Raw genomic sequence first — 57,671 nt, 5'->3', positions numbered from 1 at the left:
CGATTGCGTTGAACCACTTGGGTTATCAAAAGTTAAAGCGACACTAATTTCACTGGTAGTGATCAAATCAATGCTTAACTCATGTTTCGCTAATACGCCAAACACTTTTGCTAAGAATCCGCTAGCATGTAACATAGCCGGGCTTTTTACCGTCACTAACGTTTGTTCACGTCTTAATGCAATGGAGCGATAAGTGGGATTCGAATCAACTTTTTGCTTAATTTGCGTACCACCTTTTTCTGGCTCTTTACTTGAACCAACAAAAACTGGAATATTGCGGCGCATTGCAGGGATCAGTGTCGCGGGGTGTAATATTTTCGCGCCAAAGGTGGCCATTTCGGCCGCTTCGCCAAAGCTAATTTCTTTAATCGCGCGCGCTTGGTCAGTAATACGCGGGTCGGTAGTAAAGATACCTACAACATCCGTCCAAATAGATAAATTAGTGCCATTTAAAGCTTCAGCAAGTAATGCTGCGGAATAATCGGATCCACCTCGCCCTAGCGTAGTCGTATGACCTTGGCTATCTTGACCAATAAATCCCTGAGTAACAATCACTTTGTCAATCAGTTTTGGGGCAAGCAGTTGTGTGCTTTGTTCACTCAATTGATTAAGATCTACTACCGCTTTGCCATATAAACTATTGGTTTTCATCACTTGTTGCACATTGAAATACTCACCTGGAATATCAACAGATTGTAAAACTTGAGCAAAAATTCGCGAGCTAAATTGCTCACCAAAGGCAAGAATGGCATCTGCTGTCTTAGTCGAGTATTGTAATAACTGCGTTAGTGCATGTTGAGTTAGTTCATCAAGTAAGCTGTTTATTTCTTGATTAAGCTGTGCTTCAACATCGCTTGATAAATGCTGAGTAATATTGACTTGAATAGCGCGGATATTTTCAACAATATCCTTTTGCTCAATGACAGATACATTTTTCTGACTTAAGCGAACTAGCAGGTTTGTCACGCCTGAACTCGCTGAAACAACCACTAGACGATTGCTGTTATCATTTTTAATAATATTGGCGCAACGAAGCATAGCTTGGTAATCGGCAACACTAGTACCGCCGAACTTGGCAACAGTTAAAGATGATGTAGATTGAACTGAATTCACAAAATTCTCCCATAAAAATACTAGTTACTTACTGAGCTCTTTGCTGAGTAAATTAACTATTGGAAGAGCATGACTGAGTAGGTAGCGAGTGGTGTATTTTGCACGTTTAAAGGGATATCTAATAAACTGCAAAAAAAACGAAACTTTTTCAGCCAGAAGCTCTCCACCTATTATTTAATGCTTAATGATACCTAATTAGTTAGGTATCATTTAACAAATACGTCAGGTGACAGCCATAAGGATTCAACCTTAGTGACCGAGTATCTAAATCCACTTTTAAATACTCTCGGCGATAACTTCCCTCAAAAACGGTATTTGGAATGTGGTTCCTCTCGTTTTCTACCTAAGTTTCGCACCTCTTCTGGTACATTATATTTTAGAGTATTGACCCTAAACCACAATGCGAAATCATTAGACCCGATTTAACCTTACATTGCAACAGGCTATTAGTCAGTTTTTATAAGTTTTTTGCCCTTATTATTCACTTTGATCGGCATCGTCCTAGGTAGTCTACTGCCTATTATCTATCTACCAAGCATAAGAAAACTTGCTAACTAATTACTTTACAAAAGCAAAATCGAGAGTCAAGGCTATACTTTACTCACTTAGGTCTTTGGTTTGTTTAATGATTAAACCCTGCAAAGGGGGAAATTATTCGCTAAACACTGTACAGTAACAATGTGTATACAAAGCCCGTTTTATTCAAAACTACTTACAGGAAGCCATAATGAGCAAAAACAAAGAAGATACAGATAAAGATAAGGAGCTTGTTGTTGAAAAGTCAGTTTACCGATCTGACCACGTGATTGGAGAGAATAACGTAGAAATAATGGGCATGGACTTACATAATCCTGTGTTCTTTTTCTCATCTACACTTATTGTTGTATTTGTTCTATTAACCCTACTATTCCCTGAATTAGCCAAACAATCTTTCGATGCATCAAAAAGTTGGTCTATCGACCATTTTGACTGGCTATTCATTGTCAGCGGTAACCTTTTTGTCCTTTTTTGTTTAGCCTTGGTTGTTTCACCTTTTGGAAAAATCCGACTCGGTGGTACTGAAGCAAAACCAGACTTTAGCAAATTGTCTTGGTTTTCTATGCTATTTTCTGCCGGAATGGGCATAGGTTTAATGTTTTGGAGTGTTGCAGAGCCTGTTGGTTACTTCACTAATTGGTATGGCACCCCCCTAAATACGGTTGCCGGTACTCCCGAGGCAGCTAAAATGGCGATGGCGGCAACAATGTATCACTGGGGATTACACCCATGGGCCATCTATGCCGTTGTAGGCTTGTCTTTAGCTTTCTTCACTTTTAACTGCAACATGCCATTAACCATCCGCTCTTCTTTTTACCCATTGTTAGGCGAGCGAGTTTGGGGCTGGCCGGGCAATGTCATTGATATTACCGCGGTATTAGCTACTATTTTTGGTCTCGCTACTTCTTTAGGTTTTGGGGCACAACAAGCGGCTGGAGGTTTAAGCTTCCTATTCGATATACCCAATACCATAAACACTCAGATTGCCATTATATTTGGCGTTACCATGGTCGCCATATTCTCAGTGACTCGAGGCTTAGATGGTGGGGTTAAACTATTAAGTAATATCAATATGTCACTTGCGGTTGTATTAATGTTATTTGTTATTATTACGGGCTCTACTTTAGTGATTATTAATGGTGTTGGCACAACCCTGCTTGCCTATGCCGAAAATATTATTCCGTTAAGTAACTGGATTGGTCGTGAAGACGAAACGTTTTACCATGGCTGGACTGTATTTTATTGGGCTTGGTGGGTTTCTTGGTCACCGTTTGTCGGTATGTTCATCGCAAGAATTTCGCGCGGCAGAACGGTTCGTGAATTTATATTAGCAGTATTATTTGTTCCTACTTTACTTACATCAGTATGGATGGCAACCTTTGGCGGCATGGGTCTTGAACAAGTACAAAATGGTGTAGGTCAATTAGCTCAAGGCATTGGTGATAGCTCGTTAGCACTATTTCAAATGTTAGAGAACTTGCCTTTAAGCAATGTTACTTCGTTCTTGGCGATTGTCTTGGTATTAATTTTCTTTGTCACTTCATCAGATTCAGGCTCTTTAGTCATAGACAGTATTACCGCTGGTGGTAAAGTAGATGTGCCGGTTCCACAAAGAATATTCTGGGCAGCTATCGAAGGTGTTATTGCTGCTGCATTATTATTTGGTGGTGGCAAAGATGCATTGGGTGCTTTGCAAGCTGCAGCCATCACAGTCGGTTTACCTTTTACCGTACTATTAATTGTTATGTGTTTCGGTTTATTCTTGGGATTAAAAAGAGAGTATAAAAAACTAAGTTAAGACAACTTAGCTTTCTCACAACAAAGTCTAATTTAGCTAAGCAGCCTAGTGCAATACTTGATATAGTAAATAGATATCAATGCTCTAGGTAACTTAGCTGAATCATATGGATTTATTTCTTCTTAAAAAGATCATCACTGTATTGAGCATGCCCATCAATATAGTGCTGTTATTACTTATTTTTGCCCTCGTTGTTCATCGTAAAAAGCCTAAACAAAGTATTAAGAGCCTATCAACTGCTATAGTCATTCTACTTATCAGCGCCTTCGCACCTTTTTCAGATACGGTTATGACCGCTATTGAAAATGATTACCCGCCTTATGTTAAAACAAACGTGTCTGTCGATTACATTGTGGTATTAGGTTGCGGCCATAATACCAACGCTGAGTTGCCGGTAACTAGCCAACTAAAAACTTGTTCGTTACAACGAATGGTTGAAGCAGTACGTATTTATCAACTACATCCAGAAGCCAGAATAATCACCTCAGGTTATGGCGGACATAATCCTGTATCTAATGCGGAAACGGTAAAGCAATCATTGATACTTTTAGGCGTTCCGGCGCAAAAAATTATTACTGAAAATTTTCCAAAGGATACTGAAGAAGAAGCACAACTCATTGCGCCGCGAGTACAAGGCACCCAAGTGATACTGGTGACAAATGCTGACCATATGCCGCGATCTATCAATTATTTCCAAGCAGAAGGAATATACCCTATTGCTGCACCGACTGGCTATTGGGTAAAAAATCCAGACAGTAGTAAAAGCTGGGTTCATTACATACCTACGAGTAAGAAGTTAGAACAAACCACTATTGCTTGGTATGAGAGTTTAGGGCTGATAGTGCAATGGTTTAAATCACTCTTTAGCTAAATAAAATTAAGAAGGTTACTTGAATCGATAAAATAGATTCAAGTAATAAACCGACGTAACCTGTCTCCGCTTAAACCTTAAGTTTTAAACGGGGTTATCGATATCAACAAATATTACTTCAAGTCCGTGCTTTTCAGCTAAATGCTCTCCTAAGGCTTTTATCCCATAACGCTCAGTGGCATGATGGCCAGCAGCAAAGAAATGTATATCCATTTCATGGGCTATATGAGTCGTTTGTTCTGATACTTCACCCGTTAAAAAGGCATCTATGCCCTGCTCTGCAGCGAGTTCAATATAACCTTGACCACCGCCAGAACACCAAGCAATAGTTTTTATTGGCTTATTACTCGGTGCCGCAATATGTAAACATTCTCGCTCAAGCGTACTATTAATTAACTGGCTAAATGCTTCACCGCTACATGGATGCTCGAAACACCCTTGCATAGCAACGCTTAATGGATTACCTACTTCTAGCGGCTCTACATCGACAATATTAAATAACTTAGCTAACTGTGCGTTGTTACCTAGCGTCGGATGAATATCTAAGGGTAAGTGATATGCAAATAAATTAATGTCATTTAGCAATAGTGCCTTGATTCGATCATGCTTCATGCCACGAATAACGTAAGATTCATTTTTCCAAAAGTAACCGTGATGTACCAGTATGGCATCAGCTTGCTCTGCGATTGCTTTATCAATTAAAGCCTTAGAAGCTGTGACCCCGGTGATCACTTTACTAATGTGAGCACTACCTTGAATTTGTAAGCCATTAGGAGTGAAGTCTTTTATTTGTTGCGGTTTTAACAATTCAGCTAAATAGCTTTCTAGTTCATTACTTTGCATAGTTGGGTTACTTTTAATAAGGATAAAATAAAGGTTAGGTTGTCAGTTCACAGAAACTATCTTTCTTGGGGGAATTATCTCTTCTGATGCCCTTTTTTGTGATCCACTAATTCTCGATGTGTGCTTAGACTAGGGACTTTTACAGGACGAAATCCAGATCGAATCTGCCATTTGGGTTTAATTGGTGTTAAGGGTAATACTCTTTTTTTCGCGACAATCACATAAACAGAGCCTAAGGCAGGTAAGTAACTTTTTGCCAACTTGTGCCATCTATGTTCTAAGCTGTCGGTGCTCACCTTCCCTGTTAAACTACTATGTAAACAACGTTGATCAGCTAAAATTTCAAACCCCATTAAATGTAGCCAATCTTTGATTCTCATTGGCGAAAAGAAATGTTCATTCCAAGGTGTTTTGCTACGTCTATACGGTAATAGACGGTTTAAGCCAACAAGGCTTAGTGGATTAAATCCCGTTAAAACTAAGTAACCATTGGGAATTAACACTCTATTAGCTTCACGGACCACATGGTGAGGGTCAAGCGAGAACTCCAATGCATGGCTTAACAAACAAACATCAACACTATGCTCCTGCAAAGGTAAATCATCAATATCTCCAACCACATTAGCCAAGCCATTCTTAATGCTAATACTTACTTGATGATTAATAGTGCAGTCAGGTATCTCGATTTCACTACTTAATGCACCAAGCTTAATTAAATGATAACCAAAAAACTTTTGCCACCAAGGGGCAAGTTCTTGCTCTATTGCCTTTTTAATGACTTCTCCATTAGGCAATGCCTTCCATGAGTTAGGGTAATGTGGCTGTCGAAAAGCTAACGCAGGTTTCATAGAGTCTTCTTTTAGGCGTATAATGGTATTAAGTATATACCCGTTACCTTTCAAAGTGCATGATTTAAGTGGGAGTTAAAAATGATTTAGGCAAGGCATTTATTTTAAACAATGGTTATTCCCTTGTTCAAATGAATAACGCTGCTTAAAGCACTCTTAAACAAGCATCTTGAGTGGCAACGGGTATAAATCAAACTACAGGTAAAATCTCATATGACTAACTCTCACCAAATTGTTACTGCAATTAACGCGTTTAATGATAATTATATTTGGGCTATTTCTAGTCAAAATAATGATAAAATTGCACTGGTCGACCCAGGTGATGCAGTAGTGTGTATAAAGTACCTGCAAGAAAATAACTTGGCGTTATCTGCCATTCTGATCACCCATCATCACAGCGATCATGTCGGTGGTATTGAAAAACTCCTTGAATACTCTAAAGATAAAGCGTGGCCTGTGACTGTTTATGGACCCGCTACTGAAAAGATTGCTCAACTAGATATCACACTTAAAGAGAACGATACTGTTGACTTAACGGAGCTTGATTGCCAATTTACTGTGCTCGATTTACCGGGTCACACTAAAGGTCACATTGCTTACTATAACGATAAAATGGTTTTCTGTGGTGACACCCTATTTTCAGGTGGTTGTGGTCGCTTGTTTGAAGGGACTCCTCAGCAAATGCATCACTCTCTGACTAAGCTAGCGAACTTAGCAACTGATACGTTAATCTATTGTGCCCATGAATATACCCAAGCGAACTTAGCCTTTGCTTTAGCAGTAGAGCCTAATAACACTGACCTGCATAACTATGCAGAGCAAGTAAAAGTGAAGCGTCAACAAAACCAAGCAACTATTCCAACTAATATAGCGCTTGAACTGCAGATAAACCCTTTTCTACGTTGCCATGAAGAGTCTATTAAACTTGCTGCACAAACTTATAGTAATCAAAATCAGCCTAATGATAGTGAGGTTTTTTCAGCGATTAGGGCTTGGAAGGATAATTTTTAATCCGTCAATTTATAAGGCTTAGATGGGCATTGTTGATTCTAATTGGAACCGCCAAACAGGTATAAGTTATTATAAAGTTAGTAGAAATTATCCTGAACATACTTCCTAGGCTGATTATTCTCTTTTACCTATATCTTGCTTCTAAGCCGCTACATTATTGCTAACTAGCCAATAAATTAGTCCGATTGGTGTTAAACATGCTAATCTGCTCAATTATTTTTAATTCCTGCTGATTTTAACTGGTTATTCATGAAGTATTTATTATTACCCGTTGTAGTTCTTTTAGCCGGCTGTCAAAGCCTATCCCAAAGTGATGGTAATGCCATTACTGACAATTCAGATTCGCAAGTTGAAACTGCTCATCCAGTTGAGATTAATCAAGCGTTATTAGCAGATGAAAGCATTGACGTTATCCATCCTGTTGCTGATGTTGACTTCTCTTTAAATAATACCTTAAAAGATCAAAAAGCTATTGATGAGAATAATATTTGGCCACGCATTCGTAGCCAATTAACGTTTGATATTCCGAATCAAAAACGTCTTGTCTCTCAGAGAAACTGGTATGTAAAGCACCCTAGTTACCTTAAACGTGTTGCTAAACGTGCCGAGCCTTTCCTCTACTATATTGTTCAAGAGTTAGAAAAGAATGATATGCCAATTGAGCTGGCTTTCTTACCTATTGTAGAAAGTGCTTTTGACCCCTTTGCTTATTCGCATGGTCGCGCTTCAGGCATGTGGCAGTTTGTGCCGGGTACAGGTGAACGTTTTGGTATGAAGCAGAACTGGTGGTATGACGGCAGACGTGATGTCGTTGCTTCAACCGAAGGTGCTATTAAATACCTAAAATATTTGCACAAGTTTTTCGATGGCGATTGGATGCTCGCATTAGCGGCATATAACTCTGGCGAAGGTCGTGTTAGAAATGCCGTAAGAAAGAACAAACGCCTAGGTAAACCGACCGATTTTTGGTCGCTTGATTTACCAAAAGAAACCCGTGCTTATGTACCAAAATTATTAGCCTTAGCTGATATTGTAAAGCGCCCTGAAGACTTTAATTTATCACTTTATTCAATCGATAATAAAAGTGTCTTGAGCCAAGTAGATATTAAATCACAGCTCGATTTAGCGAAGGCAGCAACGTTAGCAGGCTTATCGTTAGCTGAATTACAGCGTTTAAATCCTGGTTTTAATCGCTGGGCTACTGATCCTGACGGCCCACACCGTTTATTGTTACCTTCGCACACCGTAGAAAAGTTTGAACTAGGTCTGAGTAAGCTGAGTAAGAAAGATCGACTCGCTTGGCAACGTTATAAAATTAAAAGCGGTGATAACCTAGGACTTATTGCTAATAAATTTAATACCCGCGTTGATTTGATACAACAAGTGAATAACATTAAAGGCAATCAGATACGTGCTGGAAAGCATTTGCTTATTCCTGTTGCGGCTAAATCATTAGATAGTTATGTTTTCTCACAAGAACAACGTATTGCTAAAAAGCAAAATAGACCACAAAAGGGACGAAAACTCGTTCACACCGTTAAATCTGGTGATAATTTATGGGACATAGGACGTAAATATAAGGTAAATAGCAAAAGTATTGCTAAATGGAATGGTTTTGCCCCAAGAGACACGTTAAAACTCGGTCAAAAGTTAGTGATTTGGCAAAAAAGTGATACTAAATCAAATAAGTCGAACTTTGCTAACAGTAAAACCGGTAATAATGTCGAAAACGCCATTATGCGAAATATTACTTATAAAGTACGCCGTGGCGACTCTTTCGCTCGCATAGCCGATAAGTTTAATGTTCGAATTAGTGATATTGAACGTTGGAATAATCTTGATAGAAAGAAATATTTACAGCCAGGTCAGCGATTAAAGCTTTCTGTCGATGTAACTAATAATATTTAAGAACAACTGCTTACTTTCATTGAACTAAGTATAGCGAGTTGATAAATATATAAAAAGCGAGTCTCAGGCTCGCTTTTTTATTGTCTTTTTATCTGCCAAATAAGATGAACGTTAAAAACGTTGACTGGTAAAGTCGACAAAAAACGTCTGCTTTTTATCTATCAATTCCACCGTTATCCACAAACGCCACACCATTTGTTCTTCACTGCAATTGGCCAATAAACTTTCTGCTAAATAAACTTTCCCTTCATCAGTAGGTTCAAAAAATACCGGTACCTTACCCATAAACATATCTCTACCCTCCAGATAAGCAGATACTTTGGTAATACTTTGCAAAGGTCTTTGCTGAGAAAATGGTGTCAGCTCAATAAAAAAGGGTAGTTCAGTTATAACCTTGTCTGATAACTGATGCTGAGAAAATTTAACCTTAAAATGAGCAAACTCGGTATTGATTTCGCACTGGCTCTGACTTTCAATACATAGTGCAACTAGGGCACTAGCGTTATTTACAGAGCTTTTTTCACTTACTGGCTTACAGGCACTAATGAGGAATAAACAACCAACAAGGGAAAGCCATTTTAACACGTTATTAAACCTCTTATTAGACACTGAAAAACCTACCTTTTGCTGCAAAGTTGTTATTATCCACTAACGCCAGTAAACTAGCTACCCTAAGTCTTAGTTAACTAATATCAATAAAACGTCTTGTTATTGAAAATTTATTCACCTTAAAGTTTACGCCATTAGTTAATTTAATTGATAAAACATACTCGTTGTAAGTAATGACCCTATCTAGTAAAACGACCAAGAAAAATACTTCTCAGCATAAGCATCCGCGATACGTTGACTGTGATAATTGCTCGATGCGAGCCATCTGTCAGCCGATCGGCGCCGATAATCAGGCTATTGATTTAACCAGTAACTATCTAACTAGACGTGTTGAAGTTAGCACTGAACAAAGTTCATCACTGCCGCTAAATCAATCGGCTGGTGTTGCATTGTTTGAACAAGCTAGTCCACTTACCGCTATATTCGCAGTATGTTCAGGGACTTTTAAGTTGTGTCAGAAAAATGATGACGGCCTTGACAGAATTGTTGGTTTCAGGTTTCCTGGTGAACTGATAGGTGAAGATGCTTTATTTTTAGAAGTTTATAACTACAGTGCTGTTGCCTTAGGTGATAACTCAGTTTGTGAGGTTTATGTAGATTCGCTTTCTGCCTGTTCACAATTAGCACCAGAGTTACAGCAAAACTTAATTCAATTACTCACAAAACAAAGCTATGAGCAACAACGTAATGCTCACGCGATCACTGGTAAAAAATCGGCTGACTGTTTACTCGCTGCATTTTTACTTAATATTTGTCAGCGCAATGCTAAACATTCAGGCAATGAAACAGAAATAGAGTTAACCATTAGTCGTCAAGACATTGCCAGTTTCTTAGGTATGCGTCGTGAAACTTTGAGCCGATTATTGTCAAAATTTCAACATGAACAGCTAATTAGTCTCAATGGTAAACAATTATCCTTATTATCCCTAAATCATTTGAAGCAACTTTCAAATCAATAACGTTCATCGTGAAAAAAGCTAAATAACGCTGGTATTTAATTCTGTCAAAAAGTCTCTAAGTGGGGTGCCCTCTATCTCTGCTAAAATTTATCAACGAATAAAAAGTGAAAGTTAATAAATCTTTGCTAACTCATTGAGTTACTTTTATCTTTTATTGTTCAATTAATATCCACAAGCAATTTAAGGGCAATTCTCTTTTATTGATCTACATCAAATTTAAACGCGCATAGTTGTTGATTTATATCCTTGCCAAAGGGTAAAATTGCTGGGATTTAGACACATTTGCTTACACGGATGTGACATATATCACAGCTCATAGAGCAAACACACAGAGTTAGTATGAATTGTGTCCTATATCTAAGGCTTTTCATGTTTAGGTATTACAGCAAGAAATACTTTCTGATTAATAATAACACTGCGGAATCCTTAACATGACCACAAGTAATACGTCAGCAGTAGACTACAACTTCGATGTTGTACGTCAGTTTACTGTAATGACTGTAATCTGGGGAATCGTGGGTACACTAGTAGGTGTACTTATCGCGGCACAATTAATTTGGCCTGCGTTAAATTTTGATACACCTTGGTTAACCTACTCCCGTCTTCGTCCACTTCATACTAATGCTGTAATTTTTGCTTTTGGTACAAGTGCTTTATTTGCCACGTCTTATTACGTTGTGCAACGTACCTGTCAAACGCGTCTATTTGGCGGTAAATTAGCAGCCTTTACCTTTTGGGGTTGGCAAGCTGTTATCGTTGCAGCGGCTATCTCGTTACCTTTAGGTTATACCTCTACTAAAGAGTACGCAGAGCTAGAATGGCCAATCGACATTCTTATTGCTGTTGTTTGGGTTTCGTACGCCATCGTCTTCTTTGGTACCTTAGTTAAACGTAAAACCTCGCATATTTACGTAGCTAACTGGTTCTTTGGCGGCTTTATCGTTACCGTTGCTGTGTTGCATATCGGTAACTCAATGGTTATACCTGTTTCGGCAATGAAATCATACTCACTCTATTCTGGCGCTATTGATGCCATGATGCAGTGGTGGTATGGACATAATGCCGTTGGTTTCTTATTAACTGCTGGTTTCTTAGGTATGATGTATTACTTCGTACCAAAACAAGCTGAACGTCCTGTATATTCTTATCGTTTATCTATTGTTCATTTTTGGGCATTAATTTCTTTATATATTTGGGCTGGTCCTCATCACTTACATTACACTGCACTTCCTGATTGGGCTCAGTCAGTTGGTATGGTAATGTCTATCGTATTATTCCTTCCTTCATGGGGTGGTATGATCAACGGTATCATGACGCTTTCTGGCGCATGGCATAAACTTCGTAGTGATCCTATTTTACGCTTCTTAATTGTTTCATTATCTTTCTACGGTATGTCTACCTTTGAAGGCCCGATGATGGCAATAAAATCAGTTAATGCCTTATCTCATTATACTGACTGGACTGTTGGTCACGTACATTCTGGTGCTCTTGGTTGGGTTGCTATGGTTTCAATTGGTGCTATGTACCACTTAATCCCAATCTTGTTTAACCAAGGCCGTATGTACAGCATGCGCCTTATCAACATTCATTTCTGGTTGCACACTGCGGGTATCGTACTTTATATCGTAGCTATGTGGATTTCAGGTGTAATGCAAGGGTTAATGTGGAGAGCTGTGAATAGCGACGGTACATTAACATACAGCTTTGTTGAGAGTTTAACCGCTTCTTACCCATTCTATTTCATCCGCTTCTTAGGTGGTGTATTAGTGGTAACTGGTTTCTTATTAATGGCTTACAACATGTTTAAAACAATTGGTGCTAAAGACGGAAGTCTTAAGCCTCTTGAAGTAGCTTAAGGAGAGCCATATGAAAAATTCACATGAAAAAGTTGAAAAGAACGTTGGCTTGTTCTTCCTATTTACTGTCTTTGCTATCAGCATCGGTGGTTTAGTAGAAATTACGCCATTGTTTTTCCAAAAAGAATTAGCGACGCCAGTTGATAACTTAAAACCTTACACTGCCCTGCAAATGGAAGGTCGTGATATCTACATCCGTGAAGGTTGTAGTAACTGTCACAGTCAAATGATTCGTCCATTTCGCGCTGAAACAGAGCGTTACGGTCACTACAGTGTTGCGGGCGAAAGTGTTTGGGAACATCCATTTTTATGGGGTTCTAAGCGTACTGGTCCTGATCTAGCACGTGTTGGCGGTCGTTATAGTGATGATTGGCATATTGCCCATTTAACAGATCCTCGTTCAGTTGTGCCAGAATCAAACATGCCTGCATATAGCTGGTTGAATACTGACACACTTGATGGTGAGTTAACGGGTAAGAAGCTAGCAACATTTAACTTCTTAACACGTAACCGTAGTCATAAAGACGAAAACGGCAATGCAATTCCGCTTTATACTCAAGCAGAAATTGACGGCGCTAAAGATGCTGTAAAAGGTAAAACTGAAATGAGTGCCTTGATTGCGTATTTGCAATCACTTGGCCACGCATTAAAGTAAGCTGAGCATCATGGATTACGGAACACTTAGAGGGTTTTTTGCCCTCCTTATATTGGCGTTGTTTATTATCATCGTTGTATGGTCCTATTCAAAAAAGCGTAAAGACTCATTTGATGATGTCGCAAACTCTATTTTTGAAGAAGACAAATTAGATACAGCAGATAAAACGCGCCATCCCGATAAAGAAAGCAAACAGGAGACGAATAATAATGTCTAGCTTCTGGAATATATGGGTTTGGGTTCTTACCCTTGGCTCGTTAGTAGGGTGTTTTTTACTACTACGTATGTGCTTAAAGAACTTTGCAGGCGTTGAAGAAGGCGAATCAATGGGTCATACGTTTGACGGCATTGAAGAGTTAAACAACCCTTTACCAAAATGGTGGAGCACGTTTTTCTTATTAACTATCGTTTGGGCATTTGGTTATATCGCACTTTATGGCTTAGGTAACTGGACTGGCGTTTTAGGCTGGAAAAGCTCTAACCAAGGCATTTTAAACCTTGCGGAATCAAAAGCTAAAACAATAGAGAACTTGCATAAAGACTCTGGTGTATTAGTACAATATGACCGTGAAGTTGCCGCTGCTGATGCTAAATTTGGTCCGATTTTTGAAGCTTACGCTGCGCGTAGCATTGAAGATTTGGCTACTGACGGCGACGCATTAAAAGTGGGTCAGCGTTTGTTCATCCAAAACTGTTCACAGTGTCATGGTTCTGATGCTCACGGTACTACCGGCTTCCCTAACCTAACTGATAAAGACTGGTTATATGGCGGCACACCTGCAGTGATTAAAGAGACTATTATGAATGGTCGTATTGCTTCAGGCATGATGGCTTGGGAAGGCGCATTAGGCGGCGACCAAGGTGTTAAAGAAGTTGCAGCTTATGTCATTAGCTTAAGTGGTCGTTCAGTAGATCCTGAATTAGCGAAAGCCGGTAAAGCTAAATTTGCTTTATGTGCTGCTTGTCATGGTCCTGATGGTCAAGGTAGCTTAGCATTAGGTATGCCTATGGGCGCGCCAAACTTAACAGATAATGTTTGGTTATATGGCGGTTCAAAACGTGCAATTGAAGAGTCTATCCGCAATGGTCGTGCTGGTGTTATGCCGCCATGGAAAGATATTCTTGGTGAAGAAAAAGTTCATCTAATTAGTGCTTATGTTTATAGTCTTTCTCAAGATTAATAATCCATAATACTGATACTGAGCGGCTTAGTTCGGTCTTTGTCATTCATGACAGATTGAGCTATCCCTCAACATGAATATAAAACCCTTGTTACACTTTGTAACCAAGGGTTTTTTTATGTCTTTTAAAGAGCACAAAAGTAGATGCTTGTTGAGAAAAAAGGTATAATCCTGCCCCATATTCTACCGTTAACGTAAGTACTTTTTTATGAAAGATTCTTGGTACCGCGAGCCTTGGGCTTGGTTAGTTTTTATTCTTCCTTTTACTGCTGTTGTAGCTGGTATTGCTACGTATATCATAGCTAATACTAACCCTGATACGTTAGTCGTTGGTGATTATTATAAAAAAGGTAAATCCATCAATTTAGAAGTGGGCAAAGTAAAAATGGCCCAAAAATTGGGCATGCGATTTGCGCTTCAGTTAAAAGACAATGAGTTAATAATTAAACCAACGGGTATTGAAAAAGTTTTCCCACTACTTAATGTCAGTTTTTTTCATCCTACCCTTGAAGAAAGAGACTTTTATTTAGCGTTAACTCAAGATGGTAATGGCTATTTCAGACACCATTTTGATAAAGATATTAGCGGCAAATGGAAACTGACCCTGACTTCTTTTGAAAACAATTGGAAAATACAAGATACCCTTAGCTTACCGCAAGCTGATTTTATCGATTTAATTCCTAACCCGATAAAAGCCCAATAAGTTAAATAGCGTTGATGAGCTAAATAAGTTAGCACGATTCTAATCACTATGGTGACATCTAAAAAGTTACCATAGTGCCTCCAGCCCTAAGAAAGTAGCCATGACCAGTCAATGTTTTCACTGTAATGAAGCCGTTCCCCACGGAATTAACCTCTCGGTTGAAATCAGCCAAATTCAACAACCTATGTGCTGCATTGGTTGCCAGGCAGTAGCTCAAACTATCGTTGATAATGGCCTAACTAAATATTATGCAGTAAGAACAGAGCCGGCTCATAAAGGCCAATCTCTTGTCCCTGAACAATTACAAAAAAACAAATTACTTGATGAAGCTATCTTACAAACCGAGTTTATTTATCAAGACAATGATTGCAAAGAAGCCATATTAACGATTGATGGTATTAGTTGCGCTGCTTGTGCTTGGCTTATCGAAATGCAATTGGAAAAGCTCAAAGGTTTAGTCAAGATAAACGTCAATGCGACTAGCCAACGAGCGACAGTTAGATGGCAAGATGATGCATTAAAACTCAGTGAAATATTACAGGCTATTGAGCATATTGGTTATCAAGCACTGCCTTTTAAAGCCAACGAAGCAGAACTAAGAAATAAAAAACAAAGCAAAGCTTTTATCAAACGTCTAGGTATAAGTGGCATCTTAATGATGCAAATAATGATGATAGCCTTTGGCCTTTATTTTGGTGCCTTCTCTGAAATGGCTGAACACAATAAAGTTTATCTACGCTGGGTTAGTTTCATCTTAACAATTCCTATTATTTTTTATGGTGCCTTGCCCTTTTATACAGGGGCAATAAAAGCGATCAAAGCAAAGCGCTTATCCATGGATGTTCCCGTTTCTATTGCTATCCTTTTAGCTTTTAGTGCAAGTGCCTGGGCAACAATTACTCAGCAAGGAGAGGTGTATTTTGAATCGGTTTCCATGTTCACCTTTTTACTGCTCATCGGTAAATTTTTAGAATTTAGAGCCCGATCACATGCGGCGCAAGTCTCTGCCAATTTATTGAAATTAATGCCTATGACTGCAACTAAAGTGATTGTGTCGAGCGATAACATCGTCAAAGAAACACAGAACAACGAGTCACAAACTAGAGAAGTATTAGTTGCCGCGAAACAACTTATTCAAGGCGACCTCGTTATCATTAAACCAGGTGAAGTGGTACCTGCTGATGGCGTCATTCTTTCTGGGCTAAGCCAACTCAATGAAGCCATGCTCTCTGGCGAACAAGTACCTATTAGCAAAACAATCAATGATAATGTCTTTGCTGGGACACTCAATGGTGACGGTAATATTACCGTGCAAGTGAAACAAGCAACAAATCAATCATTTTTAAGCCAACTGATCCGCTTAAGTGAAGAAGCTCAAGCACATAAACCTAAAATAGCAAAATTGTCAGATAAGATTGCCCAATACTTTGTCGCTCTTATTTTATTAACTTCCATAGCAACCGCTATTTATTGGCAGCAACATATGCCAGAGGAAGCTTTTTGGATCACCCTTTCTGTCCTTGTAGCGACCTGCCCTTGTGCACTTTCATTAGCAACACCTACCGCCTTAACTTGTGCAACCACTCATTTAAATCGAGCTGGTATTATGATCAAAGGTGGTCATGTTATGGAAACCATGCCAAAAATTGACTGTTTTGCTTTTGACAAAACAGGCACCTTAACCACAGGTGAATTTACTATTGATAGGGTTGAGTTAATCAATAACGATTCAAGCTACAACCAAGGACAGATTCTTGCCATAGCTGCAGCATTAGAAGCTCATTCAGAGCATCCTATTGCTAAACCATTTGCCGAACATAGAGATTACAACTTAACTGCACAAGAAGTTAAAGTGCATTCTGGACAAGGTGTTACCGGTACGATAAATACTATTGATTATGCCATTGGTAAATACTCTTGGTTGGAAAATAGTCTTGCTGAAGAAGACGGTCAAGCAAAGTCACTTAAGATTAATGTAAACGGTGCTAGCTGTATTTTAATAGCCAATAAAGAAATTATTGCCGTATTTTATCTCATTGATAAGATTCGTGACGAGGCTTTTGAAGTGATCTCTGAGCTTAATAATCACAATAAAACGCTGTTATTATCTGGCGATAGTCAAATTGCTTGTGACACTATTGCGCAAACATTACCCGTAAATACTGTATTGGGTGGACTGAGTGCTCAAGATAAAATGGAACAGATTAAACAGGTCCAAGCTCAAGGTTATACAGTAGCCATGGCGGGTGATGGCGTGAACGATTCACCAGTATTTGGCGCTGCCCATATTTCTATCGCAATGGGCTGTGGCGCAGATATCACTAAGAGTGGTGCAGATGTTATTTTGCTCAATAATAAACTGAACAGCATCGATACTTTGATAAAAGTCGCTCACCGAACTCGTCGAATAATTTTACAAAATTATTTATGGGCTTTTGGTTATAATGCTATTGTATTACCGTTAGCTGTGGCTGGTTATATAACGCCTTACATGGCTGTTATTGGCATGTCAGCTAGCTCTATTTTAGTTATTACTAATTCATTACGTTTACTTAAAAAGTAAGCTAAGAAATAAGCTAAATAGTCAGCGGGGCAATGAGTTAAAAGCAAAGTGCTGCCCTAGAGATAAACTTAACACGCGAATCAACTTAGTCATGAGTAAAATATGAGTATTATTTATATCCTAATTCCTATAGCCATATTATTAACTGCTTTGGGCATTTACCTCTTTTTCTGGGCAGTTAAAACTGAGCAATTTGAAGACTTAGAAAAGCAAGGCATGAGTATTCTTTTTGATGATGAACAACAAAATGAAGTCACCGAAGAAAAGCCAAAGAAAGAAATAGAAGACACTAAGCAAAGCTCAGATAACCAATGAGTTTAGATGTTTTTTCTGCCTTTATCATTGGTTTGCTTGGCTCTGGTCATTGCTTAGCTATGTGTGGTGGTATAACTACCCTGCTGACTTCTGCTATTAATAAACCGTCAAATTTGCCAACCACTAAAGAAAGCCTGCAAGGCGACATTCCTGTCAACGTAACCTCAGCACCATCAGGTTGCTCGCCCCAAGCTTCCCGTTTAAATCTAGTCTTCTTATATCATGTTGGGCGCATTGCTAGTTATTGCCTAATTGGCGCAATTGTAGGTTTTACTGGCTCTATCGCCGCTAAAAATGTAGGTTTACCTATTGCAGGGTTACGCCTAGTTGCGGCACTTTTTCTTATTCTTTTGGGCCTTTATATAGGTCAGTGGCTTTTATGGTTAAATAAGATTGAATCTTTGGGCAAAGGTTTATGGCGCTATTTATCTCCTTTAGCTAAACATGTCATCCCAGTGGATACTCCTAAAAAAGCGTTAGGTTTAGGGGCTTTGTGGGGTTGGTTACCTTGTGGTTTGGTGTATTCGACACTCACTTGGGCACTTGCCAGTGGTAGTATTTTAACTGGTGCAGCTATTATGCTTTGTTTCGGACTAGGTACTTTACCCGCATTAATTGCTTTATCCCTAGGTATCGACAGCATAAAAAATCTACTAGTCAATAAAGTCTTTCGAAAAATGATGGCTATTTCTCTTATTACCTACGGTATCTACAGTTTTGTTGTTGCATATCAAGTAATGTTCTAATAACATATACTTGTCTTAAAGTAGCGTAAATAGCTACGTCACAGAGTAATATTATGCAAAATAAAAGTTGTCCAACGATACAACATATCAAGTGTCAAAATTGTAGCATTAGTGAGCTATGTTTACCTTTCTCTTTAAATGATAAAGAACTTGATTCTCTTGACAGTATTATTGACCGCAAACGGCCTATTCACAAGGGCGATAAAATTTTCCATGATGGTCAAGAAATGCATGCCTTGTATGCTATTCGTTCAGGTACATTCAAAACTTTTACCGTAAATGAACAAGGCGAAGAACAAATTACTGGTTTTCATTTAGCCGGTGATTTACTTGGCTTTGATGCGATTGCTGAAAGCCAACACCCTAGTTTTGCCCAAGCACTTGAAACATCAATGGTCTGTGAAATTCCTTATACAAATCTAGATGAATTATCTAATACTATGCCTAAGCTTAAAAAGCAGGTATTGCGATTAATGAGTCATGAAATTAAAACTGATCAAGAAATGTTAACCCTGCTAAATAGAAAAAATGCAGAGCAACGTGTTGCGACTTTCTTGGTGAGCTTAAGTGAACGATACCACGCACGTGGTTTATCATCGACAGAGTTTCGCTTAACAATGACTCGAAGTGATATCGGTAATTATATTGGCTTAACTGTTGAAACGATTAGCCGTTTATTAAATCGCTTCCATAAAAGTGGCTTAATTAAAGTCGATGGTAAATTAATTTCGATTATTGATATCGACAAGCTTTGTGATACTGCTGCCCTATAGTTCTATCTGCCTTCCTGTTATAGGTTTATTATCGCCCCAAAGATAATAACCCTATAACAAAATAAACTTGATTTAAAACAAGCATTAATTTGTCAACTTTGCTATAAATAAACTAACGTTATTATTTAGTTTGCCAGAGGTTGCCATGGACATGTACCAAAATATCCTTGTTGTGATAGATCCAACAACAGATGAACAAAAAGCCCTTAAAAGAGTCATTGATCTCGCATCAAGAATTAATACTGCCGCTCCAGATCAGCAAACAAATATTACTGCTTTTTTTAGTATTTTTGATTTTTCTTATGAGATGACCACCATCTTATCCAGTGGCGAGCGCGACACCATGCGCCAAATGGTTATTAAAGAAAAACAAAAATGGCTAGATGACATCATTGCTCTAAGTAATAGCCCAATAACTATTACCAGCAAAGTTGTTTGGCATAATCGCCCTTTTGAAGCCATTATCAACCAAGTCATTGAGCATAAGTATGATTTAGTGGTCAAAGGCACCCACCAACATGATAAATTTAAATCTGTAGTATTCACGCCAACCGATTGGCACATTTTGAGAAAGTGCCCATGTCCTGTACTACTTGTTAAAGAACATGAATGGCCTGAACAAGGTAATATTTTAGCCGCTGTAAATGTTGGTAGTGATGAAGCTGAGCATATCTCTTTAAACGAAGCCATTACTACACAAGCAAAAAATATTGCTCAATTAATCACTGCAGATGTGCACTTAGTTAATTCATTCCCAGGCACTCCGGTAAATATTGCCATTGAAATCCCTGAGTTTGACGCTAGCGAATATAATAGTGCTATGCAAGCACACCATAAAGAAGCTATGAGCAAGCATGCTAATAGCTTTGATATCCCATTAAGTAATACTTATGTCGAGGAAGGCTTACCTGAAGCGGTCATTGAACAAGCAGCCCTTAAGATTGATGCTGAATTAGTTATTTTAGGTACTATCGGTCGAACTGGTATTTCTGCAGCACTGATTGGTAATACTGCTGAACATGTTATTGACCAATTAGACTGTGATGTTTTAGCGTTAAAACCTGATGGCTATATATCACCACTTGATGTTGAGTAGTAATTAACTTTATTTACCTAACCTCAACTTTAATTATAAAGCTGAGGTTAGGAATAATTAATAAGCTTTGTTTGTGAAAATCGTCTCAAATTTAGATGAAACATATTATCTGCTTGTGACATAGAAATTGGCTCAAAGCGTACTTTATCACCTTGGCGTAACTGTGAAAGTTTAGCGCAATCTTGTGAGATAACGGCACCAATTTTAGGGTAGCCACCAATAGTCTGTCGATCATTAAGTAAAACTATTGGCTGACCATCTGCTGGTATTTGCACAGCACCATAACAAATCCCTTCCGATAAAATACCATCTACATCAGCCCTTATCGCACGACCTTGTAAACGATATCCCATGCGATCCCAATGTTGACTAATTTGATATTCACTTGAGAAAAATAATCTTTTTTCTATACTTGAAAAATGAGCTTGCTGGTAACCTAATACCGTATGTAATGGAACTTCATTAGTATATTGTGGTTGATCATTTTCGGCTAACATTAGCGGTTTTAACCTATCATCAGTTTTAGACACGGTTTGGCAAGGTAATACGTCATTTTTGACCAGTTTATCACCATTAATGCCACCTACCGACTCTCGACAAACCGTGGCTGTACTGCCAAAATTTGGCTTTATAGTAAAGCCTCCCGCTACTGCCAAATAACAACGCACACCAATTGGGGTGAACCCTAAACTAATAGTATCTCCTGCTTTAACCAGAAAACTTCGCCAACATGACTTTGGTTGACCGTTTATAGTCAGTGGCATCGGAGCGCCTGTAATCGCAATAACACAATCAACTTGCGCAATAAGCTCCAAGCCTCCCAGACTAATTTCAATAGCCGTTGAATTGATTGTATTACCACATAATTTATTGGCCCAATAAAAAGCTAAAGAGTCTGTAGGACCGCCATTAGTCAGTCCTAAATTAAAGGCACCATAACGCCCAGCATCTTGAATTAAACTTAAGACACCGCCATTGGTAACGATAAACCCTAAAGCATCCTTACTTACAGTCATTTGAACTCACTTGATTGGGTAAATTACCACCTAACTCAAGGTACTGCTGTTTATCTATCTCGACAAATTTCACCCTATCTCCGACTTCTACAGGCATCGTAGGCTCTGCTTGTGCGTTAAACATATCAATCGGGCATAAACCAATGAGATTCCAACCACCTGGAGATTGCGCTGGATAAACGGCAGTTTGTCTATCGGCTATAGCAATGGCGCCTTTGGGCACTTTTAGCCGTGGCGTAGTTAATCTGGCCATGGCTATTCGCTTATCAACTTCACCTAAATAAGCAAAACCAGGGGCAAACCCTATAGCGTACACTCGATATTCCTGCGCTTGATGTAAGTTAATAACCTGTTCAACAGTCAATTTGGCATACTTGGCAATGCGTTGTAAATCCATGCCTGATTCAAGCGAATAATAAGCGGGTAACTCAACTAATCGACCCTGCTTATTACTTGCATTACTGCATTGCTTCAATAACCTTTTTAGTTTATTGCGCAAATGGTGGTGATCTATTTCAAGTAAGTTAAACACCACTAAAATGGAGGCGTATGAAGAAATGAGGTCAATTATTTCAGTTGAAAAATTTTGACGAATAAGCTGTTCTGCCTGGTGAACATTACTGCTGATACTTGGAGTAATAATTGACGACTCTTGTCCTTTATCTGAAAAATATAGCATCAAGGAATTTTCACCGGCAATTTCAAGGCGAATACTGTCATTTATCAGCGTTGACATTAGCTCAGCAGCTCTTTAATTTCACGAATAGCCTGTACACCGGCAATATTATCACCATGAACACATAAACTATCTACGCTAAGCTTGAGCACTTTACCTGAGATGGTGGTCACGGTGCCTTGCTGTGATAATTGTTTAACTTGGGCAAGCATGGCTTCTTTATTTAACACTGCCCCCGATTGACTACGTGCTAATAATCGACCTTCATCGTCATAACAACGATCTGCAAATGCTTCACTATAAATAACGAGACCAAATTTATTTGCCTGCTCCCTATAAGACTCAATATCTGCCGTTGCTTGTAACATCAACGCAAGTGTTTTTGGATATTGAGCAAGCGCAGTTAAAATAGCTTCAAACACTTTAGGCTCTCTCATCATGTCGTTATAGAGTGCACCGTGGGGTTTTACATAATCTAGCGATAGCCCTTGAGCACTTGCCATACCGTCAAGTGCTGCCACTTGATAATGTATAAGCGCGATTATTTCTTCTGACGAACAAGCCATTGTACGACGGCCAAAGCCAACTAAATCAGGATAACTAGGATGCGCACCAATACTGACTTGGAATTGCTTGGCTAATGCCAACGTATTTTGCATCACTAAAGGATCACCAGCATGAAAGCCGCAGGCAATATTTGCCTGATCAATATGAGGCATAACTTCATTATCGAGTCCCATAGACCAAGCACCAAAACTCTCACCTAAATCGCAGTTTAATTTCATACTCATGACCTTGTCACATTTCTTTATAATAAACATTTAGAATATAGCGATTATATACCCGTTACCAATCAAAGTGCAGAATTTCAGTGGGAATTAAAACCACTTTAGGCAAGGTAAATAATTTAAACATAGTCACTCAAATATTGAATGACAGGTACAAAAAAGCCGACGAGTTACACAAGTCGGCTAGGGGGATTAACTTAACCACATATTTAGTTAAACTTTAACACCCAACTCACGTAAACGTTCGAGTAGATAACTCGCTTGAGTATGTTTATCAGATAACACCACTTCACTACGTGGATGCAAAAACAAAGGCAATGAAATTCTAGACTTATCACTGCCCTTACCTGTTGGGTTGATAACTCGATGACTTGTTGATGGAAAATACCCAGCTGATGTTTCTTGTAACATATCACCAATATTAATTATTAGATTACCAAAGTCAGAAGGAACATCAATCCATTCACCATTTTGACGTTGAACTTGTAGACCTGGTTCATTCGCTGCAGGCAATATAGTCAATAAATTAATATCTTCATGTGAAGCTGCTCTAACAGCGCCAGCTTCTTCATTACCCGTCAGTGGTGGGTAATGTAAGATGCGTAACAATGTATTTGGCGTCTCTTTAATCATATTAGATAAAGTTTCAGAATATTTATCTGCTATGTCCGCTGGACTGTACTCTTCTACCCAGTCAAGTAACTCCGCTGCAAGCTCTGATGCTAAACGATAATATTCAAAGATTTCATCATTTAGCTGTGCAGGAATACGTCCCCAAGGGTAAACATGGAAATACTCTTTTATATCTTTTTTACTATGACCTTTTGCCGTTTCAGATATCTCAGATGAGAAATAGCCATCTTGCTTTACAGGATCAAAAGCAAATGCATGTTTCTCTTCGCTTAAGAAAAATTCTTGCCAATTTTTGTAAATTGATTCAACTAAACTTTGTTTTATTGGATGATTAACAAGCACAGCAAACCCAGTTTCATGTAAACTTTGAACAAACTTTTCTGCCGCGTCTTTTGCGGTGTAATCTACAACTAGTACTTGCATAATTTTACTTCTCTTTGCCGATAATAATGAGATTTTACTCTTTTCTCGATTTTGTTCAACAGCAGCAAGATAAAAACCTGACCACTTGGTTCGTTTACTTTATGATAACTAATACCAAGTTGATTAAGTTATTTCCCACTCAGCGAGAATTAAAAGGCTTAAAGGTAAGGCATAGATTGAAGAGAATGGTTATTCCCTTGTCAAAATCAATAACGCAACATATAAGCCTTTTAAACTCGTCCTTTGGAAGCTAATTAGCAAACTGATAACAGCGTAAAATGAATAAAATATAGAATAACTATGTTTAACAAATTTTTCTTGCTCTAAGCTCGCTAATGTAGCTCTGAGTAAGGAATAAATTTAAACAAATTGGTATAACTTGCATCAATTCCCATTCTTCGCTAGGTTAGATTTATTTCCTTTATTCTTAATTTAATTTTAAAAGGCTACTGATGACTTTCAGCATTTACTTATGGAAAAAGCGTTGTTTACACATTACCTTTTTATTGCTTTCGACTACTAGCTCAACACTTTGGGCACAAACAGTGGTTGTACTGGCCGATACACCCTATAGCGATAAAGAGAAACAAATGATGCAAGGGCCCGGTGGTATTCTATATAGTCTTATTAATGAAACCAATCCTACTGTAGTTATGCATCTTGGGGACTTTAAAAGTGGTGGTAAGTCATGTACTGACGACTTATTAAAAGAGCATAAAGCACTGTTAGCTCAAATCTATCCAGGTAAAATTATCTACACCCCTGGAGATAATGACTGGACTGACTGTGATCGTTCGTCATTACTTTACAGCTTTAATGAATTAGAAAGACTCGATTTCCTAATAGAATTGATGTTTAAAACGCCGCCATTGTTAACCAAAAACTTACCTTCAATTATTAGTCAAGAAACACAAATAGAAAATAAGTTATGGATTAATGACCGCCTAGCAATAAGTACTTTACATATAGTTGGAACCAGTAATGGTAGGGCTAATATCGATAAATCAAAGCAAGAGAATGCTATCAAAAAAGTTGATGAGCGAGACAAAAACAATCTTACTTGGTTAAAAAACATTGAAGAAAAAGCAAAAGATTTTGATGCGATAATTATCGGTTTTCAAGCTGACATTTATCAACAGTCAGTATTAGAGAGTGGCTCATGCGATAATTCATCCTTAACAGCTTGTGACGCATTTGCTGTGTATCGCCAAGCGTTTAAAGATCTAGCAAAACGAATCAATAAACCAATACTCATTAGCCATGGTGATACCGGAGAGTTCTGCTTTGAGAAGTTAGACAGCAACCTATGGCATTTAAATGCTGCGGGTGATTTTCAATATCTTGATGCCACTCAAGTTATCTTTAATAAGGAATCACCTGATAGACCCTTTATTATAAACGGTCTGATTAATCCAGACTTACCCACTATTGGTTGTTCAAATTAATGAAAGCATACACAGCAATAATTTTTTATACCTACAGGTTGTGCCTTAACGTAAAAATAGTGTAATGTTGCAAAATATAAATCCTGACCTAATGGTTAAGTAAAGCAATAACTATAAGTTTGGCTGATAGTTCATATTCAAACTAAACGTTGAACTTAAAAGAGAATTATTGATGAAAAACGTAATATTAACAACAATCGGACTGCTATTAATTCTGTTCAGCAGTTTTAAAACTCAGGCCGAAGAGATAAAAGTTGCTTCATGGAACATCGCTTGGCTAGGCTCTCATGAGTACAACCATCGTACCGACGCTGATTACAAAAAATTAGCCAAGTATGCCAAACAATTGAATGCTGATGTTATCGCTTTGCAAGAGGTTGAGAGTGAGTATTGGGCACGCAAAGTTTTTGGCAATGATTATGATTATTACTTTTCTACCAAAGACTGGGTTCAACGTGTTGGCGTGGCTATTAAAAAATCACAACACTTTACTGTTGAAGCTAAAGAATATAAAGCCTTAGATGTCGGTAAAGTACGCCATGGCATGGATATTACGCTAACAAAAAATGGTAAGACATTGCATTTGTTAGCCGTACATTTAAAATCTGGCTGTTTTGCTGCGCCATTAGATAGCAGTAGTGTTAAGGCAATGCCGAGTACATCAATTAAAGAAGAAAAACGTAAAGAGGCCTGTACCAAACTTAGTAAGCAAATATCTCCGTTAGAGCAATGGATTGATTTACATGCAAGCCAAGACGCTGCGTATATTGTTTTAGGTGACTTTAATCGACGTTTTTCTCAAGATATCGCTTTAAAATACTCTGAAGATAAGGGTTTGTGGCAAGCATTAAATGATGATGGAAAAGAAACGCTATGGACACCAACCATGACAGCTAATTCTGGTTGTTGGGGCGGTTATTATAAAGAATACATAGACCATATTATTTTTAGCCCTAAGGCCAAAGAAAAGTATATTGAATCTTCATTTGAACAACTTATTTTCAAACCTAAATACACTAAAGAATTATCTCGAAACTTAAGCGACCATTGCCCTATATCAGTAAAGGTTAAGCTTTAACTTTTAGAACACACTAATGAAGTCTATAATTAATAAGAATGTAACGTGGGTAATGTTCAAAATTCAACGGCATAACTTTATCCACAACACTTTCACTGCTAGGACAAACTTTTATCATGTTTAATAATCAACTTCCCCTCGTCGATTTACATCGTCATTTAGATGGAAACATACGCCCAAAAACTATTTGGCAGTTAGCACAACAAAATAATATTAAATTACCTGAAGACAACTTTGAGGCATTTATCCCTCACGTGCAAATCACTGACAGTGAAGCTGACCTGCTTGCCTTTTTGAAAAAGCTTGATTGGGGTGTTGGTGTGCTAAAATCCCTAGATGATGTAGTACGTATCGGTTTTGAGAATGTGGAAGATGCTTATAACGCTAATATTGATTATGCTGAATTAAGGTTTTCTCCCTATTACATCGCCATGACGCACAACTTACCAATAGAGGGTGTGGTAGAAGCAATTATTGAGGGGGTAAATCAGGGTAGAAAAAAATTTACCACTAAAATTAATTTAATGGGCATTTTAAGTCGTACCTTTGGTGTTGAACACTGCCAAAGTGAACTCAATGCCCTGCTCGCTTATAAAGATGATTTAGTTGCAGTTGACCTCGCGGGCGATGAGTACAATTTTCCAGGCAGCCTTTTTGAAAGTCACTTTAAACAAGTAAACGATGCAGGCCTTAATGTTAGTGTCCATGCCGGTGAAGCCGCCGGGCCTGAAAGTGTTTGGCATGCTATAAAAACACTGGGTGCAACGCGCATTGGTCATGGTGTGGCTTGTGCTAAGGATCAAGAATTAATGGACTACATGCGAGAAAATAAAATAAGCATAGAGTCTTGCCTTACTTCAAACTACCAAACAGGAACGATTAAAGATTTGGCAGTACATCCAGTAAAAACATTTTTAGCAAACGATCTTACAGTTTGCTTAAATACTGACGACCCTGCCGTTGAAAATATCGAGCTCGCTGGCGAATTTCAAGTAGCACGCGAAGTACTTGGACTCAATACAGATCAAATCACCCAATTACAACGAAATGCGGTGCAAATGAGCTTTTTATCTGAGCAAGAAAAGACAGCACTGCTCAACATTAAACAATAAACACTAAAATAAGGCTAAAATAATGGGGTCTACTTGAACCGGACTTCACTTAGCATTATTATTAACTGCGCAATGTTTATAGATGAATAAACACTGCGCAGTACTGTAAAAATCAGTAAAATAAATACTTAATTAAGTAAAAATTAACATCAACTTTATCAGTAAAAAATCCTTGATAGCAGCATGAATGATTCTGTTCTGGCTAGAAACTTACTGAGTTACACTTAACCTTAAAAGGATAACTCTTATGCCAACACCACATATCGAAGCACAAGACGGCGAATTTGCAGAAACAGTACTAATGCCTGGCGATCCACTTAGAGCAAAATTTATTGCCGATAACTTTCTAGACGATGCTAAATGCATTACACAAGTACGCAATATGCTTGGTTACACAGGTACGTATAAAGGTAAGCGTGTCTCTGTAATGGGCTCAGGTATGGGCGTACCAAGCATATCTATTTACGCTACTGAACTTTATAAAGATTATGGCGTTGAAAAAATCATACGCATCGGCTCTTGTGGCGCAGTAAGAGATGATATAAAGATTCGTGATATTGTTATTGGTATGGCGGCGAGCACAGACTCAAACGTTAACAGACAACGTTTTCACAATGTAGATTTTGCTGCTTGTGCCGACTTCTCTTTATTAAAAAGTGTCGTTGATACCGCTGAAAAACTCGGTAAACCTGTACATGTAGGTAATATTTTTACTGCTGATTTATTTTATACGCCGCAACCTGAAAAGTTTGCAACCATGGAAAAGTATGGAATTTTAGCGGTAGAAATGGAAGCAGCCGGCCTTTATGGTGTTGCTGCTGAATATGGTAAAAAAGCACTTACCGTATTGACCGTTAGTGATCATATAAAAACAGGTGAGAAAACTACTTCTGAAGAAAGAGAAACTACGTTTAAAGATATGATGGAACTTACATTAGAAAGCGTACTATAGCTTTCAAATTCAGTTTTCGTTGTGTTAAAGAAAAGGGTTAGCAAAATGCTAACCCTTTTTTATTTCTCAAATGATGAGATTTAAACGCTAAAAGAAAGACACTTTAAATGCTGCGCCAACAAAACGCTCTTCGTTAACCATGCCTGAGTTATTATTGAAATCAACACCACCAATAATCACTTCCTCATCGGTAAGGTTACGCACAAATGCTGAAACTTCGTACTCATTATCACCAGAAATCCAGTTATAACCAGTACGTGCGCCAACTTCTATTAAGGCTTCACCTTCAAACTCCTCGGCTCTATATAAAAAGAAATCAACTTTGCCACGGTAAGTTAAATCAGTATGCGCAAAAAACTCTCCATCTCCAATCTCTTTTACGTAGCTTAAGGTTAAGTTTGAAATCCATTCAGGTGCATTAGGTAAGCTGTTACCGTCAATATACGCCATAGTAGTTGGGCCAAAATCGCCTGGAACTTGGAAGGTTGGATCAGTTACAGTACATGTACCAGAACCACAAGCCGCAACGGCTAGACCGTCATCATCAATTTCTGTTTTATTGTAGCTGATGTTGAAAGTAGCAATAATGTTATCAGTTAGAATCCATTCTGAATCTAGCTCAATACCATAACCGATAGTACCATTTGAATTTAACAATGTGTTTGAATTCGAGGTTCCACCTACTGCCGTTAATTGTTGATCATTCATATCAAAATAATAGACGGATGCATTAACTCTACCTCTCCCTTCTAAAACATCAGATTTTAATCCAGTTTCATACGATGTAATCGTTTCTGAATCAGCAACACTCACATTTTGGTCATAAAGCACACGACCTTGAATGCTTGGTGCTCTAAAGCTATTGGCGACACGAGCATACCAATTTATATTTTTGTTTATTTTATAAGTACCGCTAATATCCCAACTTACGTGGCTATCGCTTACATCAACAGACTCAGAGAAATTACCGCCATCTGCTCCTGGTATAAATGGATGATCTAATAACTCAGCCGTAAAGTCTTTCTGATCGTCAGAGTAACGAAGGCCTACTGTTATTGCTAAGTCTTCTGTGAAATCGTAATCAACAGAGCCAAATACTGCCCAAGCTGTTGTATCTTGATACTGTGTTGATTCACCGTTCTGTGCGCCGTGCGCTGGGTCAGATGGTGTTGATGTACCATCTCGAGTAAAATAATCATAAGTATTAATAATTAATTCTTCACTAAAGTAGAAAAGACCCACTTGATAATTAAGCTTACCTGCAAAATTGGAAGCTAAACGAAGCTCTTGCGTATATTGATCATGCTCAGGAATTTCATCCGCTGTTTGAGCCCCCCACCATACTGCATTGGCATCACCTGCAGGAGGAAAACCGTTATAGCCGCCATCAACATCAGCTCTAGAAAATATCTCAGCGCTTTCCCAAGCCGTGATAGACGTTACAGTGTAATCATCAATATCCCACTCAAGCTTTAAACTACTACCTTGAGTTGATACATCCTGAGTTGCAAATTGACCTGCATCTTGATAAACGACATCAGCTTCAAAGTCACCGCGAATATTATTAGTCCCAGGAGTAGCAATATTGGGATGAAAAACAATAGGCGAGCCATCAAGGTCTCTAAAATGATAATTAAACAATGCGCTAAAAGCACTACCTTCATATAAAAACTGAATACGGGCAGCATTATCATCATAACCACCTAATTGGTCTTTTTTCTCAAAGCCAACTGCTCTATTATCGATATAGTCACCCTTTGATTGATGCAGAGCAGACACCCGAACTGATAAATTATCAGTTAAACCACCACCAATTGCGCCTGATGAATCAATTGCGCCACGAGTACCATAAGAAATTGCAGCATAACCATCAAAAGACTGTGTTGGCTTCATTGAATCAAACTTAACTAAGCCAGCTGGCGTATTACGTCCAAACAACGTTCCTTGAGGCCCACGAAGCACTTCGACTCTTTCTACATCAAAGACAGGAAAACCTTTTAAAATTGGATTTTCTTGAACAACATCATCCACGACATAGGAAACAGGCTGTGAAGCATTTAAGTCAAAATCAGTATTACCTAAACCACGAATATAAAATCGGGGAAAGCTTCGTCCATATGAGGACTCTACCGCAAGACTTGGAATACGAGCACTCATAAAGCGAATATCCATCCCCCCAGAGCTGTAAGCATCAAGATTTTCACCTTGTAAAGAAGAGACAGAAACCGGAACTTCTTGAACATTTTCAACACGTTTACGTGCAGTAACCTCAATGACTTCTAGCTTATTCTTATCCACTTCTTCTGCTGCTAGGGCACTAGCAGAGAAACCAGTAACGCTCGCAATGATTGACGCCTGCACACAAAGTGACAATACGCTTTTTTTAAATATTTTCATTTGTTTACTCCCAGAACTGTTTTTGTTATTTATTATGTTTTATGCTTTTTATCTTTTGTTTTTATTATGTTTTATAGTGTAGTAGAACTTATACAGGTTATTGAATTAATTGCGGTAGAACTTCCCCCTACCATTCACTGTACTTATAACTTTATTGTTTTATTACTTACTGTATATCTCTGACAGAAAGCTTGTGCCGTAGTCCATTGCTTCTACGTTAAATAACTCGGCGACACTTTGTCCTAAATCAGCGAACGTCTTACGGTTACCAAGGTTTACAGAGTCAATCTGATGATGATAAGCAATAATAGGTACATACTCTCGAGTATGCTCAGTACCAGGCCATGTTGGATCACAACCATGATCAGCGGTTAAGAATAGTACATCCTCCGCAGACATCGCATGAAAGAGCTCAGGTATACGAACATCTAGTGCTTCAAGCTCTTTTGCATAACCGATAGCATCGCGTCTATGACCAAAATCTTGATCAAAATTAACCAAATTAGTGAAAATGAGTGAATTGTCTTGTGCGGTATTAATATGATCCAAAGTGGCATCAAAAAGTGCATTGAGCCCAGTCGCTTTTGTTTTTTCATCAATGCCTTGATGAGCGAAAATATCAGCAATTTTACCAACACTGATAACATGAGTTCCTTCCTGTGATATTTTATCAAGTACCGTAGGAGCTGGCGGTAACACTGAGTAATCTCTACGGTTACCTGTTCTAGCAAAGTTATCAGCACTATCTCCTACAAAGGGTCTAGCAATAACACGTCCTATATTTAAATCACCAAGTAACTCTCGAACCGTTTCACAGTATTTATAGAGGTTATCTAAACCAAAATGTTCTTCATGCGCAGCTATTTGAAAAACGCTATCGGCCGAGGTATAACAAATCGGTAAACCTGTTTCAATATGCTCTTGTCCTAAACGGGTAAGAATTTCGGTACCTGAAGCATGACAATTGCCTAATATGCCATCAAAACCCGTTTCACGATTAATATCGTCAATTAATGATGTGGGAAAGCTACTGTTTTTATCGGTAAAATATCCCCAATCAAAAAGTACAGGTACGCCTGCCATCTCCCAGTGACCACTGGGCGTATCTTTACCAGTACTTATTTCTTGTGCAAAACCATAAGCACCTTTACTTGGTTCTTGACCCTGATAAGGAAATGTTTGATTAGATGCTTGTTCACAAGCCTTTATCATTCCAAGTGCCGATAAGTTGGGTAAGAAAATCTCTTTACCTGTTTCTTCATAATAAGCACGAGCTAGGTTAGCAAACGTATTTGCGCCCACATCACCAAAATCAACAGCATCTGGAGAATAACCGATACCCAAGCTATCAATAACTATAATTATTGCACGAGCCATAATGTTTCCTTTTTACATTTAATCACAATGATTAAAATAATTTGTCAAAAACTATGACCAACTGGTCAAGTTGTGTTAATTTATCATCTTTACAATTAAGGGTAAATAGAGCTTTATCTTGTCGCTGATTATTTATCTAAACTATAGAGAATATCTTGCGCCAATTACTAACAAAGCTCAAGATAGTAAAAAATTCTTAATTATTGATATTTGCTTTAACTACAGGCTGAACATTGAAACCAATTAAACCAACAATTATTGCTATCGCTGGCCCTTCGGCCTCAGGCAAGACTCTTTTTGCCAAAACAATACATGATGAGCTTATTGATGAGCTTGGTGACAGTGGTATTTCTATTATTTATGAAGATGCTTATTATCGTGACCAATCTCATTTGTCCATGCAAGAGCGTGAGCAAACTAACTATGATCATCCCAGTGCATTTGAACACGAACTTTTATCAGAGCACTTAAAAAAACTCACTGAAAATCAGATGATTAATAGTCCTGTTTATTGTTACAAAACTCATACCCGGCTCGATGAGAGTAAAAAGTTTTTACCCACTAAAATAATTCTAGTTGAAGGTATATTACTTTTATCTAACAAGGAATTAAGAGAGTGTTTTGACATTAAGGTCTACATGGATACACCATTAGACATATGTCTCATTAGAAGAATTAAGCGAGATTTAGTTGAACGTAACCGCAGTATTGAATCGGTCACTAACCAATATTTAGCAACGGTTAGGCCAATGTATTATCAATTTATTGAACCCTCTAAAGCTTGGGCTGATATTGTTATTACCCGAGGAGGTAAAAATAGAATGGCAATTGAGGTGATCAAAGCAAAAATTCGACAACTTTCACAATTACCCCCACAACAATAAATATAATAATAAAATATAAGAGGTATTCATGGAATTAGGTGCTCTAAGAGGTGTGCTAGGAATTTTCGTTTTGTTAGCTATCGCCTACGCGTTATCAAGTGGAAAAAAATCAATAAATATTCGCACAGTCGGTTTAGCTTTTGCACTACAAGTGCTGCTTGGCGCTTTTGTGTTATATGTTCCCTTTGGTAAAGATGTTTTGCTGTCTATGACTAATGGCGTGCAAAGTGTTATTGATAGTGCAAAAGTAGGCATTAACTTTCTTTTTGGTGGTTTAGGTACCGATGCTATGTTTGACAATGGTGTAGGTTTTGTCTTTGCCATCAGAGTATTGCCTAATATTATTTTCTTTTCGTCTTTAATTGCTGTGCTTTATTACCTTGGCATAATGCAATGGGTAATTAAAATCATCGGCGGCGCATTACAAAAGCTTTTAAAGACAAGCAAACCTGAGTCACTTTCAGCTACGGCCAACATATTTGTCGGTCAAACCGAAGCCCCTCTTATTATTCGTCCCTATATTGCAAAAATGACCCAATCAGAGCTATTTGCCATCATGGTTGGTGGCCTAGCATCCGTTGCAGGTTCTATTTTAGCAGGATACGCTGGCCTAGGTATTGAACTAAAATATCTAATTGCCGCTTCATTTATGGCCGCCCCAGGTGGACTATTAATGGCTAAAATCATTTGCCCTGAAACTGAACACGATAAAATAGTTACCGAGTCTGTCGATTATGATGACGAAAATGAAAAACCAACAAATGTAATTGATGCCGCCGCTTCTGGTGCAGCGTCAGGTCTTAAATTGGCAGTAAATGTCGGTGCAATGTTACTTGCCTTCATTGCCTTAATAGCATTGTTAAATTCGCTAATTGGCGGTGTTTTTGGCTTATTCGGTTATGAAGATATCACCATAGAATTTTTCTTGGGTTACCTTTTTGCACCGTTTGCTTATGTTATTGGTGTTCCGGTCAATGAAATGCTGCAAGCAGGTAGTTTTATTGGGCAAAAAGTTGTCGTCAATGAATTCTTTGCCTATGTTAATTTTGTTGAAATCAAAGATACCTTAAGCCCTGCAACTCAAGCCATTGTGACTTTCGCATTATGTGGTTTTGCTAATTTATCATCAATAGCCATTTTACTTGGTGGCATTGGTTCGATGGCGCCGAGCCGTCGACATGACATTGCCAGATTAGGCATGCGAGCCATGATTGCAGCTACTTTAGCCAATCTAATGAGCGCAGCAATTGCTGGTATATTTATTTCCTTATAGGAAATATATACACAAAAACGATACACGAGAATTTAACACAGGAACAATACATTATGTCTGATATTAAAGCAGTAGCCCAACGTGCACTGTCACTAATGGATTTAACGAGTCTTACCAACACGGAGACTGACCAAGAAATTATTGACCTTTGTCGTCAAGCTAAATCACCTGCCGGCGAAACGGCCGCTATTTGTATTTTCCCACGCTTTATTCCTGTGGCTAAGAAGGCGTTAAAAGCGCAACAAACACCTCACATAAAAATAGCAACCGTCACTAATTTTCCACAGGGCAATGACGATCTTGATATTGCGTTGGCAGAAACAAGAGCTGCTGTCGCTTATGGCGCTGATGAAGTCGATTTAGTCTTTCCTTACCGTGCGTTAATACAGGGTAATGAGACAATTGGTTTTGATATGGTAAAGGTATGTAAACAAGCCTGTAGCGGCAATGCTAAGCTTAAAGTCATCATTGAAACAGGTGAGCTTAAATCTGAAGAATTGATACGAAAAGCGAGTGAAATTGCTATCAACGCTGGCGCCGACTTTATTAAAACATCGACAGGTAAAGTAGCCATTAATGCCACACCTGAAGCGGCTAAAGTTATGTTAACCGTGATAAAAAATAAAAATACTGCGGTGGGATTTAAACCTGCAGGAGGCGTTAGAAATGCCGATGATGCCGCTATTTATCTTGATTTAGCAGATAATATATTAGGTAATGAGTGGGCAGATGCTAATCACTTTAGATTTGGTGCTAGTAGCTTACTTATCAGCTTATTAGATACACTTGGACATAAAAGTAATACTAAGTCATCAAGTAACTACTAAGTCCCCCCTAAATCACAGCTAAGTTATTGCTGCTATTATCAGGCAACTAAATCCCATTACAACAATACCTGAACGTTGAAACATTAATTTTCAATGCTCAGGTATTTACTACATAAAAAGAAATAACTAAAAATGGCACAACTTTATTTTTATTACTCATCGATGAATGCGGGAAAATCAACTCACCTTTTACAATCATCTTATAACTATCAAGAACGTGGCTTAGTCACCGCTATTTATACTGCGAAAATTGATGATAGATTTGCAAAAGGCAAGGTTGCTTCACGATTAGGTATTGATGCAGACGCTTTTTTATTCGACGAAAAGATCAATCTATTTAAAGACGTTGACCAGAAACATCAAGCTGAAAAAATTGATTGTGTACTAATAGACGAAGCACAGTTTTTGTCAACTGAACAAGTTAAACAGCTTACTGATATTGTCGACCTATTGCATATTCCTGTATTGGCTTATGGCATACGCACTGACTTTTTAGGACAAACCTTCTCAGGTAGTGCCGCTTTGCTCGCTTGGGCTGACAAATTGGTTGAATTAAAAACGATATGTCACTGTGGGCGAAAAGCTAACTTTGTCATCAGACAAGATGCTAACGGTAAAGCGGTACAAAATGGTGAGCAAGTAGAGGTTGGTGGCAATGAACGTTATGAGCCCCTTTGTCGTGCTCATTTTAAGCAACTCGTCTGGCTATAAAGCAGCCGGTTACTAACCTTAGCAATCTATATTAGCTGCTAAGGTTATTTATTCGTTAGTAGATTACCGGTGGTAGCTCAGGGCTCTCTTCAGAGTAAGTAATCGCATTATTAAATTGCTCAATGGCTCTATTGGCTGAGTCTTCATCTTTAGCATGTAAACGTGCAATCACTTCGCCACGATTCACTTGTACACCCAGTGGTAATATCCGATCAAAACCAACACTGTGATCTACCTGTTGTGTAGGTGCCGTTCTCCCTCCACCTAAACCAACCACCGACATGCCAATAGCACGAGTGTCCGTCTGCGCAATGTAACCATGCTGTAATGCTCGCACCTCAGTAATAACATTTGCCTTTTTCATTGAGTCCCAAGGCTTTTCTATAAAGTTTTTCGGTCCACCTAACGCGGATACCATGCGATCAAATTTTTCAGCCGCTAAGCCTGAATTTAATACCTTATCAATTTTCTCACGGGCATCTTTTTCACTACTCGCTAGATTTGTATTAATAAGCATTGCACTAGCAAGTGCTTGCACAATTTTATGTAAGCGCGGCTCTCGTTGTTTACCGGTTAAGTATTTAACTGTTTCATACATTTCTATGGCGTTACCGGCACTAGTACCCAAGACTTGATTCATATCGGTAATAATAGCCTGTGTTTTAACGCCCGCTCCGTTAGCAACACTGGTAATGCTTTGTGCAAGTGCTTTAGCATCATCTAAATTATTCATCATGGCACCATTGCCAACCTTGACATCCATCACTAAGACATCAAGTCCTGCGGCAAGCTTCTTCGATAAGATAGAAGCGGTGATCAATGGAATAGATTCAACTGTAGCGGTCACATCACGAATAGAATACAAACGTTTATCGGCGGGTGCTAAATTATCGGTTTGTGAAATAATGGCAACACCAACGTCTTTAACAATACGTTTAAATTCACTAATACTGGGTTGTACATTAAAACCAGCAATACTTTCAAGTTTATCTGCGGTACCACCAGTATGGCCCAAACCACGCCCTGAAATCATAGGAACATAACCGCCGCAAGCAGCAACGATAGCAGCTAACATAAAGCTAACTTTATCACCGACACCACCCGTTGAATGCTTATCAACAATAGGACCATCAAAACCTTCCCAGCTAAGAACCTCTCCTGAGCGCATCATAGCCTTGGTAAAATTGACTCTTTCATCAATCGACATACCCTGTTGAAAAATAGCCATGGCCATAGCGCCAACTTGGCTATCTGAAAAGTTGCCATCAACAAGGCCTGAAACAAAGCCATTTATCGCTTGTTCATCTAATATTTTACCATCACGTTTCAGTCGAATAATCTCTTGAGGGATGATTTTAGCGGTTACAGACATGAATTAAATCCTTATAAGTCTAATAAATCTTTTGGGGTGAATGCATCTGGTAATAATTGTTGTACCGTCCAGATTTTTCGGTCATTTTTGTGGTTTACTGCAACCACTAGCGCTGATTGCTCGAAAAATTCAGCAATCACTTGCCGACATGCACCGCACGGAGGAGTCAGCTTGTCTTGTTCTGTGTAAATCATGATGAACTTAAACATCTGCTTACCCTGAACGACAGCATGACTAATACAGTTACGTTCGGCGCAAATGGTCAAACCATAAGAGGCATTTTCCACATTACAGCCGTTCACGATGTCTCCATCCGTAGTCAGTGCTGACGCCCCAACATGAAATTTACTGTAAGGAGCATAAGCGCGTTGGTAAGCTTCTTTTGCCGCTGATAGTAGCTCATCAAAACGCTCTATTTTATTTTTATCCATATTTACATGCCTTTAGATAATTTACTGTATTTATTATATTAATATACCATTGCTGACCATATGGTCAAGTTATATATGAGATAAAATACACTGGCATACTGTTAGCAAAAAAAAAGCCATACTTTTCAGTATGGCTTTACTTTTGATTGACCAAATAGCGTTAGCTCATGTCAGCTAACACACTTAATAATTAAGTCATTAAAAGTCGTAACTTACCCCTACGCGCATTTCCCAAACGGAAGCATCTTTGTAAAAGTTTTGATCTTCATTACCACTATTGAAGCCCTCATAAAGGTATTTACCATCATCTTGAACCGACATTTCAACCATGCGATTACCAACAAACTCACCTTGCTTCATCACACCCCAATCATCATTTATCATATTACCTACGTTTTTAATGATAAAGAATGCATTGCCTCGATGTCCTTCAATTAAACCAGGGATTTCTTGGTTAATTTTAATATCAAAGCTTACATACCAGTCAGCATTTTGTGCGTTTCGACCAGTAGTTTGACCACGTGCAAGCCCTTCAGCGCTAACAAAAGCGTCAAATGCTGCTTTATCAAAATCAGGTCCATAAACAACATTAGCATCATCAACGGTTGGAATATAAACTAACTGTCGGTCGCCACTCCAGTTATTGTCGCCAAAAGCACCATCTGAATCATCATAAGTAAATGAATAAGCTTGCCCTTCACTTGCTTGACCAAATAAGCTAAAGCGTGTTTCAAGCCCACCAATGAGCTCAACACCATAACTAATATTCATGGTGAAACGATGCGGTATCTCATAATTAGATGTGGTAATTGGCGGATTAAGTGCATCCGTTGTCGCTAAGTTTCCGTAGTTAGATCCTGCAACCGCACTAGTCATTGGGTTAGCATCTTCAGACTTGGTGTAAGAATAACCAAATGAAGCATCTAAACCAAAATCAAAACTTTTGCTTAACGCTAATGAAATAATTGTAGAACTACCATCACTCTTAGTATTCGTTAATACATATTCATTAGACACATTTTTAACACCATCAGGATGAGTTACTTCCTTATAGGTAGGACGGCCATCGAATGTTTTATCGCCGTATTCTAAATTATAGTCAAGAATAGTCGCTGAATCTTGCTTACGGTTATGTAGGATATCTGCCGAAACAATATAATCATTATCAGTAGTGTAAGTAGCACCTAATGCATATTTCCACTCTGATGGAATTTCAAAATTTGGGTCAGTCGCATTAACAGAAGCATTACCACTTAGTTCGTCTAGATCTTGAATTGAATCTACCATCACTTGTGGTACACCAAAACCTGGGCCTCGAGGGTCCGAAGATGGTGTATTAAACAAATCAAATTGCTCACCAACCATTGCAATACTATCTTTGTGATACTTGGCACGTTCACTAATATTCACTAAACCATCGTTTGAATATGAGTTAGACAACCAAACGTTAGGGTTACCGCCAGAATAAAGACCGAAACCACCTCTAACTTCTAAATTATCTTGAACCGCCCAGTTAAAACCTACGCGGGGTTGGATTAAGTCAATACCATCCATATTTTTGTCATTTCTGATACCATAACGTTCTTCAAATTGAGCGTTATAGCGCGGGTTATCGCTACTGGTATAACGGTCATAACGTAAACCTACCGTTAATGTCATATCAATATCAGGTAATGTGTATTCATCTTGAATATAGAAAGTATGCAAACCATAAGTGAATTCTTGGCTAGCATCACTTGGCACATTAGTACCAGCAGAGTTATTGTAGTAAACACGATCCGCTAAACCATTCTCATATTCATCTATAGAACCAAAACGATACTCACCTACGGTGTGTTGCATAAATAAATTAAATGCAGTTAAACTTTCATACTCATAACCAGCAGTAATGGTGTGTTCATCTAAATAGTAACTACCAGCAAGCTTAAATGTAGTTGTTTCCCAGTTCATTTCGTTCGATTGGCGTGAATCATCCGGACCTAAAAAGATAGTTGTGCCATTGTGACGAATTTGCACTTCACCAAAACCGCTATCCGCATCTAAGGATTCTTGTCTATTTTCGAGTTCTGTGTGGCCTACTCTTACTTCAGTAGAGAAATTATCTGTCCAATCAGAGTTCAGTGAGCCTACGAATGAATTTAATTCTGCGCCTGACTCATAAAAATGATTGTCTAACGTCATACCCCATTCATCAGATTGGTCTAATTTAAAACCATCATTGTAGTTGTACACAAAACTAGCACGATGATCTTCATTAATATTCCAATCTAATTTAACAAGAATTTTTTCATCATCAACCGCTTTACTTGCTGGAGTGCCACCCGCGTTATAACCATATTTATCTATCGATATTTGGTTTACACGATCAATATCCGCTTGTGTAACTTGAGGATCGCTTCCAGTCATTGGCGAATATTCAAATAATTGCACACCATCTAATTTTTCATAAGAGGTATATAAAAATAACGTATCTTCAATTAACGGTAAACCAACATTAAAACCATAGCGCTTATCATCGTAATCACCATTGTCTTGGTCTTCACCTTCAATGCTGTCACCTTTCAATGAATCATTGCTGTAATCGTAAAAGACACTGCCATGCACTTCATTTGTGCCTGATTTTGTTACCGCGTTAATGTTACAAGAGGTGAAACCACCATACTTTACGTCAAATGGGGCGAGTTCAACCGAGACTTGATCAATTGAATCATATGAAAAAGGAATACGTGTAGTCGGATAACCATTATCATTTAAACCAAAGCTATCATTCATACGAACGCCATCAACAGTTAAACTGTTAAATCTTGGGTTACCACCACCACACTGAATAGCATCGCTGCGACTTTCATCAATATAAATACGTGGGTCAATACGTACAATATCTTTCAGATCACGATTTATTGACGGGGCATATTTTAAGTCGTCAGAATTAAAATGAGCTGCTGGTCCTGTACCACCTGACTGCATACTGATAGAACGACCAGTAACAACAATGGTTTCTAATGCGCTTTCTGAGTTTAAAGCCACACTTAACGGGTATGTTTCACCTAATGTTAAATAAATATCTTTTACAGTTGTATCCTCAAATTTATTTGAATCAACAACAACTCGGTAAGGTCCACCTACACGTAAGCCTTTGGCAACGAAAAGGCCTGCTTCATTAACTGTTGCCGTTTTGGTAGTACCAGATGGTACGTGAACAATAGTTATGATTGATCCAGCCGCAGGATTACCACTTGGCCCTGCAACCCGTCCTTTTATTGCAGAGGTGGTAACATTAGCCATAGCCGCCGTAGAGAGTCCAAGCGCAAGTATTAACGCGCCAGTAATGCGTGAGATACGATGAGTTTTCATCTGTTATTCCTAAGTTATGTTATTAAATAATTATTTTTCTTATGGAAACAAATGATAAAAAGTTAACCATTTGCTCTGTTTTTATTTATATTGAAATTAGCAGACTTTTATGTCAGTTTCATTACAAATATTTACATATTGATAAGAATGTAAATGTATAGAGATGTAAGACCAGTAAGAATAAAACAACAAGTAAATTACAAACCCTTTAAAAACAAAGAGTAACGAGTTATTTCAGTTGTAGGTTTGTAGAAGATAAAATAAATAACTTTTTTATATAAAATATTGTTATGAAAAGAGACAAGTTTAATTACATTTGGTTATAAAAACTTTCCAAACGGTCAGATAAATAATCATAAGCAATCCAGTTACAGTAAAAACAATAACTTAAAGTAAACGAATAAAAGCAGTTCACTTGATAATATTTGAAGTAATAAAAAAATTTTATAAAAATATTTATAAAACATTAATTTTTAGCCATCTCATAATAAAATTGTAATCAAACAACGATATGATGTACTTTTTTAGTTTAATAAATTACATTCACTGTAGATATTGTTAATAAACATAATATGAGTAATTTTTCTAAAAAGACGAGAAAATTGACTAATAACAATTTAAGTAATGTGTAATTTCTACCAATACAAAACGTAAAAATTCACATAAAAACAATCATAAAAATACTAACGAACACCGAGCCTAAAGAATGACTAGTGCTAATCTAATAAAAAAAACAGGTAATATTCGAGTAAAGAGTCAAGTTAAGATTCTATCGGCAGCCAGAACAGAGTTTGTACTGCAAGGCTATAGGGGTGCAACAGTTCAGTCTATTGCTGATAGAGCTGAGCTACCCAAGGCAAATGTCCTCTATTATTTCAAAAACAAAGAGAATATTTATCATGCTGTACTAGAAAATACACTTCAAATGTGGGACGAAGGTATTGGAGATATTGAGCAAAACGAAGGACCTAAAGTTGCCATAGAAAAATTTATCGCCGCCAAGGTAAGAATGTCATTTAAACACCCTGAAGCATCAAAGATATATGCCATGGAAGTTATCCAAGGCGCGCAACACCTGAAAGATTATGCTCGAACATACCAACGCCAATGGGTAAGAGAAAAAGCTAAGTTATTTCAACAGTGGATAGACAACGGTGAGATGGTTAATGTTGATCCCGTTCATCTTATTTTCCTTATTTGGTCTTCTACCCAGCATTACGCTGATTTTGACACCCAAATATTAACCATAATGAATCAAGCTGATTTCGAAGATGATGATGTTGAAAAAGTTATCGCATTTTTGTCAGACATTATTTTACGTGGTTGCGGCTTAATTTAATTCATTGACGTAAAGAAAATCTATTATGAAAAAATATTCAATCATTGCCTTAATTGCCTGGGTGTTCCCCACTATGACTATTGCACAAGAAACGACATTAAAAATTGCGACCTTCAATGTTAGTATGGAGGCGTTAAATTACGTTGCCCATAAACGTGGTGAAGCACCCAATATCTCCGGAAAAACACTTACCAAAGCTTTAGCTAGTGATCATCAACAGATAAAAAATATTGCTGAGATCATTCAAACGGTTAACCCTGATATTATTTTATTAAATGAATTTGATAATCAAAATAATGATCACCAGGACTTAAAAGCCTTTATCAGTCACTATTTAAATAAAAATCAAAACGGTAAAACGGCTATTGATTTTCCATACTATTACCAAGGCTCTGTTAATACCGGAGTAAATTCTGGTATGGACATCGATGGTAACGGTGAAAAAGGAAAATTGCCCGGCGATGGTTATGGTTTTGGTTACTTCCCAGGTCATTTTGGTATGGCTCTTTTATCAAAATACCCAATAAACGTTGATCAAATCAGAACTTTCCAACACTTTAAATGGCATGACATGCCAAATGCATTAATGCCTATAGATCCTGAATCAAATAAAGCCTGGTACAGCCAACAGGTTTGGCAAAAGCTTAGACTTTCATCAAAGTCCCATTGGGACGTGCCCGTAGAGGTCAACGGTAAAACCATTCACATACTGGCAAGCCATCCAACACCACCGGTATTTGATGGTCCAGAAGATAGAAACGGTAAACGTAATCATGATGAAATACGTTTTTGGCAAGACTATATATCCCCTGGGAAATCGAGCTACATTTACGATGACAAAGGTAATAAGGGTGGCATTAAAGCCAAGCAATCCTTTGTTATTCTTGGCGACTTAAACGCAACGACTGTGGATGGTAATGCGATTAAAGCCGGTATTTCATCGTTATTAAACGATGATAAAATTCAAGATGCTATGCCGCAAAGTCAAGCAGGCGAAAAGCATAGTCCTGAAAATGCTCATGGTAAGTACCATACGGCTTTTTGGCGCATGAGAGTTGATTATGTCTTACCCTCAGTTAGCGGGTTAAATATTAACAATTCTGGTATCTTTTGGCCTGCAGAAACCGACGAAAGCTACCGGTTGATAAAAGATAGAAAAGCGTCATCCGATCACCGCTTGGTCTGGCTTGAACTAACCACAAAGAATTAATCCCATTATATTTAACCACAAAGAACCAACATAATGAAAAAACTACTTTCCGCCGTTTTTGTCACCCTCACATTGGGTGCTTGTACTACCACTGAACAGTCTAGTGATATTTCATCTGATAACTCAGTAGCCCCAAATTCACAAAGCAGCCCTAAAAATATCATCATGATCGTAGGCGATGGTATGGGACCAGCTTATACCACTGCTTATCGTTATTTCAATGATGACCCGACAACAGCTGAAATTGAACAAAGTGTATTTGATAAACATTATGTCGGCTCAAGTAGTACCTACCCAGCAAAAATGTCTGGGTACATCACTGATTCAGCTGCTGCTGCAACAGCGCTAGCGACAGGTGTAAAAACTTATAATGATGCGATATCTGTTGATACTAATAAAAAGTCGCTTTTGACTGTTTTAGAGTGGGCCAAACAGCAAGGTAAAAAAACAGGTGTCGTTGTTACTTCTCAGATAAATCATGCAACTCCTGCCTCTTATCTTTCTCATAATGAAAACAGAAATAACTATAACGCTATTGCTGATAGTTATATCGACAATGGCATAAAAGCCGATGTTTATTTTGGTGGCGGCTGGAAATACTTTATTCGAGAAGACCGTAATTTAGTCAACGAATTTAAAGCAGCTGGTTTTCAATATATAGATGATTATAAACAATTATCAACACTGAAATTAAATAAACCGGTACTCGGTCTTTTTGGCGATAGCGGTTTACCTTGGGCCCTAGACGATAAAGAAAAACATCGTTTGTCGTTAATGACAAAGGCAGCTACAAAACAGCTTAAAAATCCCAATGGTTACTTTATGTTAGTTGAAGCCAGTCAAATCGATTGGGGTGGACATGGACGAGATATTGGCGCGGCTATGGCTGAAATGGACGACCTTGCAAAAACAATCGCTTTTCTAGAAGAGTATGTCGCTAAAAATCCAGATACCTTAGTTGTACTTACAGCAGATCATAGTACAGGAGGCCTCAGTATTGGAAGAAAAACAGCTATGTCTAACAAAGACATACACAGTAAATATTTATGGCAACCTGAGATACTACGAACACTGCCCCTTTCTCCTGAAACGTTTGCCAAAACCTTTGCTAACAACAACCTGACTCTGCAACAGGTCAATGAGGTATTAAAGTTTGAGATATCTTCTGATGATATGGCGTTGTTATTACAGTCAAAAAAAGAGGGTATAAAAATATACCAACAGTTATCAGCAGAACAAAAACAAAAAAAATGGGCACCTAAAGCTGAAGGACCTATTTTGATAGCAATTAAAAAAATCATAGACATAAAGACAAACACTGGCTGGGGTTCAATTAGTCATTCGGGTACACATACCGCAGTGGATGTACCCGTCTATGCCTTTGGTAAAGGAAGTGAGCAATTTAAGGGGCAAATAGATAATACTGATATTGCCAAAAAGATATTTACTTTACTAGGTAAAAAGTAGGAGCAAAGTAGGTACAAAAAAGCCGACAAGTGGCCACACGAGTCGGCTGAGCTCATACATGAAAGTGTAAGCAAAACTAGTGAATACTTTTATATTTTATAACCATAGTTCCTCTGTTAATTTAGCTAGAATAATAACTATTTATGTACCCGTTATTCTGGCTGTTAATTAACTTTAGCAATGACCTCATGATTTTTATCTTTCATAAATCGTACTTTCTCACCGCTTTGTAAACGCTCTCCGCCACGAACGACCACACTATCATTTACCGATAAAGCGCCCGTTACTGAAACCCAACTCTTTACACCTTGTCCAACAAGCACAGCAACTTTCTGTGCTTGTTGATCAGCATCGATAGTTAATACATAAGTTTCATTTTCTCGCAGCATCAAAGCATCACGTGGCACTAAAATAGCTTCTCTTGGTGCTTGTTTAGGTAAAGAGACAGTAACAGCGGTACCTGCTAACATCGCTATGCCATCAGCAGCTAGCCTGACATCAAAAGTACGGGAAGCTTGATCGCCCGCTTGGCTCCATGTACGTACAGGTAGTTCAATCAAGGTTTGATTCCATTTGACCATCACCTTACTGCCTCGTTGTAAAAATGGTGCGATTGAAATTGGCGCAGCAATTTTAATATCAAGATTCTTAGTATCAATGAGTTGCACTAACGGACGGCCAACAGAGATTAGCTCACCAACATGGGCAAAACGTTGACTAATATTTCCAGTAAACGGCGCTCTAATAGTGGTTTTCTCTAAGGAAAGTAAGGTTTGCTCCACTGATATATTCAACGCAGCAACTTCATTAATAGCAATGGTTAAATCTTTATTAACCCGTTCAAGTTCACTTAACGCTGAATTGTTTTTTTCGCGCAACTTTAGAAAACGTGCCTTTTGCCCGGTGAGATAGTCAACATCAGCTTGATGTTGATTCACTTGAGCTTGTTGACCGGCCAATTGCAACTTCAAATGGCGATCGTCAATTTGTGCTAACAGCTGGCCTTTTTTAACTTGGCTACCAACATCTTCAATCCACAACAATTGTCCGGTTTGTTCCGCAGATATTGGTGCATTTTTACGGCTGATAACATTGGCAGGCAACCAAATACTTGGGTTCACCTGTTCTTTTTTAACGGACTCAACACTGACCAAGTGTGCTGGCTTTTCTGGCGTTTCTGCCGCATTGGCTTCTTGGCAAAAGTTAAGTAAACCAATGACTGAGATAAACGTAAAAGTTATGAATGCTGAACTGAAAAGGTTTCCTTTAATCGACTTATTGCTCGACTTATTTCTCAACAGTGCCATTTTTGGTGGTACAACATTGGTTAGCATTAAATTATTCATGATTTGTTCCTTAATCTCTTGAGTTGTCGTTACGGGTTAACGCTAGCGTTTGGTAATTGTTGTACTGCACTTTGTTTACTCTGATTTTTACTCCGACTTAAGAAAAAATCATGCTTAGAGAGTCTTAACAAACATGGCAGTAAAACGATGGTAAATATTGTACTAAAGGCTAAACCACCGACGATAACCGCGGCTAAACCGCGATATATAACACTGCCAGCGCCAGGCATAAGTAACAGTGGTAACATGCCAAAAAAGCTGGTTGCTGTGCTCATAAAAATAGGCCGTAAACGTAAGGTCAACGCTTCCTCAATAGCTTGTGTCCGTTCAAGACCATCTTGTTGGCCTAAACGTGTTTGATGTACTAATAAAATGGCGTTATTAACCACTAATCCCAGTAAAATGATAAAACCTATCATAGTCAGTAAATCGAGTGGTTGAAAAACAGTGAGGTTAAGTAGTTGTAGCGCTAAAATACCACCAACCGTGGCTAAAGGAATGGTAATAACAACCAGTAAACTATCCTTGATGGACTTGAATAAGGCAGCCATTAATAGAAACAGAATAACTAAAGCAAAAGCAAAGTTCTCTGCCATAACACTAATCGCTTTATCTAACTGGTCAGCACTGCCACCATATTGAATATTGCCATCATTTGGCATGATATTTCGTAACTTTGGCTCTACCTGTAACTTTAATGCTGATATCGTTTCTTCCAGCGACCAACCTTTAGGCGGGTTAACATTCAAACTAATGGTACGTTGTCCATCAATACGCGTTAATCGGCTTGGTCCAACTGTACGTTGTATATCGACTAAGTTTGATAACGGTGTAACGCTGCCATTTCCTGTAACAACAGGCACATCTCCCAAGTTATCGGGATCATCCCAGCCATCGGCACGTAAAATCATGTTCAACCGTTTACTGCCATTAAAATACTCACCAACATACAGACCATCACCCAAGGTTCTCACCACGCGACCTACATCTCGACGGTTCCAGCCTTGCTCTAAAATATTACGATCGTTCGGGCTTAAGTTAATCTCTGGCTCTGACATAGCAAGACCAGGGTTGGCGTTAACATTCGCCCCTTCAATCGCTTCTTTTATCCAATCCATACCTTGGCGAGCTACTTCTTGCAGTGCTTTGGTATCTTTAGATTGCAGATGTACCTGTACTTGTCTACCGCCACCAAAACCACCGAACAAGTTACCTTGTCTCGCAAACGCTCGTGTATCGGGTAGGTCAATAAGTATTTCATTCTGAACAATGTCAAGTAGCTCATCAACTCGGTCTTGATCTTTTACCCTAACGCCTAAACTGCCACCAAAGGGTCCACCAAAAATATAATAGTTTTTCAATGCTGGTTCTTTAGTGCCATCCATATATGGTTTTAATCGCTCGACAATTGGTTGGATAATTTCCTTCTCTATAGTTTTGACATTTGCACCGGGCGGAAATTGCAAGTTCGCATCAATAGCATCGCGCTTTACTGGTGGTAAATAATCAAGTTTTGGTATGGCAATAATAGATATGACAACCGGTAATATTAAAAGACTTGCAGCGAGTGACAAGCGCTTAGCTCGACTACTGGTGCTGTTCATCACAAAACGGGTAATTCTCTGCCACAGTTTTTTATTCGGATCGTTCACTTCTTGTTGTTTGAGAAAATATTTTGCTAAAACAGGTAGCAGCACTACGGCAACGATAAGTGACACCGACACCGCAATGGCAATAGTTAACGCTAAATCACCAAAGAGTTGCCCTTCAATATCTTTTAAGAAAAATACTGGTAGAAATATAGCAACGGTTGTCGCAGTAGAAGCAAGTAAAGCGCCCCACACCTGCCCTGCACCTTGCTCCGCACTATCATGTTCATCTAAGCCTTTATCACGCATTCGTAAAATATTTTCTAACACCACAATGGCGGCATCAAGCACCATGCCTACTGCAAAAGCTAAACCCGCTAATGAGATAACATTGAGCGACCGCCCCGTTATTTCCAAGACGATAAAAGTACTTAACAAGCTTACCGGGATAGCGGTAGCAATAATGAACGTAGCGCGGGCTCGACGAATAAAGAACCATAAAACCGATAACGATAAAACAATTCCGACAAATAGATTACTAGTCACTAAATTAATGGCGCGATAAATAAAGACCGAGGCATCAAAAGATTGCACCATCACTAATTTTTTATCCGCGAGTAATTCATTATTAAGTAATGCCACTTCTGTTTTAACGCGATTTAGCGTTTCTAATACATTAGCGCCATTGGCTCTGTCTATGCGCATTGAAAAAGCAGGATTACCATTTTGAACTGCCAGTCCTTGTCTATCGTTACGACGCACCTCAACAGTAGCAATATCACTTAAACGAATATTACGACCACCACGTGACTCAAGCATTAATTGTGATAATTCATCAACACTGTATTTACCGCTATATCGCAAGGTATATTGACGTCTGCCAACATCGACAAAACCACCTGAAATGTCATCACTTGCCGAAACTAAAGCGATTAATTCTGGAATTTCGATACCATATTCTGCCGCTTTAATAGGGTCATATCGGATCTGTAGCTCTTCCCTATTTTGCTCCATAAAGGTTTGCACGCCAGCAACCCCTTCAACCGCTTCAAGGCGCGGCCTAATAACATCATTAGTAAAGTCGATATATTGGTTAATATCTTGAGTATTGCCCGGTAAAGCTTGTAAAAAGAAATAGGTTAGCGCGGGAGTATTGCCCCCAAAACCGCCAAGCATTATTCGTGGCGGTCTGGCATCACGTGGCAAATTGGCCACACGAGTCATTCGACTTATCACTTCAATTAAGGTTTGCTCCATATTAGTGCCAACACCAAACGACAAGTTTATGTAAGCACTTCCTCTATTGGCAAAAGCATTCATTGACTCTATACCAGGGATACCTCGCAATACTTGCTCTTGGGGTTCAATGATTTCAGATTCAATTTCTTTAGGTGATGCCGATCGCCAAAAGGTTTGTACCGCTATTTGTGGACGTTCAATATCAGGAAAAAGCTGAACGGGTAACTTAAATAAACTGAGCATGCCGACTAGCAGAGTTAGGGCAACAACTACAGCAACGGCTGCTGGGCTAGTTAAGGCGCTCTTGGTGAGTTTCATTGTGATACCAACGTTGGGTTACATTATTTAACAATCAAGATACAAGTCCTCAGTAATAAAGAAAGGACGGTTGCGGTTAATCGAGATAAATACACGACCAATGACCAGAGCGAAATGCTTTGAAATTACCTGACATAATTAGACATATTTAGAGGGGGCTTTGAAATAAGTGAATAAAATGTTAATAGTTTGATGACTTACTGGGTCACTCTTGTGAACTTACGACGTTGAAGCGCTATTGATTTGTAACACAATAAGCTATAATCGAGACAAATTTTTAGTTCAAGTTATCGACTATTATGAGATCAGTATTTTTAATTGGGTTTTACCTACTTTTATTGTCACTTTCGATGAGCACACGAGCTTTTACACCTGAAAGTGATGACAACAGCGTCGACAGAACTCCTCACGAAACAGCCTTTGAAGAATGTTTATTTACTGCCATTAAAAGTGCCAATAAAAGTGCCAATAAAAAGGCTACGCTAGCGCAAATAGAAAAACAATGCGAAGAACAGATAGCACGTATCATTCTCCAAGATGGCGAAGGCCAGGACATTGAACTGGGTGCGCTTTCCCATAGAATAATTAAAGAAAAAAGAACCGCTGCGGATCCTTATGTGCTTACACCTCATAAAATGAATTACATCTTGCCTTTTTCTTATGTTGATGAAATTAATCGTCAAGCTTATCAAGACGTTCCATTATGGGCCGATAATTTAAAAGATGCTGAGGCCAAGTTTCAAATAAGCCTAAAGATTCCCCTGCTGACTGGGTATTGGTTGAATGAAGGTGACCAATTATTTTTTGGTTTTACCTTAAAGTCATGGTGGCAAATTTACGCAGATGAAATTTCTAAACCGTTTAGAGAAACCAATTATCAACCTGAATTCTTCTATATTACGCCGCTAAATTATCATCCTTGGGGAGGAAACTCAGCCTTAATTACCGGTTTCGAGCATCAATCAAATGGCCGTTCACAGTTGCTTTCCAGAAGTTGGAATCGTGTTTATATTAACTACCTGTATGAAAAACGTAACTTCGCCCTATCTTTTCGTCCTTGGTATCGCATACCTGAAGGAGAGAAGTCTTCTCCTTCGGCTGGCCAAGGGGATGACAATCCCGATATTTTAGATTACATGGGTCACTTTGAATTAGGCATGGTATACAAATACAGTAAAGATTTTGAATTATCTTTTAAAGGCCGTGAGAATTTCGCCACGCATAATGGCTTTGTTGAAGTCGGTGCTACCTTTCCACTGTGGGGAAAATTAAAAGGTTACGCTCAATTTAGTAGTGGCTATGGTGAGAGTTTGATTGACTACAATGTTAATCAAAAACGTTTCGGTATTGGCATAGCATTAACAAATATTCTTTAAATTAATCATCTATACCCCCACAACAAGATGACTGTATCTAGACTAAAACGTTTATTTCTTTACCTGTTTTCTATAACAGCTAATTCATATTCATCCTACGTAGAGAGGAGCAGTAAGCTGTTATCTAACAGCTTACTGCTCCTTTTACTAAGCCCGCTTGAAGTCACTTTGATGCGCAATCCGATAAAGTATTGGCAATACAAATAAAGTAAGCAAAGTAGACGAGATAATTCCACCAATCACTACGGTGGCTAATGGTCGCTGTACTTCTGCACCCGTACCTATATTAAGCGCCATAGGAACAAAACCTAGTCCAGCGACTAAAGCCGTCATCAAAACAGGTCTTAATCTGATCATAGCGCCATCAATAATTCTAGACATAAGTTCTCCGCGTTCTTTACATAAATCACGAATAAAGGAGAGCATGACTAAACCATTGAGCACGGCCACACCAGAAAGCGCAATGAAACCTACACCTGCTGAAATAGATAAGGGCATACCACGAAACCACAAAGCAAGAACACCCCCAGTAAGCGCTAATGGGACACCTGTAAATATAATCAAAGCATCTTTTAGATTGCCAAATGCCATGATTAACAGCCCTAAAATCAATGCTAAGGTGAGCGGAACAACAATGGTTAAGCGTTTACTTGCCGATTCTAACTGTTCAAAAGCGCCACCGTACTCAAGCCAATAACCAGCAGGTATCTCAACATTATCTTGGATTTGTTGCTTGGCATTTTTAACAAACGAGCCTAAATCAGTACCACGTACATTGGCGGTTACCACGATACGTCGTTTACCATTTTCTCGACTAATTTGATTAGGTGCAGGCGCTAGCTCCAATATAGCCACTTCAGACAATGGAACATAATTCCCATTAGGCAGAGCAATTGGCAACTCGCTTAACCGATTAACATTTTGTCTAACTTGCTCTGGCAGTCTTACCACGATATCAAAACGGCGGTCCCCCTCATAAATCACCCCTGCTTTCTCGCCACCAATAGCTGTAGATAAAGCATATTGCAGTTGTGAGACATTAAGACCATAGCGCGCAAGTTCAACCCTTTTTGGGTGTATCGATAACATTGGCAATCCCGTTACCTGCTCAACTTGAATATCGCTAGCGCCTTCAATTTTTTCTATCACTTCTCGAATGGCATTCGCTGATTTAAGTAGCTGGTTTAGATCATCACCAATAACTTTGATGCCAAGATCTGCCCTAACGCCAGAAATCAGTTCATTAAAACGCATTTCAATGGGCTGGGTTAGCTCAAAATTGTTTCCCGGTTGGCCAGAAACTGACACAACAATTTGTGCAGCCAATTCACCATGACTTAACTTCGGATCAGGCCATTGGCTCCGAGGTATTAGCATTACATAAGTATCAGCAATATTAGGTGGCATAGGATCATTAGCTACTTCTGGCGTACCAATTCTAGAGAATACATTTTTGACTTGAGGGTATTGCTGTATTTTTAATTCCAGTGCTTTTTGCATTTCAATCGATTGGCTCAAACTCGTACCTGGAATGCGGATTGCTTGCAACAGTAAGTCTTCCTCATTGAGCTGCGGAATGAATTCAGAGCCCAGTGTGGTCGCTAACCAAATTGAAAAAGCGACCAAAGCAGCACACGCCAGTAAAATTATCCAACGTAGCTTCATTGCACCAATAAGAAGTGGCTTGTACACACTTTTAGCGGCACTGATCACTGGGCTTTCTTTCTCACTAATTTTACCCTTCATAAATAAAGCAACGGCAGCAGGCACAAGGGTTAAAGATAAAACAAGTGCGGCTATCAATGCCATCACTACAGTTGCCGCCATAGGGTGGAACATCTTCCCTTCAACACCCGTTAAACTAAATAACGGAATATAAACAATGGTAATAATGAAGACGCCAAATAAGCTTGGTCTGATCACTTCATTCGTTGCCGAATAAACGACATGTAACCGATCTTTTCGAGAAAGAATACCGCCTTGGAGTTTTTGCGCATCGCTTAACCGTCTAATGGAGTTTTCAACAATGATCACTGCACCATCAACAATTAAACCAAAATCAAGTGCGCCAAGACTCATTAAGTTGGCTGAAACACCTGTTTTCACCATACCAGTGATCGTTGCTAACATAGCTAAGGGAATTACTGCTGCAGTAATTAATGCTGCTCGAACATTGCCTAGTAAAAGAAAGAGCACAATGATGACCAGTAAAGCCCCTTCAACTAAGTTTTTTTGTACTGTGTACATGGCTTTATCAACCAGTGTTGTTCGGTCATATACCGACTCAACGATAACGCCTTTTGGTAGTGACAATTTTATTTTCTCAAGCTTTTTAGCTACCGCTAAGGCAACTACCCGAGAGTTCTCACCCACCAACATCATGGCACTGCCGAGTACTATTTCTTTACCAGCAGATGTTGCAGCACCCGTGCGAAGTGATTTACCGATAGCAACTTGGGCAATATCTGATATTTGCACTGGTGTATCATCAATGACTTTAACAATCACTTGTTCTATATCGTTGATATTGGCGAGTTGACCCGGCGATCTAACCGTAAGTTGCTGACCATTTTGTTCTATGTAACCTGCCCCTCGATTGCTATTATTATTACTTAAGGCAACATTGATATCGTTAAAGGAGATTGAAAATTCGAGCATTTTTTTAGGCAATGGCGTGATATGGTATTGTTTGTCATACCCTCCTATCGTATTTATTTCTGTAACGCCGGGCACCAATGCAAGTTGAGGTTTAATAATCCAATCTTGAATTTCCCGCAAAGCCGTTGCGTCATAGGATAAACCGTCTGCTTTTACTGCCTGTGGTGATGCCACCACGCTATACATGAAAATTTCTCCCAATCCCGTTGATATCGGCCCCATTTCAGGCTCTAGACCTGCGGGAATTTTATTTTTAATGGCGCTTAACTTTTCGTTAATCAAATTACGGGCAAAATATAAATCGGTATCTTCACTAAAAACCACCGTGACCTGCGATAATCCATAACGTGAGATGGAGCGCGTGTATGACAAATTAGGAATACCAGTAAGCGCCGTTTCGACCGGAAAAGTAATGCGCTGCTCCGTTTCAAGTGGTGAATAACCTGGCGCACGGGTATTAATTTGCACTTGCACATTAGTAATGTCAGGCACTGCGTCTATGGGAAGTTTTTGATAACTCCAATAACCAAGACCGATGAGTACAAATATCATGGTCATCATCAGCCAACGACGCGCGATGGAGAAACGTAATATTGATTCAATCATGTTTATCTCCTTAGTGAGCGTGCGCTGCGCCAGCTTTACCTAAATCGGCTTTTAGCAAGTAGCTATTGATCAGCGCATATTGCTCACCCGCTTTTAAACCTGAGATAACTTGACTAAATTGTCCATCAGTTTGGCCAAGTGTTAGTTCACGCGTTTCATATCCCCCTTTATTTGTTACAAAAATAATGTTTTTTCCTTCAACGGATTGAAAGGCACGATTATCGATAACTAAGTTAACATCCACTTGATGAGTTACTACACTGCCCGTTAACAATTGTCCTGGAGCCCATGAACCTTTGCTATTATCTAATGGCACTCTTGCGATGATAAATGGCTGATTTTTATTGGCCATTAAATGCATGATGCTCGATTGAGTTGTGGCAGCTGTTGATGAAATAGTGACTTGTTGACCGGTGTGAATTGCTTGTCGTTGACTTGGGAATATCTTGTACTGAACCCATAACTGCTTATAGTTTTCGACAGTTAATAGCGGTTGTTGATTGGTCAAGTCGCCGGGGTTAGCGTGACGTTTGGTTATCACACCTGAAATAGGCGCGGTAATGTTATAACGCGTTAAACTATCGCTTGATTCTACTTGAGCAATGTTTTCACCCGTCGTAACATTATCGCCAACGTTAACGGTTAATTTAGTGATCAGCCCAGGAAAACGTGCGCGCACCTGACTTATTGCACTTGAGTCAATCACCGCTTTACCATAGACAGTGGTCGTTTGTTTTATTTGCCCTGTACCTGCTGTAGCGTTGATGATACCTGCTTTTTGCGCATTAACTTTTGTAATTTCAATATGCCCTTCTTCTTCACCATGTTCATCTTTGTGTTCGCTTTTATGCTCATCCGTGTGCTCATCTTTATGACCATGCGTATCTGCTGACATTGCATTGTTGCTGATGGCTATGCTGGCTAACGCCGTTACTAATAAGAATAAAACACTGGGATTGACTCTATTTTTAATCACTTTTTTGTGACCTTTTAGTTGGTGACTAGTTTCTCTTTGAAAAGTTGCCATGGAAAATACCTTAAAATGCTTTTTGATTGATGAAGTTATTTGGTTGCGCATGATTGCTCTGTGTCGCAGACAATGGCTCAGCGATAAGTTGTTCTATTTGTGTGCCATAACGTAAAGCGGCTGCTGCTGATTCAATCATGGCGCGACGAGCAAAGAGCAATTCCTGCCTTGCACTTAAATAATCCAAATAACTGTAACGGCCACGTTGGTATGCTACCTGGGTCTCATTTAACGCTTCTGTTAATGTAGGTATGATGCTCTCTTTTAAATTTTTCGCAGTAAAAATAGCCTGTTTCCTGTTCGCATAAGCTCGATATAGCTGATGATGTAAAGCCAGCATGGTCGCTTTCCTTTTAACAACTACTTCGTCACGTGCTGCTTGTGCTGAACTAATGGCACCGACATTTCGTTTTGAAGAAAATAACGGCATGCTAAAACCGGCGGTTAGTGCAGTATCATTTAGCGCTTGTATTTGTTTGATACCGACCGACCATTTTATATCTGCACTGGACTCTGTACGGGCTAATCTTAACTGAGCTTCTTTTAATCGTTCTTCAGTGGCATAAATTAAAATTTCAGGGTTTTGTTTAACTTTTTCCAGTAACTCTTTAAATTCAATATCCGTTGAAAACTGATATAAGCGTCCTTCAACACCCGTAAATGATGGTGTCGTTTCATTCCACATCATAGCGAGCGCAACTCTTGCGTAGTCCAGCTGTTGTTGCTCAGATGAGGTGGTAAGTCTGGCATTGCCTACTGCGGCTAGTGCTCGTTTTATCTCTGCTTTAGGTGCTACTCCCGCTTTTGAGCGTTTTTCAACTTCGGTTAACGTCTCCTCAGCGAGTAATGTCGCCTCTTTAGCTAATAACAAACGCTCTTGTGCCGCAATGATGTCAATGTACCGACGAGTCACTTCACCTAGCACATTTAGCGCTTCAATTTTACGCATCGCCGCAATTTGTGAGCTACGGCTATTAATCACATCGGCACGCGCTTTTCTTTTATCCCCTAATTCTAAAATTGAAGAAAGTGAAAGAGTGAATTCTGTACTTTTGAAGACACCTACATCATCCGTACCGGCGAAATTTTCCATTTCAAAACCGACTTCATAAGCCGGACTTAAACCCTGAATTTGTAATTGGCCCTCAAGAGCGTTCTGACGAAATTTAAATACCTTAAGTGAAGGGTTATCTTTAAGCGTTCGTTTGATCGCCGAAGACAATGTTAAGTGTTGCTGTTCAGGTGTTTTTACTTCATTTTTACTGTGCACCAAAGGACTAAATGCCCAACAAAGCAGAATAAATAATTGAAGGTAAAATACCTTCGCTGAAGATAACCACGACATGTTTACTGTCTTATGAGGCACATTACTAAAATAATGCATCTGTATTTCCTATTTTTTGATAATGATATTGAAGGTATTTTGTCAACTACCTACGGAGTTTTAAAAGGTTATAACGTACGTTTTTGGCGGACGAAGTCCTAAACTAAACCGGTTAGACCGACTTGATAACGATAAAAATATGGCTGAAAATTCTTGGGTAATGCACTCATTAAGTACGGTTTTTATCAGCTACTGCATCGCTTTGAATTGATACTTTCGCTTCATTAATAATAGCGAGACTAGAATGAATGACGATACCAGCAATGACACTGCCTATTACCCAATCAGGCCATGCTGCATCGAATTGACCGACTAAAACGGCTGAGATTATTATCCCTATATTGGCCAACATATCGTTACGTGAGCAAATCCAGCTTGCTTTAAGGTTCACATCACCTTGTCTGAACTGGTATAAGAGGACAAAACAAATCATGTTAACAATTAAGGCCATGAAACCAATCGAAAGCATCAACTCAGATTGAGGCTCACTGCCAAGCCAGATGCGTCTGGCGACATCGACTAATACGAGTAAACCAAGCGATAACTGCAAATAGCCATTTGCCAAAGCCGCACGACCTTTATACAACAAACTTTTACCAACCGCATAAAGGCTAAGTGAGTACACTGCAGCATCGGCAAGCATATCTAAAGAATCTGCAAGCAATCCACTAGAATTGGCTAACCAGCCGGCAATAAATTCGATAACAAACATACTAAAATTAAGGATGAGTACAATCCAGAGTAGTTTTCTTTCACTGGCATTCTTTGCTTCTGCAGCACAACAACTCGACATAATAAGCTTCTTTATTCTTGAATAAGGTATTTAATTACGTCATGATAAACCTTACTGTTGGAGTAAGGTCAAGCGTAATGAAAATAAATCAGCTATCTAAATTAACCAATGTGCTCAGCAAAACCATTCGATATTATGAAGACGTTGGTTTACTGCCTAAAGCATCGCGAAATAGCAATGGCTAT

The 57,671-nt window shown here is 38.7% G+C and carries 47 protein-coding genes and 1 riboswitch (2 of these 48 cut by a window edge); of the genes, 28 read left to right on the top strand and 19 right to left on the bottom strand.

The features are described from left to right. On the bottom strand, positions 1-1,113 hold the 5' portion of the coding sequence (lysC, locus tag CPS_RS08890; protein ID WP_011042828.1) for a lysine-sensitive aspartokinase 3. Its footprint begins 258 nt before the window's first position; 1,113 of the gene's 1,371 nt are visible here — the first part of the coding sequence; it begins with the start codon at positions 1,111-1,113; its stop codon lies beyond the left edge, outside the window. A 148-nt stretch (positions 1,114-1,261) separates the two neighbouring features. After that, positions 1,262-1,482: riboswitch (Lysine riboswitch) on the bottom strand. Between the two features lie 358 nt (positions 1,483-1,840). Between lysC and CPS_RS08885 the strand changes: the two genes are divergently transcribed. Then, a complete protein-coding gene (locus tag CPS_RS08885; protein ID WP_011042827.1) occupies positions 1,841-3,448 on the top strand; it encodes a BCCT family transporter in 1,608 nt (535 codons plus the stop codon). 106 nt (positions 3,449-3,554) lie between these two features. Then, positions 3,555-4,319, top strand: coding sequence for an ElyC/SanA/YdcF family protein (locus CPS_RS08880; RefSeq protein WP_011042826.1), 765 nt, complete (start codon positions 3,555-3,557; stop codon positions 4,317-4,319). Between the two features lie 84 nt (positions 4,320-4,403). On the opposite strand, the gene CPS_RS08875 is transcribed toward CPS_RS08880, so the two are convergent. Continuing rightward, positions 4,404-5,162: a Nif3-like dinuclear metal center hexameric protein gene (locus CPS_RS08875; RefSeq protein WP_011042825.1), complete on the bottom strand. Its 759-nt coding sequence runs from the start codon at positions 5,160-5,162 to the stop codon at positions 4,404-4,406. Between the two features lie 74 nt (positions 5,163-5,236). Beyond that, a complete protein-coding gene (locus CPS_RS08870; RefSeq protein WP_011042824.1) occupies positions 5,237-6,010 on the bottom strand; it encodes a class I SAM-dependent methyltransferase in 774 nt (257 codons plus the stop codon). Between the two features lie 213 nt (positions 6,011-6,223). Here CPS_RS08870 and gloB point away from each other — a divergent pair, with 213 nt between their 5' ends. After that, positions 6,224-7,021, top strand: a complete 798-nt coding sequence (gloB, locus tag CPS_RS08865; RefSeq protein ID WP_011042823.1) for a hydroxyacylglutathione hydrolase — start codon at positions 6,224-6,226, stop codon at positions 7,019-7,021. Positions 7,022-7,270: 249 nt separating this feature from the next. Beyond that, positions 7,271-8,929 (top strand): lytic transglycosylase, encoded by a 1,659-nt coding sequence (locus CPS_RS08860; protein WP_011042822.1) that lies wholly within the window; start codon positions 7,271-7,273, stop codon positions 8,927-8,929. Positions 8,930-9,040: 111 nt separating this feature from the next. Here the strand turns inward: CPS_RS08860 and CPS_RS08855 are convergent, their stop codons facing one another. Continuing rightward, positions 9,041-9,514: a hypothetical protein gene (locus tag CPS_RS08855; protein ID WP_011042821.1), complete on the bottom strand. Its 474-nt coding sequence runs from the start codon at positions 9,512-9,514 to the stop codon at positions 9,041-9,043. Positions 9,515-9,711: 197 nt separating this feature from the next. Here CPS_RS08855 and CPS_RS08850 point away from each other — a divergent pair, with 197 nt between their 5' ends. From CPS_RS08850 to uspE, 11 genes are all read left to right on the top strand, one after another. After that, entirely contained in the window at positions 9,712-10,497 is a 786-nt protein-coding gene (locus tag CPS_RS08850) for a Crp/Fnr family transcriptional regulator (RefSeq protein ID WP_011042820.1), read from the top strand. Positions 10,498-10,928: 431 nt separating this feature from the next. Continuing rightward, complete coding sequence (gene ccoN / locus CPS_RS08845; protein WP_011042819.1) at positions 10,929-12,353, top strand: cytochrome-c oxidase, cbb3-type subunit I; 1,425 nt, start codon at positions 10,929-10,931, stop codon at positions 12,351-12,353. 10 nt (positions 12,354-12,363) lie between these two features. Next, the gene (gene ccoO / locus CPS_RS08840; RefSeq protein WP_011042818.1) at positions 12,364-13,008 is read left to right on the top strand and encodes a cytochrome-c oxidase, cbb3-type subunit II; all 645 of its coding nucleotides are present in this window, start codon (positions 12,364-12,366) and stop codon (positions 13,006-13,008) included. A gap of 10 nt (positions 13,009-13,018) precedes the next feature. Then, the gene (locus CPS_RS08835) at positions 13,019-13,225 is read left to right on the top strand and encodes a cbb3-type cytochrome oxidase subunit 3 (RefSeq protein ID WP_011042817.1); all 207 of its coding nucleotides are present in this window, start codon (positions 13,019-13,021) and stop codon (positions 13,223-13,225) included. After that, complete coding sequence (gene ccoP / locus CPS_RS08830; RefSeq protein WP_011042816.1) at positions 13,218-14,189, top strand: cytochrome-c oxidase, cbb3-type subunit III; 972 nt, start codon at positions 13,218-13,220, stop codon at positions 14,187-14,189. Before CPS_RS08835 ends, ccoP begins: the two co-directional genes overlap by 8 nt. A 208-nt stretch (positions 14,190-14,397) precedes the next feature. Continuing rightward, the gene (locus CPS_RS08825; RefSeq protein WP_011042815.1) at positions 14,398-14,892 is read left to right on the top strand and encodes a FixH family protein; all 495 of its coding nucleotides are present in this window, start codon (positions 14,398-14,400) and stop codon (positions 14,890-14,892) included. 100 nt (positions 14,893-14,992) lie between these two features. After that, complete coding sequence (locus tag CPS_RS08820; RefSeq protein ID WP_011042814.1) at positions 14,993-17,455, top strand: heavy metal translocating P-type ATPase; 2,463 nt, start codon at positions 14,993-14,995, stop codon at positions 17,453-17,455. Positions 17,456-17,557: 102 nt separating this feature from the next. Beyond that, a complete protein-coding gene (gene ccoS / locus CPS_RS08815; protein WP_011042813.1) occupies positions 17,558-17,770 on the top strand; it encodes a cbb3-type cytochrome oxidase assembly protein CcoS in 213 nt (70 codons plus the stop codon). Further along, entirely contained in the window at positions 17,767-18,516 is a 750-nt protein-coding gene (locus CPS_RS08810; protein WP_011042812.1) for a sulfite exporter TauE/SafE family protein, read from the top strand. Before ccoS ends, CPS_RS08810 begins: the two co-directional genes overlap by 4 nt. A 53-nt stretch (positions 18,517-18,569) precedes the next feature. Next, entirely contained in the window at positions 18,570-19,289 is a 720-nt protein-coding gene (locus CPS_RS08805; RefSeq protein ID WP_011042811.1) for an FNR family transcription factor, read from the top strand. 145 nt (positions 19,290-19,434) lie between these two features. Next, entirely contained in the window at positions 19,435-20,385 is a 951-nt protein-coding gene (gene uspE / locus CPS_RS08800) for a universal stress protein UspE (protein ID WP_011042810.1), read from the top strand. A 47-nt stretch (positions 20,386-20,432) separates the two neighbouring features. On the opposite strand, the gene CPS_RS08795 is transcribed toward uspE, so the two are convergent. From CPS_RS08795 to CPS_RS08780, 4 genes are all read right to left on the bottom strand, one after another. After that, a complete protein-coding gene (locus tag CPS_RS08795) occupies positions 20,433-21,401 on the bottom strand; it encodes a biotin-dependent carboxyltransferase family protein (RefSeq protein ID WP_011042809.1) in 969 nt (322 codons plus the stop codon). Continuing rightward, on the bottom strand, positions 21,388-22,137 hold the full coding sequence (gene pxpB, locus CPS_RS08790) for a 5-oxoprolinase subunit PxpB (protein ID WP_011042808.1): 750 nt from the start codon (positions 22,135-22,137) through the stop codon (positions 21,388-21,390). Before pxpB ends, CPS_RS08795 begins: the two co-directional genes overlap by 14 nt. Continuing rightward, a complete protein-coding gene (locus CPS_RS08785; protein WP_011042807.1) occupies positions 22,137-22,862 on the bottom strand; it encodes a 5-oxoprolinase subunit PxpA in 726 nt (241 codons plus the stop codon). Before CPS_RS08785 ends, pxpB begins: the two co-directional genes overlap by 1 nt. Positions 22,863-23,078: 216 nt before the next feature. After that, positions 23,079-23,921: an isopenicillin N synthase family dioxygenase gene (locus tag CPS_RS08780; RefSeq protein ID WP_011042806.1), complete on the bottom strand. Its 843-nt coding sequence runs from the start codon at positions 23,919-23,921 to the stop codon at positions 23,079-23,081. Between the two features lie 452 nt (positions 23,922-24,373). Here CPS_RS08780 and CPS_RS08775 point away from each other — a divergent pair, with 452 nt between their 5' ends. The 4 genes from CPS_RS08775 (at position 24,374) to deoD (ending at position 28,508) form a co-directional block, all read left to right on the top strand. Further along, positions 24,374-25,366 carry a hypothetical protein gene (locus CPS_RS08775; protein ID WP_049757821.1) on the top strand — a complete coding sequence of 331 codons (993 nt, stop codon included), beginning with the start codon at positions 24,374-24,376 and terminating at the stop codon, positions 25,364-25,366. A gap of 172 nt (positions 25,367-25,538) precedes the next feature. Then, positions 25,539-26,444 (top strand): endonuclease/exonuclease/phosphatase family protein, encoded by a 906-nt coding sequence (locus CPS_RS08770; protein ID WP_011042804.1) that lies wholly within the window; start codon positions 25,539-25,541, stop codon positions 26,442-26,444. A 116-nt stretch (positions 26,445-26,560) separates the two neighbouring features. Continuing rightward, on the top strand, positions 26,561-27,556 hold the full coding sequence (gene add / locus CPS_RS08765; protein ID WP_011042803.1) for an adenosine deaminase: 996 nt from the start codon (positions 26,561-26,563) through the stop codon (positions 27,554-27,556). 247 nt (positions 27,557-27,803) lie between these two features. Further along, complete coding sequence (deoD, locus tag CPS_RS08760) at positions 27,804-28,508, top strand: purine-nucleoside phosphorylase (protein ID WP_011042802.1); 705 nt, start codon at positions 27,804-27,806, stop codon at positions 28,506-28,508. 87 nt (positions 28,509-28,595) lie between these two features. On the opposite strand, the gene CPS_RS08755 is transcribed toward deoD, so the two are convergent. Both CPS_RS08755 and CPS_RS08750 read right to left on the bottom strand, forming a co-directional pair. Further along, positions 28,596-30,905, bottom strand: coding sequence for a TonB-dependent receptor (locus tag CPS_RS08755; RefSeq protein ID WP_011042801.1), 2,310 nt, complete (start codon positions 30,903-30,905; stop codon positions 28,596-28,598). 162 nt (positions 30,906-31,067) lie between these two features. Further along, on the bottom strand, positions 31,068-32,282 hold the full coding sequence (locus CPS_RS08750) for a phosphopentomutase (protein WP_011042800.1): 1,215 nt from the start codon (positions 32,280-32,282) through the stop codon (positions 31,068-31,070). Positions 32,283-32,515: 233 nt separating this feature from the next. Here CPS_RS08750 and udk point away from each other — a divergent pair, with 233 nt between their 5' ends. The 4 genes from udk (at position 32,516) to CPS_RS08730 (ending at position 35,977) form a co-directional block, all read left to right on the top strand. After that, a complete protein-coding gene (udk, locus tag CPS_RS08745; protein ID WP_011042798.1) occupies positions 32,516-33,166 on the top strand; it encodes a uridine kinase in 651 nt (216 codons plus the stop codon). Positions 33,167-33,194: 28 nt separating this feature from the next. After that, positions 33,195-34,439, top strand: a complete 1,245-nt coding sequence (locus tag CPS_RS08740) for a NupC/NupG family nucleoside CNT transporter (RefSeq protein WP_011042797.1) — start codon at positions 33,195-33,197, stop codon at positions 34,437-34,439. A 53-nt stretch (positions 34,440-34,492) separates the two neighbouring features. After that, positions 34,493-35,266: a deoxyribose-phosphate aldolase gene (gene deoC / locus CPS_RS08735; protein ID WP_011042796.1), complete on the top strand. Its 774-nt coding sequence runs from the start codon at positions 34,493-34,495 to the stop codon at positions 35,264-35,266. 132 nt (positions 35,267-35,398) lie between these two features. Then, positions 35,399-35,977 carry a thymidine kinase gene (locus CPS_RS08730; protein ID WP_011042795.1) on the top strand — a complete coding sequence of 193 codons (579 nt, stop codon included), beginning with the start codon at positions 35,399-35,401 and terminating at the stop codon, positions 35,975-35,977. 55 nt (positions 35,978-36,032) lie between these two features. Here the strand turns inward: CPS_RS08730 and deoA are convergent, their stop codons facing one another. The 3 genes from deoA to CPS_RS08715 form a co-directional block, all read right to left on the bottom strand. Beyond that, positions 36,033-37,349, bottom strand: coding sequence for a thymidine phosphorylase (gene deoA, locus CPS_RS08725; RefSeq protein ID WP_011042794.1), 1,317 nt, complete (start codon positions 37,347-37,349; stop codon positions 36,033-36,035). An 11-nt stretch (positions 37,350-37,360) separates the two neighbouring features. Next, positions 37,361-37,780 (bottom strand): cytidine deaminase, encoded by a 420-nt coding sequence (locus CPS_RS08720; protein WP_011042793.1) that lies wholly within the window; start codon positions 37,778-37,780, stop codon positions 37,361-37,363. A gap of 198 nt (positions 37,781-37,978) precedes the next feature. After that, complete coding sequence (locus CPS_RS08715) at positions 37,979-41,134, bottom strand: carboxypeptidase regulatory-like domain-containing protein (RefSeq protein ID WP_011042792.1); 3,156 nt, start codon at positions 41,132-41,134, stop codon at positions 37,979-37,981. A 706-nt stretch (positions 41,135-41,840) separates the two neighbouring features. On the opposite strand from CPS_RS08715, the gene CPS_RS08710 reads away from it, so the two are divergent. The 3 genes from CPS_RS08710 to CPS_RS08700 are packed head-to-tail and all read left to right on the top strand — an operon-like array spanning position 41,841 to position 45,150. Next, positions 41,841-42,473, top strand: coding sequence for a TetR/AcrR family transcriptional regulator (locus tag CPS_RS08710; protein ID WP_011042789.1), 633 nt, complete (start codon positions 41,841-41,843; stop codon positions 42,471-42,473). 25 nt (positions 42,474-42,498) lie between these two features. Next, positions 42,499-43,683, top strand: a complete 1,185-nt coding sequence (locus CPS_RS08705) for an endonuclease/exonuclease/phosphatase family protein (protein ID WP_011042788.1) — start codon at positions 42,499-42,501, stop codon at positions 43,681-43,683. A gap of 33 nt (positions 43,684-43,716) precedes the next feature. After that, positions 43,717-45,150: an alkaline phosphatase gene (locus CPS_RS08700; protein WP_011042787.1), complete on the top strand. Its 1,434-nt coding sequence runs from the start codon at positions 43,717-43,719 to the stop codon at positions 45,148-45,150. 164 nt (positions 45,151-45,314) lie between these two features. Here CPS_RS08700 and CPS_RS08695 read toward each other — a convergent pair whose 3' ends face one another. Beyond that, a complete protein-coding gene (locus CPS_RS08695) occupies positions 45,315-46,496 on the bottom strand; it encodes an efflux RND transporter periplasmic adaptor subunit (RefSeq protein WP_011042786.1) in 1,182 nt (393 codons plus the stop codon). 29 nt (positions 46,497-46,525) lie between these two features. After that, positions 46,526-49,642: an efflux RND transporter permease subunit gene (locus CPS_RS08690; protein ID WP_011042785.1), complete on the bottom strand. Its 3,117-nt coding sequence runs from the start codon at positions 49,640-49,642 to the stop codon at positions 46,526-46,528. A 350-nt stretch (positions 49,643-49,992) separates the two neighbouring features. Here CPS_RS08690 and CPS_RS08685 point away from each other — a divergent pair, with 350 nt between their 5' ends. After that, positions 49,993-51,018, top strand: coding sequence for a phospholipase A (locus CPS_RS08685; RefSeq protein ID WP_138140263.1), 1,026 nt, complete (start codon positions 49,993-49,995; stop codon positions 51,016-51,018). A 147-nt stretch (positions 51,019-51,165) separates the two neighbouring features. Here CPS_RS08685 and CPS_RS08680 read toward each other — a convergent pair whose 3' ends face one another. From CPS_RS08680 to CPS_RS08665, 4 genes are all read right to left on the bottom strand, one after another. Further along, positions 51,166-54,282: an efflux RND transporter permease subunit gene (locus CPS_RS08680; RefSeq protein WP_011042783.1), complete on the bottom strand. Its 3,117-nt coding sequence runs from the start codon at positions 54,280-54,282 to the stop codon at positions 51,166-51,168. A gap of 10 nt (positions 54,283-54,292) precedes the next feature. Continuing rightward, positions 54,293-55,309 (bottom strand): efflux RND transporter periplasmic adaptor subunit, encoded by a 1,017-nt coding sequence (locus CPS_RS08675; RefSeq protein WP_011042782.1) that lies wholly within the window; start codon positions 55,307-55,309, stop codon positions 54,293-54,295. 10 nt (positions 55,310-55,319) lie between these two features. Continuing rightward, positions 55,320-56,654, bottom strand: coding sequence for a TolC family protein (locus CPS_RS08670; RefSeq protein ID WP_011042781.1), 1,335 nt, complete (start codon positions 56,652-56,654; stop codon positions 55,320-55,322). A 208-nt stretch (positions 56,655-56,862) separates the two neighbouring features. Further along, positions 56,863-57,486 (bottom strand): cation transporter, encoded by a 624-nt coding sequence (locus CPS_RS08665; RefSeq protein ID WP_011042780.1) that lies wholly within the window; start codon positions 57,484-57,486, stop codon positions 56,863-56,865. A gap of 77 nt (positions 57,487-57,563) precedes the next feature. Here CPS_RS08665 and CPS_RS08660 point away from each other — a divergent pair, with 77 nt between their 5' ends. After that, a protein-coding gene (locus CPS_RS08660) for a Cd(II)/Pb(II)-responsive transcriptional regulator (RefSeq protein ID WP_011042779.1) crosses the window boundary here: on the top strand, positions 57,564-57,671 show its beginning. 279 nt of this gene lie beyond the right edge of the window; the window shows 108 of its 387 coding nt (coding positions 1-108); its start codon is at positions 57,564-57,566; its stop codon lies off the right edge, out of view.

Source organism: Colwellia psychrerythraea 34H, from assembly GCF_000012325.1.
In the GTDB taxonomy this organism is placed as follows: domain Bacteria; phylum Pseudomonadota; class Gammaproteobacteria; order Enterobacterales; family Alteromonadaceae; genus Colwellia; species Colwellia psychrerythraea_A.
This window is presented reverse-complemented; position numbering and strand designations above follow the sequence as displayed.

Bases quoted from the DNA above. Each gene is read 5' to 3' on its own strand.
- CPS_RS08715 (WP_011042792.1), bottom strand. From the start codon at position 41,134: ATGAAAACTCATCGTATCTCACGCATTACTGGCGCGTTAATACTTGCG.
- deoC (WP_011042796.1), top strand. From the start codon at position 34,493: ATGTCTGATATTAAAGCAGTAGCCCAACGTGCACTGTCACTAATGGAT.
- CPS_RS08705 (WP_011042788.1), top strand. From the start codon at position 42,499: ATGAAAAAATATTCAATCATTGCCTTAATTGCCTGGGTGTTCCCCACT.
- CPS_RS08700 (WP_011042787.1), top strand. From the start codon at position 43,717: ATGAAAAAACTACTTTCCGCCGTTTTTGTCACCCTCACATTGGGTGCT.
- uspE (WP_011042810.1), top strand. From the start codon at position 19,435: ATGGACATGTACCAAAATATCCTTGTTGTGATAGATCCAACAACAGAT.
- CPS_RS08690 (WP_011042785.1), bottom strand. From the start codon at position 49,642: ATGAAACTCACCAAGAGCGCCTTAACTAGCCCAGCAGCCGTTGCTGTA.
- CPS_RS08820 (WP_011042814.1), top strand. From the start codon at position 14,993: ATGACCAGTCAATGTTTTCACTGTAATGAAGCCGTTCCCCACGGAATT.
- CPS_RS08860 (WP_011042822.1), top strand. From the start codon at position 7,271: ATGAAGTATTTATTATTACCCGTTGTAGTTCTTTTAGCCGGCTGTCAA.
- deoA (WP_011042794.1), bottom strand. From the start codon at position 37,349: ATGTCTGTAACCGCTAAAATCATCCCTCAAGAGATTATTCGACTGAAA.
- CPS_RS08775 (WP_049757821.1), top strand. From the start codon at position 24,374: ATGACTTTCAGCATTTACTTATGGAAAAAGCGTTGTTTACACATTACC.
- CPS_RS08710 (WP_011042789.1), top strand. From the start codon at position 41,841: ATGACTAGTGCTAATCTAATAAAAAAAACAGGTAATATTCGAGTAAAG.
- CPS_RS08665 (WP_011042780.1), bottom strand. From the start codon at position 57,486: ATGTCGAGTTGTTGTGCTGCAGAAGCAAAGAATGCCAGTGAAAGAAAA.
- CPS_RS08885 (WP_011042827.1), top strand. From the start codon at position 1,841: ATGAGCAAAAACAAAGAAGATACAGATAAAGATAAGGAGCTTGTTGTT.
- pxpB (WP_011042808.1), bottom strand. From the start codon at position 22,137: ATGTCAACGCTGATAAATGACAGTATTCGCCTTGAAATTGCCGGTGAA.
- ccoO (WP_011042818.1), top strand. From the start codon at position 12,364: ATGAAAAATTCACATGAAAAAGTTGAAAAGAACGTTGGCTTGTTCTTC.
- CPS_RS08780 (WP_011042806.1), bottom strand. From the start codon at position 23,921: ATGCAAGTACTAGTTGTAGATTACACCGCAAAAGACGCGGCAGAAAAG.
- CPS_RS08810 (WP_011042812.1), top strand. From the start codon at position 17,767: ATGAGTTTAGATGTTTTTTCTGCCTTTATCATTGGTTTGCTTGGCTCT.
- ccoP (WP_011042816.1), top strand. From the start codon at position 13,218: ATGTCTAGCTTCTGGAATATATGGGTTTGGGTTCTTACCCTTGGCTCG.
- CPS_RS08740 (WP_011042797.1), top strand. From the start codon at position 33,195: ATGGAATTAGGTGCTCTAAGAGGTGTGCTAGGAATTTTCGTTTTGTTA.
- CPS_RS08670 (WP_011042781.1), bottom strand. From the start codon at position 56,654: ATGTCGTGGTTATCTTCAGCGAAGGTATTTTACCTTCAATTATTTATT.
- CPS_RS08825 (WP_011042815.1), top strand. From the start codon at position 14,398: ATGAAAGATTCTTGGTACCGCGAGCCTTGGGCTTGGTTAGTTTTTATT.
- CPS_RS08795 (WP_011042809.1), bottom strand. From the start codon at position 21,401: ATGACTGTAAGTAAGGATGCTTTAGGGTTTATCGTTACCAATGGCGGT.
- CPS_RS08730 (WP_011042795.1), top strand. From the start codon at position 35,399: ATGGCACAACTTTATTTTTATTACTCATCGATGAATGCGGGAAAATCA.
- CPS_RS08805 (WP_011042811.1), top strand. From the start codon at position 18,570: ATGCAAAATAAAAGTTGTCCAACGATACAACATATCAAGTGTCAAAAT.
- CPS_RS08750 (WP_011042800.1), bottom strand. From the start codon at position 32,282: ATGGCTCGTGCAATAATTATAGTTATTGATAGCTTGGGTATCGGTTAT.
- CPS_RS08755 (WP_011042801.1), bottom strand. From the start codon at position 30,905: ATGAAAATATTTAAAAAAAGCGTATTGTCACTTTGTGTGCAGGCGTCA.
- deoD (WP_011042802.1), top strand. From the start codon at position 27,804: ATGCCAACACCACATATCGAAGCACAAGACGGCGAATTTGCAGAAACA.
- CPS_RS08850 (WP_011042820.1), top strand. From the start codon at position 9,712: ATGACCCTATCTAGTAAAACGACCAAGAAAAATACTTCTCAGCATAAG.
- add (WP_011042803.1), top strand. From the start codon at position 26,561: ATGTTTAATAATCAACTTCCCCTCGTCGATTTACATCGTCATTTAGAT.
- CPS_RS08785 (WP_011042807.1), bottom strand. From the start codon at position 22,862: ATGAAATTAAACTGCGATTTAGGTGAGAGTTTTGGTGCTTGGTCTATG.
- CPS_RS08770 (WP_011042804.1), top strand. From the start codon at position 25,539: ATGAAAAACGTAATATTAACAACAATCGGACTGCTATTAATTCTGTTC.
- CPS_RS08875 (WP_011042825.1), bottom strand. From the start codon at position 5,162: ATGCAAAGTAATGAACTAGAAAGCTATTTAGCTGAATTGTTAAAACCG.
- CPS_RS08680 (WP_011042783.1), bottom strand. From the start codon at position 54,282: ATGATTGAATCAATATTACGTTTCTCCATCGCGCGTCGTTGGCTGATG.
- CPS_RS08720 (WP_011042793.1), bottom strand. From the start codon at position 37,780: ATGGATAAAAATAAAATAGAGCGTTTTGATGAGCTACTATCAGCGGCA.
- CPS_RS08685 (WP_138140263.1), top strand. From the start codon at position 49,993: ATGAGCACACGAGCTTTTACACCTGAAAGTGATGACAACAGCGTCGAC.
- ccoN (WP_011042819.1), top strand. From the start codon at position 10,929: ATGACCACAAGTAATACGTCAGCAGTAGACTACAACTTCGATGTTGTA.
- CPS_RS08835 (WP_011042817.1), top strand. From the start codon at position 13,019: ATGGATTACGGAACACTTAGAGGGTTTTTTGCCCTCCTTATATTGGCG.
- CPS_RS08675 (WP_011042782.1), bottom strand. From the start codon at position 55,309: ATGGCAACTTTTCAAAGAGAAACTAGTCACCAACTAAAAGGTCACAAA.
- gloB (WP_011042823.1), top strand. From the start codon at position 6,224: ATGACTAACTCTCACCAAATTGTTACTGCAATTAACGCGTTTAATGAT.
- CPS_RS08870 (WP_011042824.1), bottom strand. From the start codon at position 6,010: ATGAAACCTGCGTTAGCTTTTCGACAGCCACATTACCCTAACTCATGG.
- CPS_RS08880 (WP_011042826.1), top strand. From the start codon at position 3,555: ATGGATTTATTTCTTCTTAAAAAGATCATCACTGTATTGAGCATGCCC.
- ccoS (WP_011042813.1), top strand. From the start codon at position 17,558: ATGAGTATTATTTATATCCTAATTCCTATAGCCATATTATTAACTGCT.
- CPS_RS08695 (WP_011042786.1), bottom strand. From the start codon at position 46,496: ATGAATAATTTAATGCTAACCAATGTTGTACCACCAAAAATGGCACTG.